We start from the raw sequence: 57,671 nt of genomic DNA on the forward strand, positions 1-57,671 counted from the left end.
TGAATGTCAGTCAAATCGAATGCTCCAACTGCTCCACTTCAACAGATCCTAAATTGGACCTATCACTCTTTAAAGTGATTGGATTTATTGAAAATCTTCAAGGAAGTGAAGTACGTTGCTAAACAGGGATAAACTGGCTGATATGAAGATGGATTTTCAGGATATTCTTTGGATGAGTTCAGGTGTTGCCATCATACTATTCTTAATTGCTTTAGCAAATTTCTTTATTATTTCATAATGTGTTGAAAAGCCCTATCCGTTGTGGAGGGCTTTTTTTTATTGGGCTAAAGTAAATTAGAGAAGAGCCTGACCGTTATGCGGCCAGGCTCTTCGTACTGTTATCCTTTGTAATTTTCATCATATTCGAGATAAACGACATGGGTTTCAAGGTACTCATTCAGACCATGTTTCCCGTCGGCTCCGCCGATTCCCGATTGCCCGCGGCCGGCATGGAACCCATTGATGGCTTCGAAGTTCTCCCGGTTGACGAACGTTTCCCCGTAACGAAGTTCGTTGGCCGCTCTCATGATTTCATGGAGGTTCTCACTGAAGATCGATGAAGACAGTCCGTACTCCGTATCATTGGCAAGCTCGATGACTTCATCGAAATCCTTGTATGTCATGATGGGCAGGACCGGTCCAAAGATTTCTTCCTGAATGATATCCATCTCCTGCTTCACATCTACTAGGACGGTCGGTTCGAAATAGAACCCCTTATCTACTTGAACCGGCTTTCCTCCGGTCAGGATCCTTGCCCCTTTTTCGACAGCGGTGTTGACCATTTCCGTCACAGTTTCAAGGCGGTCTTTATTTACAAGGGGACCGATGTCGTTGTCGCGGTTTGTTGGATCACCAACCTTTGTGTTTTTCATCGCTTCGGTCATCTTGCTGATGAATTCTTCAGCCACATCCTCGTGGACATATACCCGTTCCGCGTTCGTACACGCCTGTCCGGAGTTTGTGATCCTGGACGTTTTGATTTTCTCAACGGCTAGATCGATATTCGCATGCTTGGTGACGATGGCAGGGGCTTTTCCGCCCAATTCCAGGTTCACTTTCGTGATCGATTTGGAGGCAGCCTCCATCACTTTCGAGCCTGCCGGGTAGCTTCCCGTCATAGACACCATTCGTACTTTAGGATGGCTTGACATTGGGTTCCCGATATCAGAACCTTTTCCGGTCACAAGGTTGAATACGCCTTTGGGAAGTCCTATTTCATCTATGATCTTGGCGAATTCGCATGCCGTATTGGGAGTGTACTGGCTTGGTTTCAGGACGATGGTACACCCTGTCACGAGTGCGGGCGCCACTTTTCTGGCGAGGATGAACATAGGGAAGTTCCACGGTACGATTCCAGTCACGACACCGATCGGCTTCTTATAGACAAGAATATTCTCGTTCGAGCGTTCACTCTCCAGGATTTCACCCTCGTAGCGGAGTGCCCATCCCGCCATATAGCGGAAGTACTCGATGGCAAGGTCTACTTCACCTTCAGAGGCAGCGAGTGTCTTCCCGTTCTCCTCTGTTAGCATCTCAACAAATGAATCACGGCGTTCCTCCAGCTTATCAGCGATACGATATAAGTACGAAGCCCGTTCTTTGGAAGGAACCTTACTCCATGAAAGGAAAGCCGTATGGGCAATATCTACGGCGTGATTAACATCGTCTTCCGTCCCCAACTGAATGGATGAAATCTTCTCCTCATTCGCCGGATTTATGACATCCCACGTCTCCTTCGACATACTATCAACAAACTCACCATTCACATACATCTGATATTTCTTCACAACTACTCCTCCTCGTTGAACTGATTCATCACATACACACCCTTTTCCCGGTCAGCTTGGAAGAGTAAACCTAGGGATGTGCAAAAGGTGAGGGACGGACACCCATCACACACCCGAGATCCTTGATATATCAGGGTTTAGGGTGTGAATATGGAGGTCCGTCCCTCAGGAGTGGTTATTTACTTGGTTCGGCAATTTTGACGAGTTGTTTACCGATGTTTTTTCCTTGGAAGAGTCCTAGGAAGGCGTCGGTTACGTTGTCGAGACCTTCTGTGATGGTTTCTTCGTATTGAAGTTTTCCTTGTGACAGCCATTGGCCGAGTTCGGTTGCGCCTTCTTTGAAACGGTCACTGTAGTCGTTGACCACGAAGCCTTTCATGAGGGCGCTTGATTTGATCAGTCTCGTTTGGACACGCGGTCCAAGGTCCCGATCTGTTTTGTTATAAGAAGAAATCGCCCCGCACACTGGTATACGTGCATGTTTATTTAGTAAACTAAGGGCAGCGTCACCGATTTCACCACCGACGTTTTCGAAATACACGTCGATACCGCCCGGGCATGCTTCTTTTAACGCTTTATAGATATTGTCAGTTGTTTTATAGTTGATTCCTTCGTCAAATCCGAGTGTATCTGTCAGGTAGCTGACTTTTTCATCAGATCCTGCAATCCCAACGACACGGGCTCCTTTGATCTTGGCGATTTGTCCAACGACAGACCCGACTGCGCCTGCAGCTCCGGAAACCACAACGGTTTCGCCTTCTTTCGGTTGACCGATGTCCAATAGTCCGAAATAGGCAGTCAATCCAGTCAATCCAAGGATACTTAAGTGAGTTGAAACAGGTGCAACGTTCGGATCGATGGCGCGGACCTCTTTCTCATTGGCAATGGAATACTCCTGCCAAGGCAGCATGCCCACTACAAAGTCCCCTTTTTGGAAATGCTCAGACTGTGACTCCACGATTTCACCTACCACACCGCCAGCCAAAGCTTCGTTGAGTTTGAAAGGCTCGACATATGACTTGGCATCGGACATTCTTCCCCGCATATAAGGGTCCACGGAAAGGTAAAGTGTCTTGACGAGCACTTCTCCTTTGGAAGGCTGTGGCACATCGATTTCTTTATAAAGGAAATCTTCTTTCACAGGCATTCCTTCAGGACGGGAGACTAATTGTATTTGGTGCTGTTTTTCAGGTAGCATAACGATTCCTCCTTAGAAATTGACTATATTCATTTTTTCCGATTACTTGAAATCTATCACAAGAAGTTCTGATTCTACAAAGAATAACACTTGAGAAAGGTGTGATAATGATGGCTAATGTATGGGATGCAGAGGCTGAGGTCACCACTCGTCTGGCTCGACAGCTGATTGAGTCTCAGTTTCCGGATTTGATCCCGACTGACCTTGAGATCATCGACTATGGTTTTGACAATACGGTGATAAAAGTGAGTGACAAATGGGTATTCCGATTTCCCCGCCGGGAGATAGCGGTCAAGCTTTTGGAAACGGAAGGACGGTTATTACCGCTGCTTGCATCCAATGAGCTGGGACTTCAGATTCCGGTTCCGTTCTATTATGGTAAGCCTTCGTTTCCATACGAATGGCCGTTTCTCGGATATCGATTCGTGAAGGGAACGATTCCTTCCATGGCAGAAATAGCATTACGCGAAGGGGCGTCAGCCATCAGGCTCGCGCGGTTCCTGAAAAAGCTTCACTGTACAAGTGTCAGTGAAGCAGAAGAACAGGGAGTCCCTTATGATGAGCTCGATCGGCTTGATGTTGAGAAACGTCGTCCTGTTTTGGAAAAGAACACGGAAGAAATCAGGAAGCACAACCTCTTTCATGGAGTGGAATTGTTAGAGGAATATCTACATCATCTACCTCATAGAGTCCTGCCTGAAAAATCCACCTTGGTCCATGGCGACCTCCATTTTAAAAACATAGTCGTGGATGGGGAAGGAGTTTTATCGGGGATCATTGATTGGGGAGATGTTCATCTCGGTCAAAGAGCTGTTGATTTAAATCTTGTTTATAGCTTTCTTGGTTCAAATGGTCGTGATTTGTTTTTCAAGGAATACGGGCAGGTTGAAGAAATCGAATTGGAATATGCACGCTTCAAAGCCGTCTATACAAATGTCGTGTTGCTTCTATTTGGTTATCATGAAAAACAGCCCCATACAGTCAGGGAAGCACAGAAAAGCCTGGAACTTGCGCTGACATGAAGAAAGCCTGGTTGAGATTACAGCAACCAGGCTTTTTCTTATTTCACGTTTTTTTGGATGTATTTCACGATTTTACGAAGTTCATTGGCATGGGGGCGGCCGAACGGACTTGTTTGTCTTTGCTGATACATGGCCTTACCTTTTTCATTTATAAGGAAGTAGGCCGGTTCACCATGCTGACCGTGATCCTCATAAGGTGCATCTTCCCCATGATAGAAAACATCATAGGCTTTGATGGCTTCCAGTTTTTCATCTGCCAATACTGGGAATGTCAAATCTTCCTTATTCGCAAACTCCTGCAGATCTGCCATCTTATCACTGGAGATCGTCAACAGGTGGACATTATGTTTTTCGAAGTATTCCTTGTTTGCCTGCAGCTCTCTTAATTCTTCCTGACAGACCGGGCACCAAGATCCTCTGAAGAAGACAATGAGATGCCAGCTTTGATGTTCTTTCTGGTGCTCCTCAAACGAGAATGTCTCTCCTGAAACTGCCGGGAGCGTGAAATTTGGTACCGTATCATTTAATTGAAAAGTTGCCATTATTCATTCCTCCTAGTTTTTCTTTCGATTCATATAGGCATTAGGACAAACCTGACCAGATGGAAATTCATACAGTATAGTATCTGTATTTTCTTACATAGAGTGTATTTCCCTTTATGTTCGAAATAAAACGTATGAATGTTCAGAAAGGAAGATTTCGATGAGAAGAAACAATGCGGGACCTAAATTATGTATCTTCCCTGAATATAAATGGTGTGGACCGGGTTGCAGCGGCCCAGGTGCACCCATCAATTCAGTGGATGCAGCGTGTAAAGCCCATGATCTTTGCTATGAGCGGTACGGCCCGACCTGTGAGTGTGACCGGATGTTCATGAGGAAACTGGAGAGTGAAATCGATCATGGTTCACGGGAAGGAAGACATGCTTTTCTTTTTTATCAATACATGAAGTTTCAGACGAAGATTAAGTGCAGGGAAGAGCGATGTGGAAGGGCCCGGTGCAGAGGGTCTTGGATATAAAATAATAGAAGGTCCGTCCCTCGACGGACCTTCTATTTGAGTTTCAGGGTGTAATGATAAACGGAGTCATCCTTTTTATAGCCGTTTCTTTCATACAGTGCCTGTGCCTGCATATTGTCCGAGTCCGTTTCCAGAATGAGCGATTTCGCATTCGTTTGTTCAGCATGTTTTTTGGCTGCTTCCAAGAGCATCTGACCGGCCCCCCGGTTCCGTGCCCCGGAAGTTACATAAAGATCGTTCAGCTTCCATATCCGCTCCATGTATACGGAGGAGAAAGAAGGATACAGCTGGGTGAAGCCTACATATTCGTCATCCTGAGTCGCGACAAAGATGACGGATTCATCATGTGATAGACGGTCTTCGAGAAACTGCCTTGCCCCGAGTTTATCCGTCATCTGATGATAAAACATACGATAGCTATTAAACAGTTCCACAAGTCCTTCCAAGTCTGAAAGGCGGGCGCGGGATATCTTCATTCGAATCACTCCTTACATTCACTATTTTATGAGCATGAGGTGAGAACATGCCGGTGATGTTCGATATTAAATGGAAAAGGGTGAGGGAAAAGCGGGTTAGAGTTGAAAAAGAGGCTGCTTGGAATGAAAAAACAGTTCAGGAGAAGAGGTTCGAAGGGGAAATAGGCTATGAGTCAAGTGAAATGAGGATAATTGCGTCATTTTAGCTTGTGATTGCGTCATTTTTTAAGGAATTGCGTCATTCTGAAATTATTTGCGTCATTTTTAAGTGTTTATGCGTAAAAATACATAAAATGGTAAAAGTGGATATCCAAATGCATGATTCTTCCTAAAACCCCATAATAAAACCAGCCTGCGATACAAGCAGGCTGGCGACTCAGATTAAAATGGTTTGATAGACATTAAGATGATAAGTATAATAGCAGCACTATGTATAATGATATTGAATGGTTTTAACTCTGAGTTGATTTTTCCATAAGATTCAGGAACGTCGTCACCTTCATGGTTATGGATGATTTCAGCCATCCGCTTTACTTTCTTAGGCATGATCCCGGCAACGATGAACTGTACACCGATGTAAATGATGATGGATGCAATATACCAACCGGCTTTGAATAAATAAGGGTTCATGATCCCCATGATGAGCCCGGTGATAAGCAATACAATGCTGCCGACCTTTGCAAAGGTTTCGATTTTTTTGCTAAGCTCTAAAGAGAATTTTGCCTGATGAGCTGTCTCCGGTGTTTTCATCACGACGGGCATGGAAAAGCTTGCACCAAGTCCAGCGACTGCAGCAATAACGTGGACAAGAATCAATAGTCCGTAGATAGACATGTTATTCACCTCCATTTAAGGGAATTTTAAACAGACTTCATTGTATAGTAAAATAGTACCTGTTTCCAGGTTTTTTGAAAAAAGGGGAGAAAAAAGTATGAGTGTGAAGGATGAAATTAGGCACAAAGTATGGAACCGCCTGACCGAAGAGAAGCTTGGCAGGTTTCCATTTCCGTTAGTGGGAAGGATCCCAAATGTTAAAGGGGCAGAAAAAGCGGCCTCACATGTACAAAGTATGGATATCTATAAATCGGCAGGTGTAGTAAAAGTGAATCCGGATGCCCCGCAGCTTCCTCTCAGGGCAGCTATCCTAAAGGACGGAAAAACCCTGCTCATTCCGACGCCACGCTTAAAGGACGGGTTTGTCATGATCAAGCCTGAATGGGTCCCTGGCGGGGAAGAGAGAAAAGCTGCGAGCATCAAGCATATGAATACATATGGAAAAGTCGTACCCTTGACGGACATACCTAACATCGACCTGATTGTGGTGGGTTCCGTTGCCATCCACCCCGACGGTAGGAGGCTTGGGAAGGGAGAGGGCTATGCCGACCGTGAATATGCCATACTCCGGGAAATCGGGAATAAGCCGGTACCGGTCATCACAACCATTAATAGCAGGCAGCTCGTAGAAGACAACATCCCAAGAGATTCCTACGATCTCGCAGTCGACTGGATCATAACCGAAGAAGGCATCAAAGAAACCAACACCCCATACCCAAAACCACAAGGAATCGAGTGGGACCACGTAACCGCAGACGAAATGGAAAAAATGCCGATCTTGAAAGAATTGAAGGGTTTTGCCAGAGGGACGGACCTCTGATTTAACAACAGAAACATTGATATGATAAGGATCCTCTAGTGAATAGTGGTGATTTTGGAGGTCCGTCCCTCCAAGGTGATACAAAAAAATCCCCAAAGGCAAAGAACGCCTTCAGGGATTTTCCAGTTATGCTTGTCGGGGCTGCCCTAGCAGCCTCCGCTTTTGGATTTGTCCAGCTCCAGGGGCTTGGGGCTCGAGGTCATAAGCCAAGTCACCCAAAAAGGCAAAAAACGCCTTTCCGGGTGACTCGTCTTATGCTTGTCGCCCCAGGGCAAGCCCCTTCCGCTTTTCTTCTTTAATACCCTTCTACAACAAGATCCAACTTCCCTGTTTCTGGGCTGATGACAAGTCCGTGGACAGGGATCTTTTTATCCATCAGCGGATGGTTTTTGATCATGTCGACACTGTGGGCAACGCTTTCCTGTACGGAGTTGAAGCCTTTGAGCCAGTCGTGTAGGTCGATCCCTGAGTAGTTGACGGTGTCGAGTGTATCTTGCGTGATGCCGCGTTCCGTCATTTTGTTCAGGATTTGGTCGCTGTTGATGGCGCTCATGCCGCAGTCATGGTGACCGATCACTAGTACTTCATCTGCCTGAAGTTCATAGACTGCAACGAGCAGGCTGCGCATGATGCTTCCGAATGGGTGGCTTACGACGGCGCCAGCGTTTTTGACAACCTTAACGTCACCGTTTTTCATGTTCATGGATTTAGGTAAGAGCTCTACTAAACGAGTATCCATACAAGTGAGAATGACCAGGCGCTTGTCCGGAAACTTTGTTGTCCGGTACTCTTCATATGATTGTTCTTCTACAAATTGCTGATTGTAATCTAGTATGTCCGTTAATAAAGTCATATCGTCTTCTCCTATAAATGAAATTATTTCACATTTTGTTGAATGTGATGTTCAATCTCTTTTATTTTATCCATAATCTCTTGCCGATTCCAATCAGATGTATTGGAAAGCTTTAAATATAAGGATGAAACCTTTGCCAGCACTTCTGTCAGGTTTGGTTGTTTCCTTGGATAAGTGGACTTTCCCATCAGATCGAACAGGCCGTTCATTTGCTCCGATACCTTTTTATACTGATCATCCTTTGCAATGATGGCTACATGGAAATATTGCTGTACTTCTGAAAATTGAAAGAAGAGGTCGAAAAGCTCAAAAGAATGGTTCTTCTTCAAGTTCAGTTCCATTTCACCTTGAGAATCTTTATGGATGATCCGGGCAAACTTCGGTGAACTTTCCTCTTCTATAATGGACATGAAATTTTCACCGGGCATTAAGAAATCATAGCCTGAATTTGAGGCATCTATTAAATTGAATTGCCTATCCAGTATCAGATAAGGAATTGGGCATAAATGCAAATTTTCCACATGATCACTCCTGAGTGAACCTTATATTGTTAGGCTGCATGTGATTAAGGAGTTAACCCTTCATGGAAACAAGTCCACTTGACATATCCGTTAGATACTCATTGAGTTCTACCAGATCGTGAAAGCTTGTTACCTTTGATTTATCCAAGAAATCAAGGGAATAGTTTGAAATCAGCCGTCCTCCGACAAGGATTTCAATTTCTTCATGTTGAGACCTGATTCCTTCGATGCACTCTTTTAATCTAGTCAGTTCCGTTGTCATACCAATCGAGATCCCCACGACATGTGGTTCCCATGCACCGATGAAGGACAGGGCATCCTTGATTGGTACGTTGGAACCCAGGTAGCGGGTATTCCACTTTTTTTCTTTGAATACTTCATTTGCAAGCTCTAGACCAAGGCTGTGCTGCTCGCCTTCTATACAAAATAAAAGAGCTTTCGGATGGTTTTCAAAAGCTTCGTGGTGGGTAAAAACATGAGCAAGTAAATACTTTAAAGTTGCAGTGGCCAGGTGCTCATCTGCAACGGTAATTTGATTTTTCTCCCAAAGGTCACCGATCCTGTACATGGATGGCTTAATAATTTTCTCGTAAAAAGTGAAATTATCTACTTTTGAGTGAATGGAAGAGGAATGCAATTCCATCAGTGCATGCACATCTCCAGCAAGGATGGACTTGGTGAAAGCCTGGACCAGTTGATTCATGTTTGATCACTCCTAGTGAAAATACCAATTACTATATTCAATAGATCGAATTGAAATTCCTGCCACTAGCTCAATCTATAATTGGATTGACTTTCCCATCATTCTTATTTAATATTACCACTGTAACACTATATATCGCTTAACTGCCTGAGAGAGGTTCATAGCATTAACCCTCTATAAAAAACTATGGTTCTACGAATCTGACCTTGGCTTATTTTCCGCCAAGTATCCTTTAAGCGTAACAGGAACAAACATTTTTTGCAATTTGCCCGCCTGTTATGTCGATTCTTAGGCTAATGCTATGTCCTCCTTCATTCGAAGCACTCTGAAAGGGAGGATTTTTATATGTCAGGACGAAAAGACGAAGATTTAACAGATTTATCATTATTAGGGAATCAAGGAACCAATTACTTATTTGAATATGCTCCACACATTCTGGAAGCATTCGACAATAAGCATCCGAACCGGGATTATTTCGTTAAATTCAATTGCCCGGAATTCACAAGCCTTTGTCCGAAGACAGGACAGCCGGACTTTGCAACCATCTATATCAGCTATATTCCAGGTGAGAAGATGGTAGAAAGTAAATCATTAAAGCTTTATCTGTTCAGCTTCCGTAACCATGGGGATTTCCATGAAGATTGCATGAACATCATCATGAACGATCTCATCGAATTAATGGATCCGCGCTATATCGAAGTATGGGGGAAATTCACTCCACGCGGCGGTATCAGCATCGACCCTTACTGCAACTACGGAAAGCCTGGTACGAAATACGAAACAATGGCCGACCATCGCTTGATGAACCATGATTTGTACCCTGAGAAAATAGATAATCGATAAAATGTAAGAACGATTCTTTAAAAGAATCGTTCTTTTTTTAGGCGGATATTTCTATTGCCGAAATAAATAACGGGGATTATACTTGCTTGAGAGATAGAAAAGGAGGGGGCAGGATGAGACCATTAAACGCTTCTCTTTGTGTATTAATCGGAGCGGGCTCCTACGGGATTCATGCTTCTGTCGTAAAACTGGGATTCGCCGAGGGGTACTCGGTGTCAGAGGTGACGGGTGTTCAATATTTATTTGGAGTGGCCATGCTGTTCCTGGCGTTTCTTTTTACGAAAAAAATAAGGTTGAGTAAAAAGCATTGGATCTCGCTCCTTGGAGTCGGACTATTACTCAGCATGACGGGGATCTTTTATGGGCTCAGTCTTCAAGCAGTTCCTGCATCCATTGCGGTTGTCATGCTTTTTCAATTTACGTGGATCGGCGTGTTGATTGAATCCATCTACTTAAGAAAACTTCCTTCTAATAAAAAGTTACTGTCAGTATTGTTTCTTTGGATGGGGACCCTGTTGGCGGGCGGGATCGGCTCTTCATCAGACTTCAGATGGGCTGAAAACAGTATAGGTATCCTATTTGGATTTTTTGCAGCCATCACTTTCGCCCTGTTTCTTTTCTTCAGTGGAAAAGTGGCAAAAGAAGTTCCGACGATTCAAAAGAGCATGATGATCACCCTTGGTGGTCTGCTTGTCGTCCTCATCGCGTTTCGCCCCGACTTTTTACATGAGCCGGTACAGCTTGTAGAGATGGCTGACTTCGGTATGCTCGTTGGGATATTCGGGAGCATCCTTCCCGTTGTGTTTTTCGCCATCGGCACACCGCATATCGATTCGAGTTTATCGACGATCATGGGGGCGGCGGAACTTCCGGCGGCCATCCTTGCAGCCATGTGGATCCTGGAGGAACAGGTTCTTCCACTTCAGTTCCTGGGAATACTGCTCATATTAATTGGAATCGCAATCCCTCAATTTGATATAAGACCTACCCGATCACGAAAACAATTTGGGTAAATGGAAGCTCCCTTCTTGGATGAAGGGGGCTTCTTTTGTGGTTGGCGAGATTTATCGCCCCTTTATGGAGAAATTTGAACCGTTATCAGGATATATCGACCGAATTTTCAAGATATCAACCGTTCTTTCATTTTATCAACCGAAGACCACAACTTATCGACCGTTCTACAAAATACGACAATTTTCCTCCGCTTCCCAATTTCCACAGAGACTATCCCCAAAAAACAAAATCCCAACCTCTACACATCTGCAAACCCTTCCAATTGTCACAATTATTAAACCTTATTTTTTTAGCCGGATTCCCTTTACAAAGGGTCTTCATGGGCTTTATAATCCCGTTGTTCAACCATTTACGGAAAACCAAAAAAATCTAAAAGAAAAAGGAGGTTGCGGTGATGCGACAAAGAATATTATCCTTCTTATTGATGAATCTCGGTGCATTTCTTGTTTCGGTGAATGTCCATTTTTTCTTATCGCCTAATAATTTAGCGACAGGGGGAGTCAGTGGATTGTCGATCATCATGAACGATTTGTTCCCGGGAATGTCTCTTGGACTGTTCATGATTATCATCAATGTCATCCTGTTTATCGTCGGTGTGATCTTTCTCGGCTTCAATTTCGGTGCAAAAACGATTTATGCGAGTTTTGCTCTTTCATTCTATGTCTGGTTATTGGAGAAATTCGCTCCGATGAGTGCGCCGCTAAGCAATGATATTTTGATTCAATTGATCATTGGTCAGTGCATTGCCGCAACCGGTATGGCCATCGTGTTCAACCAGCAGGCATCAACGGGTGGAACAGATATCATTGCCTTGATCTTTAATAAATATTTCAATATAGATGTGGGCCGTGGCGTCCTCTTAGCGGACTTGTCCATTGCCCTTTCATCTGCTGTACTATTTGGACCGCAAGTCGGCATGTATGCGTTCTTCGGTGTCATCCTGAACGGACTCGTCATCGATTATGCGCTGCAGCAATTCAATTCCAATAAAGAGATTGTCATCATCAGCAGCTACAGTGATGAAATCAAGTCCTATATCGTCCATGAACTTGGTAAAGGGGCGACGATCCACACAGCAACGGGAGCGTTCACGTCCGACGAGAAAGAAGTCATCACGACGATCCTTGGGCGTAAGGACTTCTCCAAGCTGAAAGGCTTCATCACCCAGGTTGATAACCGTGCATTCATCACTGTTCACACGATGAATGAAATCTTGGGTCAAAACTTTAAGAGATTAGCATAGAAGAAACTCCACCTTTTTATGAGGTGGAGTTTTTTTTGAATATTTTAGTTGTACAAAAAACTGATACTCAGAAAGTTGATTGGAGTGGAAGGTGCTCGACTCCTGCGGGAAACGCTGGACAGGTGAGACCCCACAGGGCTTTAGCCCGAGGAGGCTCACCGCCAGCCCCGCGGAAAGCGAGCACCTGGAGCGGAAATCAACAACTGCTCGCCTGTTTATAGCAACAATCTATGCAAAAAGAGCGGAAAAAATAAAGGAAAATATTTCAATCTTCTTGTATAAATAGAAGTAAGGGGGTGGAAATATTGGAAAAAGAAGAACTTGAGAGGCTCGAGAGAAAAATCAGCTTTCTGGAAAAAGAACTGTATCTTGTCAAAAGGCAGTTGATTCAGGCAAAGAGCGAGAAAGAATCACCCGTTATACAAAAAGCGGAGGTGTACAAGGAGCCTGAAACGCAGATCACAGCTGATGAAACAACAGAGCCTTTTATAGAGAAAGAGCCATTTGACTTCTCAGTCGAACGCTGGCTTCCAAAAGTATTTCTGTTCGTTCTCTTAATAGGGAGTATCTGGGGGTTCATGGCGGCTTCCCAAAACGGCTGGGTGACACCAGGGTTGAGGGTGTTGACCGGAGCCCTGATCAGTATCGTCATGTACGCACTTGGTGAGAGGTACAGCCGGGATCAGCGTAAACTATCCATCACGCTTATATCGGGAAGCATTGTCCTTGCGATCATCACGTTATTTTCAGCCAATATCCTTTACGGATATATAGGTGGACTCATCACGAATCTTTTATTAATCCTGATCATTTCTGTGGGACTGTGGGCATCCCATAAGCACCGTTCTCAATTGATCCTTTGCTTGATCGGGACAGGTGCCTATCTGTTCCCATTCATTTTTGCAGGGGATGAACGGAATGAGTGGCTGTTTTACGGCTACGAGCTTGTGCTGTTCTTTGTGCTGATGACGTTCAGTACGTTAAAGAGATACCGGATTGCCTGGAATATTCATTATTATTTACTCTATTTTTCACTATTCTTCTTTGCGGCCTTTGGAGTTGGGGAGGTCACGCTGACCGTGCTGATCCCATTTGCGATCCAGCACGCTTACATCCTGCTGCTGATTGTCCTTAATCGGGATGAACGGGTGAGTGCCGAGATGATTCCGGCTCTCGTGACAGGCAGCTTCATCCTTCTTGGATTGTTGAATGATATTTATGCAGAGATTCCACTTCTCTACTATGTCGCGTTTGCTGCTGTGTATATCGGGGTCTCCTTCATTGAGCCAAAGGAAAAGAAGCGGACGAAGGATGTCCTGCTTGTCCTTGGATTCCTGCATGTGCTGCTCTTCCTGTTCGAATGGTTTGAGTACGATTGGCGCTTCGTGCTGGTGGCCATCGAGGCGAATGCCCTGTTGTGGCTTGCAGGGAGAAGAGAAAGCTATGTCAGCTTTGCCGGTTCATTTCTCTTGATGATGTTTTCGTTCTTGGGGATGATGACCAGTGCGTCGGAAGATTTCTTCAGTGTGGAGCTACCGATTTTCATTTTTGCATTTACTTATGTGTATGTGTTCTCCCGTTTTAACAAAGAGGAATCTTCTTTCTTGGATGTTTCAACGACCACGGTGAAAGTCTTTCTGACAGGTCTGGTGATGTTCTTTATCCTGCGTTTGACCGATTTTATCGTCATCGACTGGGAGTATACACCGAGGACGACGGCCTTCACTGTAGCGATCGCAACATTGTCCATCGGCTATCTCATTTATGGGGAAAGCAGAAAGGATGTGTTTTACCGCTGGGTGGGGATCAGCTTCCTGGCCCTGGCGCTGGTGAAATTCTTCCTTGCCGACCTTGTGTTCCTGGACTTCACGATCCGAGCCATGATCCTGATTCCAATCGGTGTGATCGGTCTCGTATTATCAAGGATTCTCTATAAAAAGAAATAACACGTTGCAAAAGCTTTCAGAATAATTATATAATAAAACCAATAACGATCGTGATTAAGAAAAGGAGGTGGAATTGAGATGAATCGTTCTGTAGGATTGCGTGGGAAGTATTTAGATTTTATTTACCTTTGCCGTGCAATTTTTCATGCATTTGCGTTCAAGGGGACACGTATGCCCTTTTTCAGCAAGTGAATATGAATACTGAACGGTAAGAGGTCTCAATTCCAATCACTTTTTGATGAAAGAATCGGAAAAAGGGGGCATTTTCGCTCTCTTTTTTATATCTTCTTTTATAAAAAGAGGGGGTGCGGTGTATTCCATTCCGCATGTCCATCAGCCATGGGGGAGCCTTCTGCTTCTCCATGGCTTTTTTGTTGAATCTCTTACCTTTATATAAAGATACCCGAAAGGAAGAGGAAAATGATTATTTGCAGCGCACAGGAATTAAGTAAGATGTTTGGTGGAAATCTCATATTTGAAGATTTATCTTTTGAAATACCGGAAGGATCCCGGATCGGACTCGTCGGTCGGAATGGGACAGGAAAGACGACGATCTTTAAGCTTCTATCAGGAGTGGAAACACCGGATAAAGGACTCGTTCATTTAAAAAAGGGGGCGAAGGTAGGCTACCTTGCACAAATTCCTCAGTACGGGCAAGGAACGAAGGGGATCGACGTCCTGAGATCAGCGTTTTCTGAACTCATCGAAATAGGAGAGCGTTTAAAAGAGCTGGAAAGCAAGATGGGAGCCGAGCAGGATCCTGAGAAGCTCAATCGATTACTAGAGGAATACGGAAAACGTCAAGATGAATTCACTCTTTTAGGAGGGTATGAGATCGAGTCCAGTATCGCGAAAATCGTGAACGGTCTTGATATTGAAGAGCTTGTGGAAAAAGATTTCACCAGCTGTAGCGGAGGAGAGCAGACAAAGCTTTGTCTGGGGCTGATCTTATTGCAAAAGCCGGATTTACTGCTTCTGGACGAACCGACGAACCATCTTGATATCGGTGCAGTCGAATGGCTGGAGGACTTTTTGAAAGAGTATGAAGGAACCGTGATGTGCATTTCCCATGACCGATATTTCCTCGATCACGTCATTAACAAAGTGTACGACTTAGAGGACGGCGAGCTGACGGTGTATCATACGAATTACTCCGGATTTGTGAAAGAAAAGGAAGAACGTCTGATGATCGAGTTTCAGGCCTATCAGGAGCAACAGAAGAAAATCAAGAAAATGAAGGAAGCCATTAAAAGGCTGAGAGAATGGGCGAATCAGGCTAATCCCCCGAATGAAGCCCTACACAAGCGCGCACGTAATATGGAAAGAGCCTTGGAGAGAATGGAGAAAATCAAGCGACCGATTCTTGACCGGAAAAAGATGGGGTTGGAATTTGAGGAAAGTGATCGAAGCGGGAAAATCGTCTTTTCCATGGAGGATGTCTCGAAAGCCTATGGGGAAAAAACTTTATTTGAAAAAGCAGGTCTCAACGTCCATTTCAAGGACCGTACAGCGATCGTCGGCCAGAATGGAACAGGGAAGTCGACGATCATCAAGATGCTCCTTGGTGAGGAAACCGCGGATAACGGCGTGGTGAAACTCGGAAGCAATGTGAAGATCGGATATCTGTCTCAGCACTTTACAGTGGCCGATCCTTCAGTGAGGTTGATTGATGCCTTCAGGGAAGAAGTACCTGTCACAGAAGGGGATGCCCGTCATATCCTCGCGAAGTTCCTGTTTTATGGACCGAATGTGTTCAGGAAGGTCGGTCAATTAAGTGGAGGGGAAAAGATGAGGCTCAGACTTGCCCAGCTCATGCATCAGGACATTAATTTCCTTGTCCTTGATGAGCCGACGAATCATTTGGATATCGATTCGAGAGAGGTGCTTGAGGATGCACTGGACGATTTCAAGGGCACGATCCTTGCCGTATCCCATGACCGCTACTTTTTAAATAAACTGTTTCATAAAACATACTGGATTCACCGGGGCGAGCTTTATTTCTTCGAAGGACCCTATAGCTGGGCGAAGGAAAAGCTTCCCGAAATCGCACCGGAAGAGCCTGTTGTAAAGGTGGTGAAGGATACACCGCCTAAACCGGCTCCAGAAAAACCTGCACGAAACATGGACGAAATAGAAGCTGACCTCGAACGGATGGAAGAGGAGATCTTTATCATTGAACAAAAGCTTCTCTCTGAACAAGATCTTGATGTCCTTCAAGAACTTTACAAGGACAAAGAACAGAAAGAGCAGGAACGGAACAGAATGTATCAGGACTTAGAAGACATATTGGCATAGGAAAAGGGAGATGACGACAACAGTCATCTCCCTTTCAATTTCTAAGAAGGAATCCGTATAATGAAACCAAAGAAAGGATGAGGAACATGGAGAAGAAAGAAGTGATCATCATCGGAGGGGGCCTGTCAGGGATCATGGCGGCCAGAACCCTTTTGAACAAGGGGATAAAAGATATCCTTATAGTAGAAAAGAGCAGGAGCGTCGGCGGAAGGCTCGCCACAAGGAGGATCGATAAAGGAAAAGCTGACCACGGTGCCCAATTTTTTACTGTGCGATCTTCGGAGCTTCAAAAGGATGTGGAGAGGTGGCTAGAAGCAGGATGGGTAAAGCGGTGGTTCGGGAACCCCTATCCCCGATACACATCCGTCAACGGGATGAATGCCCTTGCAAAACAATTGGCAGAAACCATCCCTGTCAAACAGAACACGAAAGTAAGTGCCATTCGTGACAGGAGGGACGAACCTCTTGAAGTGGAACTTGAGAATGGTGAAATCATTTCAGCGGATCATTGCGTTGTGACGGCACCAGCACCCCAGGCTTTAGCGTTGCTTAAGGGAATGGAACAAGACGAGCTATCGACGATTTCGTTTGCTCCTTGTTTCGTGGGCATGTTCACCCTTGAAGGTCCAAGCAGTATCCCCGCACCAGGGCATTTGGACGAGGATTTGCCTTACGGGGTAGAGAGGGTGGTAGATCACCGTAAGAAAGGTATTTCCCAGTCCGTAACGGTCAGTGTGTATATGACTGGTAAGTGGTCAAAGAAGAATGAACGGTTCGAAGACCATGGGATACTGAAAGAAATCCAAAAGGTGGCAGAACGTTACCTTGCAGAGGGAAGTGAGATTGCAGGAGCGGAGTTGAAACGTTGGAGATATGCAGAAGCAGAGACTGTGATCCGAAGGCCATTCATAGAAACGGGCTGCGATAACCGGATCATCATCTGCGGAGATGCGTTTCTTCGTGAACAAGATGAAGCGGGAAGAACACGCTTTGAGAGTGCCTATTTATCCGGCATTTCTGCAGGGGAAAGGGTAGCGGAGAAGCGGAAGGGAATATGATATGCCCGCATAACGACCACATTCAGGACAAACACTACAAAGAGCTACATAATTCAATCGATAAGCGGGAGACATACGATGACGATACAATTGATCAAGGCAAGTAGAGAGCAGCTCGACACGATTATGGATGTGTATAGAAGATGCAAAAAAGATCTGGATGAAAAAGGAATGCTTCAATGGAATGACCAGTACCCGAGCAGGGAGTATTTTGAAGAAGTGATGGATAACGGGAATCTTTATGTGCTGATGGTGGACGGCGAAGTGGCGGGATCAGCTACTTTAAATGAGTGGCAGTCACCTGAATGGTCGGAAATTCCATGGGAACTTAAAGACGAATGGGTAATCCACGCTTTGTTTCTCGATCCGCTTCAGCAGGGGAATGGCCTCGGTAAGATTTTCATGGAACAATGTGAGGAGCTGGCAGGTGAGAAAGGATACAGGAGTATCCGGTTGGATGCCTACTCAAGGAACACAGGAGCGAAGGCTCTTTATGAGAAAATGGGATATGAATACCGTGGCTCCGTCCATTTCACCACAAAGCCTGAGGGACACCAGGAATACCGATGCTATGAGAAAGCCGTGACTCTCTAGAATTCAACGGTTGTTCAAATGTACCAAGGAAAAAGGTATGGGAAAAATGGTATACTTGAAGGTACAGTATGCGCTGAATAAGATAGTAGGGAAGCGATTATATTGACACCGATTATGGATGAGGCGAAAGTCTTCATTGAACAAATGTATAAAGAACTGGATAAAAGCGAAGCAGACATCACGTTTCGTTTACAACAAATAGAAAATGAACTAGCGACAGAAGGAACCTATACCCATACAAAAGAAGAGCTTGCCTTTGGCGCAAAGCTTGCCTGGAGAAACAGCAACCGCTGCATCGGCCGCCTGTTCTGGAATTCCTTGAATGTGTTGGACGAGCGGGAAGCGGATACGGAAGAGGAAGTGTTCCAGGCACTTGAGCGGCATTTGGAATTTGCGTCGAACGGCGGCAGGATCCGTCCAACAATCACGGTATTCAGACCGTCACACCCGAATAAGCCTGACATTCGGTTATGGAATCATCAACTGATCCGGTATGCAGGTTATAAGGAAAATGGACAGTACATCGGTGACCCCCATTCCACTGAATTCACACGGAAATGCCAGGAGCTTGGATGGAAAGGGGAAGGGACGGACTTTGACGTTCTTCCGTTCGTCGTGCAGATTGGGGAAGAGGCTCCGAAACTACGGGAAATCGAGCCATCTCTTACACTGCAGGTATCTCTCCGTCACCCCGAATTTGATTGGTTCCGGGATCTCGGGCTGAAGTGGTATGGAGTCCCGATCATTTCTGACATGGAAATGAAAATTGGCGGAATCTCCTATAAGGCGGCCCCGTTCAACGGCTGGTATATGGAAACGGAAATCGGAGCGCGAAATCTTGCGGATGAAAACCGCTACAACCTCATTCCGAAAGTGGCCAGCTGCATGGGACTGGATACATCGAGAGCCGCCACATTGTGGAAGGACAAGGCCCTGATCGAATTGAACATTGCTGTGCTTCACAGCTTTAAAGAAGATGGAGTAAGCATTGTGGACCACCATACGGCTGCTCAGCAATTCCGTCTGTTTGAAGAAAACGAGGAGAGAGCTGATCGTGAGGTAACCGGGGACTGGACATGGTTGATCCCGCCTGTTTCACCGGCGACGACTCATATTTTTCATAAAGAATATGAGAATGCGTGGAACGCGACCAATTATTTCTATCAGGATAAACCATACTGAAAAAAGCTGTTTTCTGTGAATGTGCAGAGAACAGCTTTTTTTATGAGTCAAAGAGTAAAAGGCGGTCGCTTTGATACTTCATAATATTGAAACCAGAATCTGAACTCATCAAACAATACCCGGCCATCGAATGTAAAGTTCTCAAAGAAATCCTCGAGTAATTCGGTGTCGGCATCATCCATGATTCCAGTGACATAAAGGGGTGTCTTGAATCGTTTATATAAATCCTCATATCCATAGAAGCTGAACAGATCTTCCAGTTGTTCTTCATTCATGGTATCACCTTCCTTACTGTTAGGATTTCAATTCTTTCTAAAAATATCCATAAAAAAACAGCATCGGAGGGAGTCCGTGCTGTTTCCGTCAGGATTTCAATTCGGTGTATACGACCAGACGCTTGCTGTAATTTCGTGCAGAGTGATCAAAGTCTCCTGTACAGGTGATGAGATTGAGAGAGCTTGCAGCTGAATATCCAAAGATTGATTTCAAGGGAGCGTCGTCCCAAGGATATTCTTTCTTGTCTATAACAACAAATGTCCTCTTTTCTCCAGCTTTATTTTTTACCGTGATTTCGTCCCCTTTTGAAAGCTTGTTCAGCTTATAAAATACCGCTGGACCATTCCGGCTGTCCACATGCCCGCCGATGACGGCATTACCGGGTTCACCAGGCTTGTATCCGCCCTGATACCAGGCGGTCGTCTTAAAGCTTTCAGTAACGGCCATCTCACCATTTTCCTTTAATCCTACCGATTCAATGGATGTGGAAACACCAATGGCAGGGATTTCAATGGTAGCGGGTACGATTCCACTTCTTTCATCTTTAATGATGGTATCTGCAAATGGAGAAGGGGAGGTTGTGGTACTGGCCATCTGAGTTGTCGGCATTTCCTGCTTCTCTGCTGTTTGCGTAGCTGCTTGATGATCTCCTGTAGAAGTTGAACTAATTCCAGCAGAACAGGCAGAAATGGGCAATAGTACAAGCACAAGAAGTACAACCCTCATAGTATACATTATGTGAAGCCACTCCTTTCATCTTCACACTGGGGGACGGACCTTTAATAGGTCCGTCCCTCTCATGTTAAAGATTATTGTTTGTGTGAAGCGTATTTTTTCATTCCAAGTGTTGTTCCACCCGCGATGATGAGAAGGGCTGCAAGAAGGAATTCGAATGGGAATTCGTTTTCGTCAGCGGTTCCACCCATACCCGTATTAGGCATTTCTGAAGGCATGTTGGCTTTGAATTTATCAGGGAATTGATCAGCGAAAGCTCCTGATAAACCTTTTGCCGGGTTTAACATATGCTCATACGCCATGCGGATGCCATCCCATGCTTTTTCATAGTCACCTGCTGCGTAGCTGTCGAATGCGCCAGTCAGTTGCTCTACGTGCATTTGAAGACCGTCTGCAAGGGCATCGGATTTCAAACGTCCGTCTGTGGCTGTTTCTAGGAATTTAGAGAATTCAGCACGGTATCCATCAAGATTTTTAATCGCTTCTTTTTTGGCAGCTTCATCTTCAGCACCCGTTGCTTTTACATAGTCCACGAAGAATCCGATATGCTTCGTCCACATTTCTTTGAATTGGTTACCGGCCTCTTCACCATATACTGATGCGATGGCTGCTGAAAGATCTTCCGTGTTGGCATTCAGCGCATTAACCGAAGCGTCAAAGTCTTTTGAACCATCAATTCCATTTTGCATGGCCATCGTCGCAAGAGCAGCATGCTCGGTTAACAGATGGTTAAGAGTAGAGCGTAAGTCCGTTGCCGGAGTCACCGCCATCGTGTTTTCGAATTTGTCCGGATATTGGTCTGTGATGGCACTGGATAATCCTTTTGATACCATGGCCATATGGTTGATCGCTTCACGCTCATATTCGTAAGCCTTTTCATAGTCTCCTGCAACATAACTATCAAATGCACCAATCAGCTGGTTGATATGCATTTGAAGACCTTCTGCCAGACTATCCGATTTCAAACGTTCACCCGTTGCCGTTTCTAGGAAATTAGAGAACTCTTCTTTATATCCCGCGAGATTCGCAAGGGCTTCGTCTTTCGCTGCTTGATCATTAGCTCCGGTAGCTTTTACATAATCAACGAAGAATCCGATGTGATTCGTCCAGATTGTGTTGAACTGGTTTCCGGCTTCTTCACCGTATACTGAAGCGATGGCTGCCTTTAAGTCTGCCGCGTTATCATTTAAAGCACCGGCTGCTGCGTCGAAATCTTCTGCTCCTTCAGCTCCGCGTCTCATTGCTTCGACTGCTAAGTATGCGTGCTCGGTAAGTAAGCGATCCAATGTTGTTCTTAATTCTCCTGCCGGTGTATCCACTTTGGCATCATGAGAATGATCTTCACCGTTATGTGCTGATACTGCACCTGCAGTCGGAATCAATAATGTCATACTTAATGGGACGGCTAAATAACTTTTTTTCATTTTCATAATGGAATCTCTCCTTTTGTTTTTTTATATTTTCATAGAGCTAACGACAGAAGTTGAAACATGGATCACTTTTTTTAAAACTTTTTCTATTCTTTTTAATTAGGTTAAAAGTAGGGTGATAGATGTAGAATGGATCTAGCTTCTTTTACTATGTAATCCTTTTTAAAAAAAGTAGAATGGAAATAAGTAAAACATTTGTTTATTATTTGTATAACTTCTGTTACATAGGACTTAATTCCCTAGTTCGAATATCTCAAACATTTCGATAGGCGAAAATATTTAAGCCCGTGATAGATAAGCCATAAAAAAAGCCCAGCAGTATAGGACTGCTGGACGAAAAAACATTTATGAAACTTTTTTATATTTCCGAGGCTAACACGATGTCTCCCTGGGGAAGCTGGCTATTGGCATCCGGTTCCAGGGTGATGGCCACCGTATCCCAATCCTTCTTCGTGAATTCTTCATTGAATTTAAATACAACAGAGCCTTTGCCATCCTTACTAGTGACAAATGTGCCGGCACGCTCCGGCTTATCATCCTTTATGAGCCATACCTGATACACTTCTTCATCTGAAAGGTCCTGAAGCTCCGAAGCCTGGACGACCATGCTCGTTTGTGTACCTTGCTTGATGATGCTGGCGGTTCCCTTAGCGTTGCCGTTGACGGCGGCGAGGTCGACGTATTGGACGACCTGATCGATTGTAGCTTGTTCTACGACTTCTTCCTGATCCTCGAGCTGTGTAAATAGATAAGCATTCCCGATGAGGGAAAGAGCTAATGCTGCCGCGACAGAAGGAAGGAACCACGAGTTTTTCTTCTTCGCTTTCTTGATTGGTTCAACGCCTGCCGATTTCTCATCAGCCAGAATATGAGCGAAAACACGGTCTTCCAAGTCTTTTGGAGGTTCCACAACATCAGAGGCGAAAGGCATGAATTCTATTAGCTGTTCCAATTCATGGAGCTCTTCCTGACACTGGGCGCAGCTCTTTAAATGTTTCTCAAATTGAGCTTTCTCAAGTTCAGATAAATGTCCGTTGTAGTAATCCAGTAATTGATCGCATGGTTGTGTTGTCATTCAAATGTACCTCCTTTCCCTTTTAAACACGTGTGTAAATGTTTCAGGGCTAAGCGGATTCTTCCTTTGACTGTTCCGAGTGGAGTATCTGTGGACTCAGCAATGGATTGTTGAGTCAATCCTTTAAAGTAGAATAATTGCACGATTCTTTGCTGGTCGTCCTTCAATGTTTGGATACAATCCCTGATGGCTGTTCCTTTTTCTTTCCACTCCAGTTGATCGGCGGGAGTTTCATAGGAAACCTGAAGGGAGTCTTTCTCTATATATTCAACCGATTCATGTTTTTTTCGTCTGCGTAGCGCATCAAGGCACGTGTTCCTCGTCATCGTCAACAGCCATGACGAAAACTTTCCTTTGGTGTGGTCATATGGAGAGTGCTTTTTCCACAGCTTCATGAAGACCTCCTGGATCACTTCCTCAGCGATTTCGCGGTCTCCAGTCATTTTGTATGAGAATGAATAGATCAGTTTTTCATATTGCTGATAGAGATGTCGTAATGCAGTCGAGTCTTTTGCCAAAACTTGTTGATATAGTTTTATATCCTGACGATCATCGGGCATAATACGCTCCTTATCTTTGACATATAAAATAAGGATACTAGACAACGGAGTAGAACTCAATTTTAATAAGCTAACGAGAGGAATAAGAATTTGGATCACAAATGTTTGAAGAAAATGTTAGTGGGGTAAATAGGGGGTTTTGTGTGAGAGGATAAAAAAATCCCCCAATCAAATGGGGGATGGTTTCTGCTTATTTTACTTTTTGCAATTTGTGGATCACGGATAGAGAACGTCCTGTTCCGATTGCCACAGATTCAAGCGGGTTCGGAGCTAGATGAACCGGTACAACGATCTCCTGGCTCAACCAATCCTGAAGTCCATTCAGAAGGGAGCCACCACCTGTTAAGATGACCCCGCGGTCAACAATGTCCCCACTTAATTCTGGAGGACAATTTTCCAATGTTGCACGGATGGTCTCTAAAATGTGTAGAAGAGACTCTTTCAAGGCATTCTGGATTTCATTTGATGAAAGTTCAATCGTTTTTGGAAGACCTGTGACAAGATCACGTCCACGAATATCCATCGTTCTTTCTTCATGCTCGATAAGTGCTTGACCTACCTCGATTTTCACTAATTCTGCCGTTCTTTCACCGATCAGCAGATTGTAGCGTTTACGCACGTATTGAACGATATCTTCATCCATTTGGTCTCCGCCGATACGGATCGTATTACAAGATACAACGCCTCCGTAAGAGATGATCGCCACTTCCGTCGTACCTCCGCCGATATCAACGATGACGTTGGCAACAGGCTCGCCTACTGGCAAATCTGCACCGATCGCGGCAGCGACAGGCTCTTCAATAAGGGTCACGGATTTCGCTCCGCTTCCTCTCACCGCATCCTGAATCGCTCTTCTCTCAACACTTGTTGCACCTGATGGCGTACATACAACAACCGTAGGCTTACGGATAGAGAATCCAAGTTTTTTACTCGCTTTTTTCATGACTTGCTTCAGCATTTCAGTTGTCACATCAAAGTCGGCAATCACACCGTCTTTAAGAGGGCGCACAGCCACAATTTTGCCTGGTGTTTTCCCGATCATGCTTTTGGCTTCGGTTCCAACAGCTAATACCGTTTTGTTTTCAGTGTCGATGGCCACAACAGAGGGCTCGTTAAGTATAATTCCTTTATTTTTACTATAAACAAGTATATTGGCAGTTCCTAAATCGATCCCAATTTCAGAGTTTGATAACATCAGTATTCCTCCAACTATAAGAATTCTAGACAGTATAACCTTCTATACAGTATAGGAGATTTTCGGGGGTTGTGTAGGTGGAGATATTTACCACCGACATATTGTTACAAAGTATGACAGAAGTGAAAGCGCAACTCAAAAAATAAAAAGTCTTCATACAGGGGTTTGTTATACCCTGGTATGTATAAGAGGGCGGACCTTCCTTTATTGTTCGTTAAAAAAATTTAAACGTTCTGTAATAATAATATGGGGTTATATTAACTAGTCATAAAGAGTGGGGAAGGGAGTCGTAGGGGAATGGTGTGAGGTAATTACCGGAATATAGGAGATTGATTGGTGGTTTCGTGGGCATTTCTATACCTGGGTAGCGGAGGAAACCTCATTTATCAGCGGAATGTAGGTTATATCAGCGAAAACCCTCATTTATCAGCGAGCCATCCATTTACCCTTCAATTTTTAAAAAAGAGAATGCCCCATCACGAGGCATTCTCCCAATCTATTAAAGTGTAAATCGCTCCAGTTGTTTCTTCATTTCCGTCGTCATCTTGTTCAGCTCGCCCACTTGCTCATTCATTCGTTCAAAGTAACGAAGCTGTTCTTCTGTAGAAGATGAGATTTCTTCCGTACCGGCGGCGGTTTCTTCCGTGATGGCCGAAATGTTTTCGACGGCGGCAATCACCTGATTGGTCCGCTCGGAAGAGGCATGCATCCCGGTTTCAAGCTTGGACAGATTATCAAAGATCGTAGAAACATTACCGGAGATCTCTTCAAAAGCACGCTCCGTCACGCTCATGGAATCCACCTGCTGGTTAGAAAGGGTCTTCCCTTTTTGGGAGGCATCCATAATCGACTGGATGCCCTGTTTGATGTTCCCAACCATGCTGCCGATGCGCTCGGTGGCAACGGAAGAGTCTTCAGCAAGCTTACGCACTTCCTGGGCCACGACGGCGAAACCTTTCCCTGCGTCGCCGGCACGGGCGGCTTCAATGGCTGCATTCAAGGCAAGGAGGTTCGTTTGATCGGCAATTTCCTTTACCGCCTGGGCGGCATCCTCAATTTCCCCTGTATATTGGGCGAAGGATTCAACGGACTCCATGATGGAGGACGAAGATTCGGCGATCATTTCGGCAAACTCCTGTTGCTGATTTAAAGACGTACGACCGTTCCCGACAGATGAAAGAGCGACTTTACTGCTCTCGGATGATTCGACGCTCTGTTCGACAGTCTGAGCGAAATCATCGCCCATCACCGCCATAAGGGCAGCGGTGGATTGGATATCCTCAGAAATCGATTGACTCCCTTTCGCAAGTTCCTCAGTGGAAAGTGCCACCTGATTGCTGCTTTCCGTCAGACTTGTCATCTGTGTGCGCACATCCTGGGTGAACCGTTCGACATTGGTTCCGATGTCATGGACGGATTGAACCGTACTTCGCAGATTTTCGACCATATGCTGAAAGGCAGTTTGGAGCTTATCAACTTCGAATCGGCTGTTTTTCTCCTTGACCGAATCGATCGTGATCGTTAAATCTCCATTTGCCATCTTTTCAGCATTATCCACCATCCGGTTCAGTGGTTTGACAATTCTTCGGCTGAGCAGGTTCGATGCTGCCAGAGAGAGAAGGACCGTCACGATAAAACCGATGATGGAGGCCCAGACGATAAATTGGATCTGACTCTTATTTTTTTCTAGTAAATCTTCATACCACTCGTTTGTTTGCTTATGCAATAGATACATGTCGTTCAAAACACCGGAAATCCGGATCGACTGCCGTTTGATTTCCGCTTTGTCCATTTCGCTGAGAGCATTGTCCGATGCCGATTTCAGATCGGTGAATTTAGACTCTATGGAAGAAAGGGTCTGTTTTTGGTTTTTTACTGAAATGAGTTTCTTCAGGTCGGTGATTTGAGCAGAGGTTTGTTTTAGCAAACTTTCGACCATTTGCTTATTTTCCTCTGTTGAGTTCACCGAATAATTCGATAGGGCCTGCTTCGTCACGATGAGATCCCCGCGCAAGGTTTCAGTCTCGAGCAGCACCTCTACATCGTCTTTGGCGGAATTTTGCAGGGAAACCAATTGTGAAACGATATACCCAATGATGATGGTTGATAGGACAAGGGGGATCAACCCCAAGATCAATAAACGTTTTTTTAATGCCATGACATTACTCCTTAAGTAGATTTATTGCATGTTGACGGTAATATCACCAGAGATGATTTTGTTTTTAGCGTCTTCCAGTTTTTTTGTTTCTTCCGGTGAAAGACTCACGACACGGATCGGGGCAAGTCCGACACCGTCTTCTTTAAGGCCCAGTTCATAGGCATGCTGAGAAATTTTTTGTTCATTCATAAGTTCCTCTGTTATGTTGAAAACGGCGTTGTCGATTTTCTTGACCATGGATGTGACGACAGATTTTTCAGCGATGAAATACTGATCCGAATCGACCCCTCCCGATAAAATGCCTGCTTTCTGAGCAGCTTGGATCGCACCGACACCAGTAAAACCGGCGGCAGGATAAAGAAAGTCGGCGCCCTGTTTCATTTGCTTCTCAGCGAGGGTCTTCCCTAAACCGGCGTCACCAAAGTTGTTGGCCGTATCTTTTATAATATTAATAGAAGGATTGATATACTTCGCTCCCTGTATATAGCCTTGTTCAAAGCGCTGTATGACGGGAACATCGGCTCCACTGATGAATCCGATCGTACCTGTCTTTGATTTCATTGCGGCCACCATACCGAGAAGGAAGCTTCCTTCATGTTCTTTAAACGTAATGGATGTAATATTGTCGAGTTCTGAAATACCGTCGATCAAAAGGAATTTTTGATCGGGATTTTCTTCTGCAACCTTTTCAAGGGCATCCTGGATGGAGAATCCAAGCCCGATGACAAGTTCATGATCCTGATCGACAAGCTCCTGTAGGGCTCCTTCGAAATCCCCGTCCGGCGCTTCCCGATAATCAAATATAATCCCCAACTCATCACGGGCACGTTCAAGGCCCCTGAAGGCGGAATCATTAAAAGAACCATCCCCAAGACCCGTGTCCGAGAGAAGAATCCCGATACTATGCTGCTTTTCTTTGCTGGTTTCTTTCGTCATAGGCGAAGAACACCCTGCCATCACAAGCATGACAAGAAGAAACATACTCACTATTTTTTTCAAACCGTAACCTCCAAAAATAAAAATGATAAGACACTTCACATGTCCGTACCTCTGTATTATCGGAGGGACGGACCTATTTTGAAGGGGGGAGGTGAAAAAAGGGAAGAAGGTTGTGATTTTGGTTGATGGGTGTGGATGATAAGGGGGGATCATAGCTCTTGGAGGGGGATAACGGCGGAATCTGAATTTTAACGGCGGAATTCTGGATATATCGGCGGAAATGGTAATTTAACAGCGGAATTCTGGATATATCGGCGAAATGTCAATTTTAACGGCGAAATCCCGAATATAACGGCGAACGCCGACTTCACCGTACAAAAAAAGAGATGCAGAACAAGCATCTCTTTCAAAACTAATACGCTTTCCGGAAGAACTCCGCCAGCTCTTCACTATGTTTCTTTCGTGCTTTACGGTGTTCGGCACGATTTTTGGCTGTTTCGTTCAGCCATTTTTCTTCTTCCGTTTCCGGTACGACTTCAGGGATGACGGCGGGTTTATTTCCTTCCAGTGCGACAAACGTCAAGAAGGAAATGGCAGCCACATTGGTTTCGCCTGTCAGAAGTACCTCCGATGTCACCTTCACACAAATCTCCATCGAACTCCGCCCGGTATAAGTGACGATAGCTTCCAATGTAACGGCGTCACCGACCTTAATGGGCTGAAGGAAGTCGACGGAATCAGTGGAAGCCGTTACGACGGGCTTACGGGCATGACGGGTGGCTGCAATCGAGGCCACATCGTCTATATAGGCCATCAGTTTTCCACCAAACAGCGTGCCGTGATGGTTCGTGTCCGGGGGAAGAACGTGGGTCGTTTTACTCGTTTTCGTTTCTTTCATGGTCTTTTTTTCTCTCAATGGTTTCACCTTCCGTATTCAATGTGCAAAAAGGTTGCTACCTTATACTATTCACTAAATGGCACCGGAAGAAACCTAAATGAGAGAAAAAGTTATAGAAATATACTAATGATGATGGCTGTAATAAAGCTCGCAAGCGTTCCTGCAATGATGGCTTTCAAGCTTAGTTTGGATACCATCGGACGTTGGGTAGGCTCTAATGAACCCAATCCGACGATCAGCTGACCGATGGAAGACAGGTTCGCAAAGTTGCATAACGCCACTGAAAGGATCGCAACCGTTTTGGGTGACAAGTCGTTCATGATTCCTGATAGCTCTTTGTATGCCACAAACTCATTGACAGACAGCTTGGTTCCGATGATGGAAGCGGCACGGAATGCTTCGTCCATCGGGATGCCGACTAGGAGTGCCAGTGGATAGAATACATAACCGAATACCGTTGAAAGACTTGTATCGACTAATCCGAGTAAACCATTTACAGCGGCAAGAATCCCGATGAATGCAATCAGTAGTCCACCGATGTTGATGGCCAGTTGCGTTCCACTCAGTGCGCCTTCTGAGATCGCTTCAAATACGTTCGTATGAGTAGTTTTCCCCAATGAAATATCTCCATTGGTTTGGGATTCTTCTGTTTCAGGCTCGATGATCTTTGAAATGACAAGAGAAACGATGGGAACACTGAACACTGAGAGAAGCAGGAATTTCATGTCGATTCCCATCAATGAGTATCCAATCAGGATGGCCCCGCTTGCTGAAGCCGTTCCCCCTACCATGACGGCAAATAGTTCGGAACGGGTCAGCTTCGCTAAGTAAGGCTTGATCAATAATGGGGCCTCAGCCAATCCGAGAAACGAATTCCCGATCGCATTAAATGATTCAACCTTCGTCGTGCCAAGGATTTTCCCCAGTCCAATTCCGATATATTTAACGAAAAACGGGATGATCCGTAAGTAATAAAGAGCTGAGATCAAAGCTGAAATGAAAATGATCGCGCCTAATACATTGATGGCGAAAACAAATGAAATATTCGTCCCTTTTTCAAAAAAACCACCAAAAACAAACATGATTCCCTCATTACTGTAATCGATGACTTTCTGGACTCCAAGGGATGCTTTCTTCAATACGGTTTGCCCAAAGGGAACCTTTAACACAAAAAGCACAAGCAGAAATTCAAGGCAGATGCCGATGACGATCGTGCGCCATTGAATGGCAGAGCGATTGCTGCTCAAAAGCCATGCCAGGAATATAACGCCAAGTAACGATAAGATGCCAAACACTAAACTCACAATACCAATCCTCCAAAAGTGGTTTCTTCACCGAATCCTCAGGTGTATGTCGTATGATGTCAGACTTCTTGAAAAATCAAAATAAAAAAGTGCATGAAGACTTTCTCTACTACACATAGGGAAAGTCTCCATACACTTCTAGATCGCATATAGAAAAGACTTTCCTTATAGTCCAGCAATTTACGGCTGCCAGGTAGAGACTTATGGTCCATATCACCATAGATATATAAGGAATTCGTATGAAGTTATTTTCAAAATATGTTCTTTACTTTATCACAGGATGAAAGCCCCCCACAACCGTTTTTTCAAAAAGATAAGGATGGAAAAACGTGGTGCTTCATAAGAACCATTTTTAACAAAATTCCGAAAATAATAGAGTGCTAGGGAATGGCTGAAATAAAAAAGGGACGGACCTTCATTCCTATGACCAGGTCATAGGAATCGAGGTCCGTCCCTCTCATTTTATTTAGTGCGTTCTAGTAGATTTGCAAGAACGTGTTTTTTGTAGGATTCGACATAGCGTTCTTCGTAACGGCGTACGCCTGCTTTTTTTAGCTCTTGTACGTACCAGCCTTTGCTTCCGATATGCATTGAAATAAACATCCTTTCTTTGCGTAGTATTGATTGGAATCTCCGACTAACTCTTTACGAGCTACGATAAGATTGCTTACGGTTGTACATTGTAACATCTCACTTTTTATGGGGAAAGGGGGTAAACGGAATTTTTCGGATTCATCCTTTTCTGAAAATTTCTTAGAAGAAAAATAAAATTTTTTTATAAAAAAAGTGATCCAAATATGAACCACCTTCGTTAGCTTGGTGAAAATCGGATGCATGGTGGGTTTTTAGAGTGATTATCGAAAAGTGTACCAGGTACAATCAATTCTTTTTGTGCCAGGTACAACAGATACGGCACCACCCCCAAAAAAACATTTCAGCATCCGCTATTTGAATCGGAAGGAGGTGACAAGACGCAGTGCAAAAACGCCTAATTCAGGCTTTGCTTTTTCTTGGAGTCATCAGTATTCCAACCTTTGCTTCAGCAGAGGGAGGGCTTCTCTCTAATGTGACGGATGAAGTCAATACTGTCACTGACACCGCAACAACGACTGTGAATAATGCCGTGTCCGCTCCTGACGAGGAGAAGGACAAGCCTTCTGAGGATGGTCATCAGTCGAATGGAAATGTCCTTTCCAATACGATTGATTCGGTGGCAAATACGGTCGATGAGACGACAGAATCGGTTACAGGCACAGTGAACAACGCAATGGAAACCGTAGGAAACACAGCGAACAAGACCGTTGAGAACACGACAAAGCCAGTTACAGATATCGTAGGGGACTCAGCGGCTCCTGTAACGGAAACGGTGAACAACACTACCAAGGCCGTTACCAAAACCGTTGAACAAACAACGAAATCTGTAACCGGTACAGTGGATTCAACGACGAAGACGGTCACCAATACGGTGGAAAAGACAACGAAACCCGTGACCGACGCATTGTCAGATGATGAACCTTTATTGGAAGTAGACCTGTCAGATGACCCTGAAGTGAAAGTGAATACAGGGGTCGTCGATGTGGAAGTTTCCAAAGATCCACAGGTCAAAGTGGATACCGGTGTAGTCGACGGCGATGTTTCAAAGGAACCAGCTGTTAAAGTGGGCGCTGAAACAGAAGTGCCCGAGGGGCCTTTGAACGACACAGAGGATGTCGAAATGGAGAGAGAAGAAGTTCAGGAGGAACCGATCAGAGAAGTTACGGTCGAACCTGATAAGATTTCCAATAAGATAAGCAAAGCAAAAAGACTAAGTAAAACCATACTTACAAAACCGGTTAAAGTTGAGGAAAAGGAAGCCGTTAAGATGGCAGAACCTAAAAATCTGAACGAACATCCTTTTCCACCCCGTAAAAAGATGGAACCGGTCCTGATGACAACTTCAATGAACTCACCAAGTCAGTCTTCCAGTACTGGTGGAATGAGCAGTCAGGTAACAGGATCAACTTCTTTATGGGTTGTGTCGGAGCAGTATGCAACGGCCGTCTACTTCCAAAAAGCCAATATGTATGAGAAAAAGAATCTCTACTATGATCAGTGGTTAAACGCACCACCGTCCCAACCACCTCAAGATTCTCTTCTTTTCAAAAGTATATAAACTTAAAAACTTTTAAAAGGAGAGAAAAATAAAATGAGAAAAAGCGTATTTAGAACATTGGTTATGACAGGTGGATTAGCAGCAAGTCTTGCTATCGGAGGTCACACAAGCTTAGCGGCAGGGAATGATTCACTGCTAAACAGCAATGATGGATTATTGGAAAACGTCAACATCCTTGATTCCGAAGATGGTTTATTGAATGGACTTAACATCGGTGGATCAGACAAAGAATCGAGTACGGATGCCAATGCTGATGCAAACGTCGTAAATGAAACGGTTGTAGATGAAGAGAATGATTCTGTTACGACTAACAATGGTGCAGAAGCAACTTCAGATGTGAATGCAAACGTTGAAGGAGAAGACGAGTCGGCAAAAGTGAATGCAGACACAGACGCTGGAGTCATGAATGATACAATGGTGGAAGAAGATTCAGCGACTTCTAAGACTGAAGCTGGAGCATCACAAGATGTCAACGCAGCAGTTGAAGGAGAAGACGAATCGGCAGAAGTGAATGCAGAAACTGGCGCTGGAGTCATGAACGAAACAATGGTGGAAGAAGATTCAGCTACTTCCAAGACAGAAGCGGGAGCATCTCAGGATGTCAACGCAGTTGTTGAAGGAGAAGATCAATCGGCAGAAGTGAATGCAGAAACTGACGCTGGGGTCATGAACGAAACAATGGTAGAAGAAGATTCAGCTACTTCTAAAACAGAAGCGGGAGCATCTCAAGATGTAAATGCAGCAGTTGAAGGAGAAGACGAATCAGCAGAAGTGAATGCTGATACGGACGCTGGAATCATGAACGAAACGATGTACAGTGAAGAAGATGATTCTTTCACATCCATGACTGAAGCAGGAGCATCCCAAGATGTCAACGCAGCGGTTGAAGGAGAAGACGGATCAGCAGCAGTAAACGCTATGACCGACGCCGGAATCATGAACGAAACAATGTACAATGAAGAAGATGATTCTTATACTTCTAAGACTTCAGGGAACCTTACTTCTGGTCTGAATGCTTCTGCATCTGATGAAGAGAATGAAGTAATGGCTGATGCTATGACTGATTCCAATGTATGGGTGATGACAGAAAGCAGTGAAGAAAACGATTCTTCTAAAACGTCCATCGGTACTGAATCTGCAAATGGTCTAGTACTTGGAACAATGGACAAAGAAGATGGAGATTCTTCTCAGGTAGAAGCAATGAACGATACTTCTGCCATGACGACGGTTGAAAACAGTGACGACTATTCCAAGTTCGAAGCGAATGCAGCGAACAACCTGATGCTTGGTGCAATGACGAACGATGAAGATAACGAATCTGCTGCTACTGTCATGAACGCAGTGGAAGCAGGACTATGGGCTGAATCAATGGATTCTGAAGAAGAAGAGTATACAAGTGCCGGATTAAATGCGGGTACAGATACTGCTCTTGGATTCTTATCTTCTGACGAGGACAATGAATCTTCTCTTCTATCAAACCTTGGTGTAAATGCAGATGCAAGCTACACTCAATGGGAAAATGAAGAGTCTTCAGATTCAGAATTCAACCTTGGACTTTCGACAGATCTTGGTCTAAATACAATGCTGCAGTCTGACGATGAAGGAATTGATCTAGGACTGTAATAGAAAAGAAAAGGAATGATCCATCGCGGATCATTCCTTTTTTTAATGAGCAGCTTTCTTCAGTTCCAAATTTTCTTTCTCAAAACGCTCAAACATGATAAAGAAAAGTCCGGCACTCACAAGAGCTAGAATCGACAAGATGATAAACGTCCAATCATACCCTACATAAAGAGACAGGGTGATGGAAAGAGGTGCAATCGTTCTTGCAATCGTAAAACGCAGGCTCGCTGCGGCAAAATACTGACCGCGCATATGCTCTGGTGCAAGCTTTGATACAAAACTCTGTTGGATACCGGCAGTCATCAACTCTGCAAATGTGAACACCGCCATACTGATCACAAACATCCATACGGAACTCGTTTGACCAAACATAAAGATCGAAACCGCATAAATGACAGAAGACAGAATGAACACATTACGCTCACGGAATTTTGTGATCCATCGTGTAATGACCACTGTAAGAAGAGCCACCAGAAATCCATTTTCCGACAGGATCAAACCGAATACCTGCTCACTCACGAGTGTCAAGGACCAATCCCCAAAGCTGAACAGAGTGGCTTTATCCATCACATCTTTTATATATACAGGAATCAAGAGGTCCAATTGCATAAACGTTTGACCTACCAAAACCCCGGCTAAAATAAACAATAAAAACGTTTTATCTTTAAAAATAACGCTGTAATCCTTAAACTGGTCCGTCATCACACTATGCCAAGCTTTCTTTTTTCCTTCTGTGACAAGAAGTTTATTCTTATCATCCGGCGCCGTTTCCCTCGTCATTTTAAATAAAAGAAGGGCTAATAGCATGCATATAAGTGCGGCTGCGATCAATAATTGAAAGCGGTAATGAACGTAGAAAATGCCCCCTAATATCGGTCCGACGACAACAGCGATATTAATGGACGTGTAAAAGACGGCAAACACATGGCTTCGGTCCTTCTCATCCACCACATCGGCCACCATGGCTTGACTGGCCGGCCAATAAAATGAGCCAAACACACCAACCAAACTAAAGCAGATAAAGCCGATCATGGCAGAATCGAGCCAAGGTGAACTGGCAAGTCCAAAGATTAAAAAAGCAAAGCCTTGTCCGAACGCCGAAATGACCATCATCCGCTTACGTCCGAAGCGGTCCGCACAATAGCCTCCCATCAGATTCGCAACCACGGCGAATACTTGTGAAAGAACTAATAATAAACCTGCCGTCTGCTTTCCAAACGATTCAGTAAAATAAATCGTCAAAAACGGAAAGAACATCCAGAAGGTAATGTTAATCGCTGCTTCCCCAAACAGCCGGACCTTTAAATTACGGTCCCAATCCCTAATTCTCATCCCATTCCCTCCCCTTATGAAACTCTAGATGAACTAGATTATCATAGCCTGATGGGACAAATTTAACAAGACTCATTTACTGGTATTTGTAAAATATCCACTCAAGAAGGACATGAGTCCAAAGATACCAATTTCGATCCTTTGAATACATTGAATGTATGAATGATGAAAGGATTGGTGGACGGAGGTGATCGATAGACTAATTCTCATTACGGGAGTGTGGACCCAGGTTGTTGGAACTGTGATCGCTGCCATCGGTGAAACCATGATCATACGGGAAGAACGTTTGGAACTGGAGCCTATCGGATATCGCTTAGTGTCAATCGGGAATGGATTCGAAGCGACAGGGAATTCCCTGCAGGCGGTAGGGGCGGAAAAGCTGTCAGATGGCTCCATTGGGGAGACCTATCGGGTGATTGGTGACTGGATTCAAGCAGCTGGGAACGTGACAAATGTCGCTGCCGCTGAAATTCAATTTTCCGGGAAAGAGCTGGAAGGGTTGAATCTGGATATCTTCGGAGATGTCGTTCAATCTGCCGGTGCGGGGCTTGAAGCATACGGAGCAATTCTGAGTCCGCGTGCCTATTCAAAGCTCCTCTCGTATGGAAATACACTTCAATCCCTGGGGGCAGCCCTTGAAGCGGTAGGGGAAGTATATATTTTGAAGGAAATGAAGGATATTGGGTTGCAGGTGACGACATTCGGGAGCTATGCCCAGGCAGCAGGAGCGACAATCGCTGCGATAGCGTTGACGAAGCAGTATGGGCAGTAGTGATTGTGGGTGTTTTTCTCAGTGTTTAGTGGTTGGATGGGTGATTCGATTGGGTATGAGCCCGGAATTGCGTCATTTATCGGAGTAATTGCGTCAAATTTAAATTATTTGCGTCGTTTTTTTGATATTTGCGTCATTTTCTTAGGGGATTGCGTCAAAATAAGGTTTATTGCGTCATTTTACAAATGAACCCATTTGATTGAGCGCTCAGTCAAAAAAATTCAATCCAACTCACCCATCAAAAAACAAAACCCCCAAAAAGCAGCCAAGCCGCCTCCCGGGGATTCATCCTACATATTAAAACGCCCAACCGCCATCGCGGAATACTGCTTCAGTCGAGCCGTCTTCTTTTACTCCATCAATGTTCATCTTATCTGAACCGATCATGAAGTCAACGTGAGTGATACTATTGTTCAAGCCGTTTTTCTCAAGCTCTTCCTCACTCATTTTCTTCCCGCCTTCGATACAGAATGCATAGGCATTACCGATCGCAAGGTGGTTTGATGCGTTCTCATCGAATAAGGTGTTGTAGAATAACACATTCGATTGAGAGATTGGTGATTGATGAGGCACAAGGGCGATTTCTCCAAGGTAATGAGATCCTTCATCCGTATCGACAAGACGCTTAAGGATTTCTTCGCCTTCTTCAGCCTTTACGTCCACGATACGTCCGTTTTCGAATGTGATCGTGAAGTTGTCGATCACGTTACCGCCGTAGCTAAGTGGTTTTGTGCTCGATACAGTACCGTTAACACCAGTTTTAAGAGGAACCGTAAATACTTCTTCCGTTGGCATGTTCGCCATGAAAGTTGTTCCTTCTTCGTTCACGCTTCCAGCTCCAACCCAAAGGTGACCTTTAGGAAGCTCGATGGTAAGGTCCGTCCCTGGTGCTGTGTAATGAAGCTTTTGGTAGTTCTTTTCGTTCAGGTATTCCACTTTTTCATGAAGGTTTGCATCGTGATCTTTCCAAGCTTGTACAGGGTCAGCCTGGTCGGCACGCACTGCTTTGAAGATTGCGTCCCATAATAGATCTACTTGTTCTTCTTCAGAGGCATCTGGGAATACTTTGGCAGCCCAGTCTTTAGAAGGAGCAGCCAGTACACACCAGCTGACTTTGTCCGATTGAATGAACTGACGGTATTTGGACATCGCTTTACCGGCAACCTTCTGGAAGTTAGAGATGCGTTCAGGATTTACCCCTTTTAAGAGGTCAGGGCTAGAAGAGACGATGCTCATGAATGCCGCTCCGCCTTCAGCAAGCGTTTCTACTTCACGTGCTTTCCACTCAGGGAACTCCTGAAATGCTTCATCCGGGGCAAGGTCATATTTTGTGCGGTTGACGAAATCGTCGCTCCAATTCACATAAACATGCTTTGCTCCGACTTCATAGGCTTTTTTTACTACTAAGCGTACGAATTCTGCGGAATCAAGGGATGTGTTGATCACAAGGGTTTGACCCTTCTGGACGTTCACTCCGACTTCTACGGCAAGACTTGCGTATTTCTCAAGATTTTGTTGGAAATTAGTCATATGTATTCTCCTTTTTTTCAGAATGTTCTATTACATTCTTATTGTATCAGTGCCGGCACCGTTTGCAAGTGTTTACACCTATGTTTGTATTCTGTGTAAAAGTGGAGGAAATAATTTGGCATCGAGGAAAGATTGTGAACGTTCTATGGCATTGAATCAAGAATCATAGCCTGATTTCGGACAACTATTCTATAATGATGGGAGCGATATATTATTCAAAAAAGGAGGTAATGTATAATGCGGTGGAATGTCCTATTATTACGAATGGCTGCCATTTATGGGTTTATCGGAGCATTTCTCGGGTCTCATATGGCAGGAGCAGGATCATATGCGTTCAAGCCGATTCACGCTCATATTTTAGTTGTGGGATGGTTGAGTTTATTTGCGTATTCTTCCTATTACCGCTCCTATGATGTACCGAAATCTTCTAAACTCGCATTTGCCCATGTGTGGACGGCGATCATCGGCTCGATCGGGTTGACCGTCGGGATGTGGATGTATAATTTAAATCCATTCAACCTGCCATCAAGCTTCATAACGGTTTTTTACATTGTCGGAGGAAGTACTCTATTACTTAGCTTTTTCTTATTTGTGCTTATGACATTTACATATAGCGAGAGCAAGAAGTGATGGTCAGCTGCTGATTATTCGGTTTTTATCAGCAGCTGAATAAACCACCAATAAAAAAACTCCTCACCGCCATTGGTGAGAAGTTTTTTTAGATGGACGATTCATCCTGTCCCTGCTCCTGGAAGAGGAACCGGTAATCCATTGGGTTCTGGATCAAATCGGCCAGGGTATATTCGTCCAGGACGGAGAGGTAGGCATTCAATGCTTTGCCGAGAACATGCTTCAATCCGCACACAGGCGTGATGATGCAGGAATTGTTCTTACTGTCGAAGCACTCAACAAGATGAAAGTCCTCTTCGGTCAGCCGGACGAGTTTTCCTATATTTATGTCTTCTGGGGACTTGGCAAGTTTGATTCCGCCGTTTCTACCTCGGATCGTTTCGATCATCCCCATTTTTCCGAGCTCATACGTCACTTTCATTAAGTGATTCTTTGAAATGCTGTACGCATCTGCTATTTCTTTTATATTAGAGAGTTCTTCTTTCGGTTTGGAAGCCAGGAAAATAAGGACCCTCAGTGAGTAGTCGGTGTATAAAGTTAGTCTCATGTATCTCACCTTTCCGTTCCGTTACCCCCATTATACAGAAGGAAGTAAGTTTGTGTCTAAATGTGACTGTTTTGTTAAAGATGTATTTTATATATTGCTTTAATGGCAGAAGAGGAGTAACTTAAAGATGTATTAAAAATATATCTTTAGAGGTGACCAAAATGCTATCTCAAAAAACCATTGAAATTGTGAAATCAACTGCACCTGTCCTAGAAGTCAAAGGAACGGAAATTACGTCGACTTTTTATAAAAATTTATTTACCAATCATCCAGAGCTTTTAAATATCTTTAATCATGCCAATCAAAAAAAGGGAAGACAGCAGACGGCATTGGCCAATGCGGTTTACGCTGCGGCTCAGAATATCGATAAGCTCGAGAGCATTCTTCCTGTTGTGAAGCAGATTGCCCATAAGCATAGAAGTTTAGGTGTGAAGCCAGAGCATTATCCGATCGTAGGGGAGCATCTTCTTCAAGCGATCAAGCAGGTTCTTGGAGAGGCAGCGACAGATGAAATCATCGAGGCATGGGGAGAAGCATACGGTGTCATCGCCGGAGTATTCATCGATGTGGAAGAAAATATGTACCAGGAGGCTGGATACAGGGACTTTAAACCATTTATCGTGGCAAAGAAAGTAATGGAAAGCGAGTGTGTCACTTCTTTCTATCTTCAACCAAAAGAAGGCGGAAACGTCCCAACTTATATGCCGGGTCAATATATATCAGTGCGTGTGAGAATCCCTGGTGAAGAGTTCACTCATATTCGTCAGTACAGTTTATCAAGTGCTCCGATGGATGAATACTTCAGGATTTCGGTTAAAAGAGAAGCAGAACAGAATCCTATAGGGAAAGTATCTAATTTCTTACATGACCAAATAGCAGAAGGAAGCGAGATCGAGGTCAGTGCACCGGCAGGAGATTTTTATCTGGAAAATGGGGAATCACCTGTAGCGTTTATTAGCGGTGGTGTTGGGATCACCCCGATGATGAGCATGCTTGAAGAGGTGGCGAGAACCACGCCGAAACGCAGAACGGCTTTTATCCATGCAAGCAGAAATGAAGGAGTGCATGCTTTTAAAGAAGAGGTCGACACGCACATGACCGGAATTGAGAACGGGGAAGTGGGCTATATCTATGAAAATCCCCTTGATGAATCTCTGTCCCATTTTACAGGGTACTTGAACAAGGAAATCCTGAAACAATACGTAGATGTAGGGACGGAATGCTACGTGTGTGGTCCGGCTCCGTTCATGAAGGCGGTCATCGGGATGTTGCAGGAAATGGGAGTGTCAAAGATCCGATACGAATTCTTCGGTCCGGCAATGGATTTTACGAAGAAAGAAAGTGTGCCGGTTTGACGATTTGAAAATAAGTTTGGGGTTTTTGAAAATAAAAGCATCGTTTTTGAAAATAAAATCAAATAATTGAAAATAAATCGTCCATTTTTGAAAATAAAAGGCCGGTGAAGCCTGCTCCTCATCCAGATTCTCGGTCATTTCAAGGAGAAAACGCTAGGGATCCCTAGCGTTTTTCGCTTTTAATAACGATGTTCATCATCATCTTCACGGTTTTTGAACGCTTCTTGTGTTACGATCAATTCTTCATCGCCCACTGCATCTTCAGAATGTTTTTGAGCGGTACTATTTTGAGGGAAGTTCCCTGGATGTCCCTTTTTCTTTGATTCGTATGATTTACCACGTGCCATTGTCAGCCACTCCTTTTCGTTCGTGATACAGGTAGTTTTTCCAGGTGGGCCGAAAATATGTGAATGTGAATTGTCAGAAAATAGACGCATCTCCACCGATCAGAAAATGTGCGGATTGGATATAATGATACTAACGAGTTACTTGCTGCTAAGAATCAACCGATTCCACTGAATGGAGGGGTATAGTTGGATTTTTCAATGATTGTTTCGGAGCAACGGATCAAGAAAGCTTATGAGGACGGAGAGTTTAGCCACTTGCCCGGATTTGGCAAACCGCTGAATCTGGACGATGATTTAGGTGTGCCCGAGGAATTGAAAATGGCCCACAGGATGATGAAGAACGCAGGCTACACGATGGATGAAATGAATGTAAAAAAAGAAATGATGCGGATCGAGGACATGATCAGGGCGTGTGATGATGACGAAGAAAAGCAGGAACTTCAGCAAAATCTGAATGAGAAAATGCTGAAATACAACAGCATGCTTTCAAAAAAACGGGTCAACACGAATAGTTCGCTATTCAAAAATTATGAACATAAATTAGAAAATAAGCTATTGAAATAAAGAAAACACCACTTTCTCCAAGAAAGTGGTGTTTTTTCGTTATTGTGGTCCCTCGTCTTCTTTAAATAAGAAAAAGGAAATCACACCCGAAAGAAGGGTGCCCCCGATGGTGAGCATGATTTTCGAACCGAACTCAATCTCGGAGTAATATTTGCCGAGCATCCAATAAGAAGCGACGGCTACGAGTATCATGATAGGAATGATCATGGTGAATCGTTTTTTCAAAAGTGCCACATCCTTTAAAGCTACTCTTCTTAGTTTACCACAGGTTAGGCATTTACACTGTTTTGAATCCGCTCGGCACTTGTGGCAGTATCTTGAACATATTGGGCGATTGTCCGGTTGTCACCATGAAGGGTTTCGATGGTGGCGCTGATTTCCTCAAGGCCCGCAGATGTCTGTTGAATGACGGCTGCCAGTTCTTTCGTTGACAACTCGGCTTCTTCCGTTTGTCCCCTTACTTCAGAAGCAGTGGACGTTAAGCGCTGGAATTCATTTGACAGGGCATCAAGCTTCTCACGAAGTGTCTGGAAGTATGACGTTACTTCTCCTGTAGCCCCTACGTTTTCATTGAGTTTTTCAGAGCTCAGATTCATGATTTCAACAGCAGAAGAGTTAACCGCGTTAACAGAAGCCAGGTTGTCGTTGATGCGGGTAGCCGTGTTCCGGGTGATCTCCGCCAATTTCCGGATTTCATCGGCCACGATACTGAAGCCGCGCCCAGCTTCACCTGCACGTGCCGCCTCGATGGACGCATTCAAAGCCAGCAAATTCGTTTGGTCCGTAATGTCCTGAATGCTTCCGATAAAGGTGTTGGTTTCTTCGATTTTGCTTGTGAGCTCTTTAAAGGTTTGATGAAGACCTTCAATGATATTTTTAAGCTCAATCATGTTTTCCTGGAGATCCATGACCCGTTCACTTCCTGTAACGGCGATGGCATTTGCATCGGTCGAGTGGGCGGTAAGATCATCCGAAAGCCTTGCTACTTCTTCCATTTTACTCATGGTCGTTTCGGTCACGAGAGCGATGTTATTGATCTGATCACTTTGGGTGACACTTCCCGCTGAAATTTCAGTCACTGCCGTTTTCATTTCATCATGTGAGACGAGGTGGGTTTGCACCTGTTCGTTGATTTGTTGAATGCTTGCTGAGATGGTAGCCAATTCCTTTTGTAAGAAATTACGTTGGTCCTCTTTTTTCTTACTTTCGTTTTCTGTCGTGTGGATAAATTCCTGAAGCTGCTTGAATTGTGTACGATTCAGCTGGATGACGACACCCAGGACGATGCCAAGCAGCACATAGCTCAATAGAGCAGGGACAAATAATTCAGCGAAAACCGGATCTCCATCTGGAGCCAATACACCATTCAGTACGAGCAGTACGAGACCGGACGTAAAGCCGATTCCGAAAATGACAGTATTAAAGTGAATGGCGCTGATCACAGCTAAAAATAATAGGATGACTAAATCGGGCGGATTGGATCCTTCAAGAAAAAGCCAGATACCCATGATGATATACACTGAAGGGATGCTGAAGTATACATAGAGATTCGGTTTTTTCAGGATTAATTGAAGTACAACAAAATATCCGGCCAGAAGCAGGATCTGAGCTGCAAACACTGCTACGGTGATGGTGCCCGATTCATGTAGTATCGAATACGTGAGGGCGGCTGCCAGACTGATTCCGTAGGTGATCAGCAGCAGAAGGTTCTTTCTTTTACTATCGACTTCTTTCAATTGCTTAGGGGTCATGACTTTTCTCTCCTTTTAATAAAAACCCGTATATTCCATATATCGACAAAAATAGTTGGCGCTTTCACAACGATTTAAGGGAATTTCAAAAAAAAATTTGAATAGAACTATCTCTCAATATTCAGCAGGTTTATCCGATATTAGTAATAGACTACGATGAGTAAGGTGGAGCGATCAGATGGATAAGACGTCTTTGATAGGAGTCATTTTAGGATTGATAGCAGTTGGGGTGGGGATGGTATTCAAAGGGGTAAGCCCTATTGCATTATTGAACCCTGCTGCCATACTGATTATTGTACTTGGGACAGTGGCCGCTGTGACCATTGCCTTCCCGACACATGAAATTAAAAAAGTACCGAAGCTTTTCGGCATACTGTTTAAAGAGCAAAAAATACAGGACCCGAAACAAACGATCCAATTCTTCTCACAAGTGGCCGATCTCGCACGGAAAGAAGGATTACTGGCACTTGAAGCGAAGACACAGGAAGTGGAAGATCCCTTCCTTAGGGACGGACTTTCATTAGCGGTGGATGGACAGAGTGCAGATTACATAAGGGATGTCCTGCATGAAGAAATCGACGCCATGGAAGAACGGCACAGTGCGGGAGCGCTCATCTTTACACAGGCGGGTACATACGCACCGACTCTGGGTGTGCTCGGAGCGGTCATTGGGTTGATCGCAGCTCTCAGTCATATGGACAATACAGAAGAACTTGGACATGCCATTTCAGCGGCATTCGTTGCGACACTCCTCGGGATCTTCACGGGATACGTCCTGTGGCACCCTTTTGCCAATAAGTTGAAGAGAAAATCAAAGGTGGAGGTTCAGTTGAAGATGATGATGGTGGAAGGAATCCTCTCCATCATCGAGGGAGAATCTCCCCGGGTCATCGAACAGAAGCTTGCCTCCTACTTACCTGTAAGTGAGAGGATCATGCTATTAAAGGGGGATGAGGATGAGGCGGCGTAAGAAGAAACATGACGACGACCACATGGATGAGTCCTGGCTGATTCCGTATGCTGACTTGCTCACTCTGTTACTGGCACTGTTTATCGTCCTCTATGCATCAAGTTCCGTGGACGCTCAAAAATTCAAGGAACTGTCCCAGGTATTCAGTGAAATCTTCACAGGGGGTACGGGAATGATGGAGTACCCTAGTCCCGTGGCTCCTCAGCAGTCGAGCGATCAGGAAGAGAAGCAGGCTTCTTCATCTGCTAATGAAGAAGAGAAACAAATAAGTAAAGAAGAGATCGATAAACAGGCGTTCCTGAAGGATCAAGAAGAGCTGAAGGAGATTCAGAAGAAGATTAACGAATATATCAAAACGAATCATCTGGAGGTGCAGTTTATTACAAAATTGACCGATGAGGGGCTGCTCCTGACCATTCGTGATAACGTTCTATTTGATTCGGGATCTGCTACGGTCCAGGGAAGTGACCTAAGCGTGGCCGGAGAATTATCCGAACTCCTTGTCATGAATCCACCACGGAACATCATCATAAGCGGTCATACAGATAATGTGCCCATCAGAAATGCGGAATTTGACTCAAACTGGGAGCTCAGCGTCATGCGGGCGGTCAACTTTATGAAAATCATCCTGGATAATCCCGAGCTTGACCCTAAATGGTTCAGTGCCAAAGGTTTCGGGGAATTCGAGCCGATCGCCGATAACGGGACGGCAGAGGGTCGCGGGCAGAACCGCCGGGTGGAAGTGTTGATTCTACCTAGAGTAACAGAATAACAAGATGGTGACTGCAGCTGGTTAACGGCTGCAGTTTTTTGCGTTTTGTCATATTTCCGGGGAAATGGCTGGATGCTGTCGAAGTTCGTAGAGGTAATACACTTTCAACTGCGAATTTCCCTTAAAATGTTTTATAGTTCCCATTTCAGGGAAAAGTCTGGAAAAGCATGTAGGTGCAGTGGCTAATATTTATGAATCAGGGGTCCTTTACTAAGAAGCTGATCGACTTTATACATACGTAGACACTTTCCCCTAGGTGCATTCCAAGCATTAGCCACTGTCTCTATCGAAGGAGGAGCATAATTGGATACGTTTTTTGACATCATCGGTAAGGTTTCGGCATGGTTATGGGGTCCCCCGTTGATCATCGTCCTGGGAGCAACAGGTTTGTATCTGACATTTCTATTGAAATTCATACAGTTTCGGTATCCTCTCTATATTTTTAAGCAAACCGTGGGAAGCGTGTTTAAAAAGCCCAAAGGAGAAGGGACCGTCACCCCATTGCAGGCGTTGACTTCGGCATTATCGTCCACAATCGGGGCGGCAAACATCGTCGGTGTCCCTGCTGCAATCATGTTCGGTGGTCCGGGAGCCGTCTTTTGGATGTGGATGATAGCCCTGATCGGGATGGCTCTTAAGTTTTCAGAAAGTGTTCTTGCCGTCCGCTATCGTGAGAAGAATGAAAAAGGGGAGTATGTGGGTGGTCCCATGTACTATATGACGAAAGGTCTGAACATGAGGTGGTTAGGCGTCTGGTTTGCCTTTGCCCTTATGATCGAGCTGATCCCCAGCGTGATGGTGCAAGGGAATGCGGTTGCATCGACAGTAGAAGAAACTTTTAATGTAAGCAGCCTGATCACTGGTATTGCCGTTGCCCTTATCGTCGTATTGATCGTATTTGGGGGGATTAAACGGATTGGAAAAGTAACAGAGATCTTTGTTCCGTTCATGGCACTGATCTATGTCGGCGGTGCATTAGTGATTCTATTCATGAATGTTGGGGCAGTACCTGAATTCTTCCGTCTCATACTTTCAAATGCCTTTCAGCCGATGTCGGCAATGGGTGGCTTTGCCGGAGTGGCCGTGGCTGAGACGATCCGCTGGGGATTTGCCCGAGGATTATACTCGAATGAAGCTGGACTTGGAACCGCGCCTATCGCTCACGCGGCCGCACAAACGGATCATCCTGTCAGGCAAGGTCTCTGGGCCATTGTCGGAATCGTGATTGATACCATCATTGTCTGTACGGCTACAGCGTTTGTTGTATTATCATCGGGTGTGTGGACAGCAGAGAATGCCCTTGACGATCCATCTGCCCTTACAACAGAGGCATTCACGAACTATTTTGGGGAGTTCGGAGGGATTCTCGTTACGATTTCACTGATCTTCTTCGTATTGTCAACGATCATCGTCATTGTCTTTTATGGAGCCAAACAGGCAGAATTTTTATTCGGCTGGAAAGCATCCCAAGGAATTAAAGTGGTGTATACCCTGGCCATCGTCCTCGGTTCCGTTGGAGCGGCAAAGGTCATCTGGCAATTCCTTGATTTAGCCTTAGCTGCCATATTGATTCCAAACATCATTGCAGTCCTTCTGCTAAGCAAAGAAGTGAAAAAACTTACGGATGAATTCTTTACTTCAGATGACTATTATTTGAAGGACACAGGGAAAGTGAAAGAGAAGAAAGTATCTTGAATAGCGAGGCTTGTTTTCCTTAGACGGGAAAACAAGCCTTTTTTTATGCTTTCGTAAACATTGTTGCTTTTAAACAAACGAGAGGTACTCGCTTTCACCGGGTCTGGAGGTGAGCCTCCTCTGGCACAGCCTCTATGACAGAGCGTTTGCAAATCATAGTCTGTGATTAGATGAACAACAATCTTTTTTATGACATTTCCCACTTCCAACTTGTGTAAAATTAGACAAAAGTTTAGAATATTAACAAAAGTTACTTTTCTTTATAGGGGTGGGAGAAAGTGAACGACAAAGAAAAACTTTTATTGTCATATATTGAAGAGAATCCGTTCATGACGCAGCAGGAGTTATCAGAGCGAAGTGGGATTTCGCGTTCGGCAGTGGCCGGTTATATTTCAAATCTGGTCAGGCAGGGGAAGATCCTGGGACGTGCGTATGTGATGCCAAAGAAGAATGGAATCACCTGCATTGGCGGGGCGAATATCGATCGGAAAATGCAGCTTGAGGACAAGCTGATTCCCGAAACTTCCAATCCGGCCAAGACCGAGCAAACAAGTGGCGGAGTGGCACGGAATATTGCCGAGAATCTGGGAAGGCTGGGGAGAACGGCAAACTTGATCACGGTTGTGGGAGAAGACACAGAAGGCAGCTGGCTATTGCAGCAAACGAAATCCTTTGCCGATGTATCCGGTTCACAGAGGGTATTGAATCAACGTACAGGAACGTATTCTGCCATATTGGATGAACGGGGGGAAATGCTGTTTGCCCTCGCTGATATGAACATTTATGAAAGCGTTGACATTGGATTCATCGAGAAAAGATGGGGGTTGATTTCATCTTCTGAAATGGTTCTGCTTGATACGAATTTTCCCGAGGATGTGCTGAAGTATATCATTCGGAGGTGTCAATCAGAAGGGGTCCCACTGACGGTGATACCGGTTTCCGCTCCGAAGGTAAAGAAACTTCCTTCTTCATTAGAAGGTGTTTCCTGGTTCATCTGTAACAAAGGAGAAGCAGAAATGTATCTTGATATGAAGATTGAAACGGAGGGTGATTATTTTAAAGCTGCCAAGGAGCTTACCTTAAGGGGCGCTGAACGGGTAGTCATCACCCGTGGAGATCAAGGGCTGATTTACTACACCACCTATAAAGAAGCGACGGCGATCCTACCACCGAAAGTAGACGTGCAGGACGTGACAGGAGCAGGGGATGCTCTCGTCGCTGGGATATTATTTGGCTATTTGAAAGGATCCGATACAGACGGTGCATGTCGGATCGGCGTGATATGTTCGTCGATCACACTTCAATCGAGGTATACGGTGGCACCCACTTTGAATACAAGCAAGCTGAAACAGGAATTCAGTCTTTATTATTAAGGGGGAAATGTGTGTGAACATAGAATCGTACGTAGAATTTTCAGAAGAGGTCAGAGAAGCCAGGAAAAAGGGTCAGGCCATCGTGGCATTGGAATCCACCATCATCTCACATGGAATGCCGTACCCGCAAAATGTGAGGACGGCAAGAGAAGTAGAGGATATCATCCGATCAAAAGGTGCCGTTCCTGCGACAATCGCCATCCTGAATGGGAAAATAAAAATCGGTTTATCCCAAGAGGAGCTTGAGTATCTGGGGCAGGCGACAGGGGTGATCAAGGCAAGCCGCAGGGACATCCCATATATCCTGGCATCCCGAAAAGACGGAGCTACAACGGTGGCAGCCACGATGATATGTGCAGAAATTGCAGACATCCCTGTTTTTGTGACGGGAGGAATCGGAGGGGTGCACCGGAATGCAGAAGTGACCATGGATATATCGGCTGATTTAGAGGAACTTGCTGTATCGAATGTGGCCGTCGTTTGCGCGGGAGCAAAATCGATCCTCGATATCGGTTTGACACTGGAGTACCTGGAAACAAAGGGCGTACCCGTACTGGGGTACCAAACAGACTCATTACCGGCTTTCTATACTAGGACAAGCCCTTATTCCGTGAACAATAAAGTCGAATCAGCAGAAGAAACAGCCGCTCTTTTAAAAGCAAAATGGGATATCGGGCTCAAGGGTGGGGTGGTTGTGGCCAATCCGATTCCTGAAGAGGACGCCATGAATGAAAGTGAAATGACTTCCATCATTGAACGAGCTCTGAAAGAAGCTGATGAACAAGGGATCAAAGGCAAGGAAGCGACGCCTTTCCTGCTTGGGAAAGTGAAAGAATTGACCCATGGAAGAAGCCTGAAAGCGAATATCGCCCTTGTGAAGAATAATGCCCATGTAGGGGCGGATATCGCAGTTCGGTTCGCCAGGCTTGGTAAAGTAGAGGCAAACTAATATCAGAGAGAGAGAGGCGAAACCCGGGGGAAAGTGCGCCCGGGTTTTTTAGATGAATTGACATTCACCATTTATATGTTGGAAAAGGTAGGGTAAAATGATGGTAAATAACGTTACGAAAAAGGAAGGTACTATGGCTGAAATGCACCCCTATCATGCATTGAATGTTGATTCAATTCCCGTCCCGGCAGCAATCATCGATGTGAACAACCCATCGTATATAGAAGAAAATGAAGAGTGGAGAGGCATCATCCTGAAAGAAGAAAATCTTCTATTGAAGATAATAGAGGATGAGGACTATTCGATCCGCTTGAATCATCAACCCTATGGGTTCAAACGCAAACGACTGGATGAATCCAAAGTATTAGTCATGATGATCCCTAAAGGAACGAAACGTGATGATTCAACCGATTCTCAATCGGCTGTGTATGAATCCCTCATCCACAATACTCCGACTTGTGTGTGTATCATCGATAAAAACGGAAAGGTCATGGAAATGAATGATTCCTTTCAGGAGCTGTTCCACATTTCCGATGACGTTCTCGGGCAGACTTTGTGCAGGCAGTCCCCGCTTCAGAACCAGCCCTTCACTACCATCGTCAGGAATGGATTGAAAGGTTTGAATACAACAGGGGAAGAAGTGACATTCGATATAGGAAATCTCCGTAAAATCACATGCAATATCACCATTTCCCCTGCTAATTATAAGAGTGATGGAACGGTTGACAGTGTAGGGATCATCCTTCACGATATCACGGAAAAGAAAGAGTATGAAAATGAATTGATGTCACTGAAGGTGGAACTTGAGAATACTCTCCGCCTTCAGAAGACCATCACTTACAAGATTAAGAAAAAAGATCAGGATTTTGTCATTGAGATGGCAGCGGGAGAACTCTTGAAAAAGCTGAATCTCAACCCGTCCAAGGTTATAGGGAAAACCATCCAGGAAGTGTTCGATTCCCATCACTTAGGGAAGATTCAGCCAAAGCTGAAACGGATCTGGGAGACAGGGGAAGAACTGACGTACGAAGATGAATACAAAGAATTAGAGTATCTGGCTTCCATTGTCCCGGTATTCAGGCAGGGTACTGTGGTGGAGATCATCGTATCTATATCGGATATTTCCCTGATCAAGGATATTCAGAGAAAGCTGATTGAGAGTGAGCAAAAATATAAATCAATCGTTAAATACAGTCCGGATAATATCTATATGGTCGACACAAACGGAATCATCCAAGAGGTGAACCCTGCAGTGAAAACGCAGTGGGATCATATATCCCCTCATATGATCGGCAGTCATTTCAGTGAATTCATCGCACAGGGCAGCAAAGAGACAGCCATCAAACAGTTTGAAGTCGCTCTTAAAGGAGAAGCGTCAAGGTTTGTAACCACCTTCGAAAATGGGGAAGGTGGCAAAAGCCATGTAGCGGTAACCAATATTCCCATCCGTGTCAAAAATGAGGTCATCGGTATCTACGGCTTTGGCCAGGACATCACGGAAAAACTGCAGATGGAGGAAGAGCTGAAAGAAGCGAAGGAATTACTTGAGGCATATTTTGAACATGCCGGAGATGGTATCGCCCTCCTTGATCCCGAAGGAAATGTACTAAAGGTGAATCAACAATTTGAGTCAATGTTCGGATGGTCGAAGGATGAGATAACGGGTGAGGTCATCACGTTCCTGCATCAGGAAGATCAGGTCGGACAATTCAAACAGAATCTTGCCACGGTGAAAGCTGGGAAACGGATCAAAGATTATGAAACTGTCCGCTACCGGAAGGACGGCTCACCGGTAGAGATCGCCTTTAATATGAATCCGATCTTAAATGATGATGGACGCTTGATCGGAATTTCCGCCATCATCCGTGATCTATCTGAGAAGAAGCGGAATGAAGACTTACTTAAGAAATCAGAGCAGCTTGCGATGATCGGCCAGCTTGCAGCGGGTGTCGCCCATGAAATCAGGAATCCTTTGACCACATTGAAGGGCTTCCTTCAGCTAATGAAGGAAAATGCAGAAGATGATTTCTACCTTGGGGTCATCCAGGGAGAGCTTGACCGGATCGAAATCATCACGAATGAGTTCCTTGCGCTCGCGAAACCAAGAGCCGTTAAGTTCTCACTTACATCGTTGACGACCCTTCTCACTAGCTCGGTCGAGTTCATCAAGATGGAGTGCCTGAAGCAGGGAGTGGATGTGAGGTTCTCCGTGGAAGAAGCCGAAATCTACTGTGATTCCCATCAAATGAAACAAGTGATTTTGAATGTGATGAAAAATGCCCTTGAAGCCATGCCTGCAGGTGGACTCCTCAGTGTGCAACTTCAGAAGGAAGACGGCTACGGCAAAATTACGATTCAGGATAATGGGAACGGTATTCCACCTGAAAGAATGAAGCATCTGGGCGAACCGTTCTACAGTACGAAAGAAAAAGGGACGGGCCTCGGACTGATGATTTGTCAAAAGATCATCAAAGAGCATCATGGCTCATTATCCATCCAAAGCAACGTGAACGAAGGGACCACCGTCACGATTCTGCTGCCAATTGCAAATGATCAATAATACTACTCTACGATGAGGGATGAATCTTGTCGTAGAGTTTTTTTGTTTACTTGGATTCTGTCGATATTTTAAAGGGAGATCATCCGACAAATCCTGAAAATCGCCTGATGGAATCGCTGATATTTTCCGGGAAATAGTGAGTTCTACAAATTTTTTTATTGCACCACCACTGAAAGGAAATTGTCACCTCATGGCGAGAGCACATCGGCAAGTTTCAACATTTTGGAAACAGGATAAAGGATGAGAAGAGGTGAGAAGAAATGAAGACGAATGTTTTTATAAGCGGCGGAGGGATCGGAGGGTTGACCCTCGGGCTGAAACTGGCCAGGTGCAACATTGATGTAACCGTCGTCGAACGGTTGCCTGGGCCGGGTTCTGTCTACAAAGGAGAACTCCTTCAGCCGAAAAGCCTGGAAATATTCGATTCTCTGGGAGTCATCGGCGAGGTCTTTCAAAACGGCCACAGCATTTCCGATTTAGAATTGATTGAATTGAAAAAGGCGAAATCGAAGGCGGACCATTCCTTGATGAGCTATTCGATCCTCCCGACGCAATATCCGTTTTCCCTCATGATCCACCATGAAACGCTAAAAGACATCCTGAGGAAGAAAGGGAAAGAATATCCAACCTTTCATTATCGGCCGAACACCGTCTGCAAGAAAATCAATGACCATACCGTTACCATCGAGGACCGGGAGACGAAAATGGTACAGGAGATTCATAGTGACTTCATTATTGGTGCCGAGGGGAGAAGCTCTGTCACACGGGACTATATGGGGATCGATGTAAAGGAGAAAAAGTACAATCATCATTTCCTGACCGTCACATTCCCCAGGCCAAGAGACATGGTGAAGGGGCGGATCATTTCTACATATCAATCTTTCTTAGGTCTGTTTCCCCTCCCTGACAATGAAGTGAGATCCGTTTATCTTATTCCGGCAGGTGAGTATAAAACACTCCGGAAAAAGCCGGTTTCAGAGTTTCATAAACTGTATATCGAAATGTGCCCTGACCTTGAAGGGTATGTGAACCAAATAGAAGATTGGAAGAAAATCCAGCTGATGGTCCCATTGAAATATCATGCGGAAACATATGTAAAGGATCATCTTGCCCTCATCGGGGACGCCGTCCACACGGTCCATCCCATGGCAGGGGAAGGGATGAATATGGCGATCCAGGATGGAAGTATCCTTGGGGAATTATTATGTGATATGTATGCAGAAGGAAAATTGGACCCTTCTAATCTTACGTGGTACCCGAAGGTCAGAAGAAATAGGGTCTCCCATCAGATGCACCTCAGTCACTTATCAGCCCTCGTTTATTCATATCCTTATCGTCCGGTGGGATGGCTTCGTAATAAGAGCCTGCAGAGGATGGAAAGGGATTCGATTTCTCATTACAAACAGATGCTCAATATATCGGGTCTCGGCATGTGGCGGGAAACTCTTTATGACCGGATGATCCAGGGGGGAATGCTCCCGATCAGACATGACTCGTTGACGAAAGAAGAGAAAACAGCACCAACCTTTACAGAAGAACAGGATTACCCATGGAAAGGAAAGGAGGCATTACAATGATTAGAGAAATGGTGAAAGTATGGAGGGCAAGGACCTGGATGAAGAAGAATGTCCCGTTTCTATACAGCTGGCATGCCTACGTCGGTTACGAAATGGACCTGTTCGATCGTTTCTCAGAGCCTGCGTCCATTCAGGAAGTGGCACTCTCACAAAACATTGAAATGGATCTTCTTGAACAATGGGTGGAGGTAGGCATCACCATCAAGCATCTTAAGCGGGTGGAGGCTGAAAAAATCACAACGAGAAACAGATGGAAGCTTCCAACTTCCAAAAAAGATCCCCACTCATCAGGCATCCTCCTGAAAGAAATGATGGAGCTTCATATACCGGCACTGTTATCTTATCCCCAACTACTTCGGAACCAGACAAAGCAGCATTTCAATTCGGATGTTCACGGATCCACCGTTGCGAAGACGTCCATTCTATTGGAGCGCTTTGCCTTTCCAAAAGTACAGAAAGCGATCAAAAAATACAATGTAGATTCCATCCTGGACTTAGGATGCGGGGAAGGTGGATATGTGAAAAGGATAGGGGACCGTTTTCCTGACAAACGGATGGTAGGGGTCGAGATCCATGAAGCCGTCGCCAAGGCAGCAGAAGAATCCCTTCAACATTTTCAAAATGTGGAAATCCTTTGCAAGGACTTACATGAATATGAACCCGGGCAGCGCTTTGATATGATCATGGCCAATAATCTATTTCACTATATCGATCCTTCCGAGCGCCTGCAATTCTTTGATAAAGCATCATCATGGCTCGAGCCGGACGGTGTGTTCTTCGTCCTGACCCCGATGCAGAAGTCCAAGCATGGGAAGCAATTCTCGAGTGCCTTCAACAGCTTCTTCATGACATTCCAGAACCTCTACCCGATCCCTTCCCAGAAGGAGATGGAAACACTCGCGGGGAAAACGGAATTCAAAGTCGAGTCCGTGGAACCGATCGTGAAAGAGGGAGGATGGTATGCGATGACCTTTAGGAGAAACTGATCCTTGTTATTTTGTTTGGGGTCGGCTCAGCTGCTGAATAATGGATGGAAATCAGCAGCTGAAATGCTAGGAGAATTCACTTGTCAAAATCCACAAGAAATTCAGCAGCTGAAAATCAAGCCAACATCAGCAGCTGAATTTCTCAAACACATCCACTCAAATTAATTTGCCAAAACAGGATATCCCTCCATCATTTTAGGGTAAAAATAAAAAAGTAGATTCTGAATGTGGAGGAGAGCCAATTGAGTAGACATGACATATATGACTGTATCGGAATTGGAGTCGGGCCATACAATTTAAGTTTGGCGGCCCTGATGGAGGAGAAGACGGATCTGAAGGTGAGGTTCTTCGATCAGACACCTGAGTTCCAGTGGCACCCGGGGATGCTGATCAATCTGACGGATCTGCAGGTGCCGTTCATCGCCGACCTGGTGACGTTCGCAAATCCCCAGAGCCGGTACAGCTATTTGAATTATTTACATACCCACAATCGTTTATATAAATTTTTCTTTTTTCATAAGTTTGAAATGCCCCGCCAGGAGTACAATGACTATGCCCGGTGGGTGGTGGGGCAGCTCACTACTTGTCAATTTCACAGCGAAGTAATCGGGGTTACGGATGTTGGGGACTGCTATAAGGTGGAAGTCGATAACAGGTTAAGGGACGTTCGTGAAGTGTATTATGCCAAGCATGTGGTGATGGGGACCGGAAGCAAGCCTCTTATCCTGGATGGCATGGAAGGGCTGCCCGATGGTGATGTCCATCATACAAGCAAGTACCTGTTTCATAAAGACACCACGATGAAAGGCTCCTCGATCACAATTGTCGGATCCGGTCAAAGTGCCGCCGAGGTGTTCTTCGATTTATTGAAGGAGCAGGGGAACCATTCCTATCAGCTGACGTGGCTGACCCGTTCAGAAGGGATCCTCCAGCTTGAGTCGTCTAAGCTCGGTCAGGAATTCTTTGCCCCTGATTATGTGGACTATTTCCATGGTTTGACGTTCAAAAAGCGTATGGAAGCCTTGAAAACACTGGATCAGCTCAGGAATGGGATCGACCCCGATACGCTTAATAACATTTACAACATTTTATATAACCATTCTGTGAGCGATCAATCGCCGAGCATTACGATTCAACCCCTGACGGAAGTGAATGCGATCCATAAGGAGGGGGAGGTTTACGTCCTGGATTGCCGTCAATGGCAGGAAGATCGTGATTTTTCCTTTCAGAGTAACAAGGTAATTTTAGCGACGGGTTACAAGCCGAATATTCCCGGGTGGTTCTTTGATGAATTCGAGGATAAAATCGTCTGGGAAGATGAGAAGAAATTCAAAGTTTCAAGAAACTATAAGCTTCAGTTTATAGAGAACCCGGACCGTGAACATCATTTTTACACGGTGACGAATCTGGAACATTCCCATGGTGCCGGGGCGACGAATCTTGGTCTTGCCGTTGACCGGAACATCCAGATCATCAATGATATCGTCGGGGAAGAAGTATATGTAGCACAGCGAAAGACGATCTTTTCTCAATTTACCATGGATAAATAAGGGTTTTATTTTAAACGTGCAGGGTAAAGTACAAGTGTGTTCAAAACAAACAAAAATAGGAGTGTTTCATTTTATGGCTAAGATCGCAACGTTACTTACAGACATGTTTGAAGACGTGGAATTTACAGATCCTGAAAAAGCGTTTAAAGAAGCGGGTCATGAAGTGGTGACGATTGAAAAGGAAAAAGGAAAATCAGTCAAGGGCAAGCAGGGGGATGCCACTGTGAAGATCGATGAGAGCATCGACAGCGTGAACCCTTCAGACTTTGATGCCCTCTTGCTGCCAGGTGGATTTTCTCCGGATCAGCTCCGTGCAGATGACCGCTTTGTGAAGTTCACGAAGCATTTCATGGATGAGAAGAAACCGGTATTCGCGATTTGCCACGGTCCTCAATTATTGATTACGGCAAAAGCACTGGAAGGACGAAAAGCGACGGGCTTTAAGTCCATTAAAGTCGATATGGAATATGCAGGTGTCACATACGAGGACAAAGAAGTCGTCGTTTGCGGCAATCAGCTCGTAACGAGCAGAACACCGGACGATCTTCCGGCATTCAATCGTGAAGCATTGGCGCTTCTTTCTAAATAAGACAGATGAATGAAAGGGGACATTCCCCAAGGTATGTTATACCTTTATGGGAATGTCCCCTTTTTTATTGACACTAAGTGTCTTCTTTTATGCTTTTCGTCTAAGGTTCCCCATTTCTTCGATGATCGCATTCATTTCACTCGGGCTGAAATGATCTTTGCGATTCACCATAACATACAGGTCATGGAGGTCTTCGTACATCTCTTCATTAAAATCCTCAGGCTTAACAGCACCCGCATTGACCATTCGTAATTTTTCTTTGATGGCCGTGACCATGAATTCGATGTTTTCGGTCGTGTTTTGTGTTAAATCCATTTCCCAATCGTCCTTTCTGACGTGCCTTTAATACCATTAATCTTTCCATGATTCCTTCATCCTGTCAACAAGCCCACTGAACATGAGTGACTCTTGGAGGATTTTTTTCGGAGAATGTTTTACACTATTAAGGAATGGGAAATGAGTAGGTAAGCTAATACGATGGAAAAGGGTGAGTTCATGGTATCTGTGCTGTTTGTGTGTTTGGGGAATATTTGCAGATCCCCGATGGCAGAGGCGATCTTCAGGGCTAAGGTAGAGGAAGAGAACCTGAGTGATGTAATCGAGGTGGATTCGGCAGGGACAGGAGACTGGCATGTAGGAAAGAAACCTCATGAAGGAACTTTAGCCATTCTTAGAGAAAATAATATAAGGACGGGTGGACTCATCGCACGACAATTTCATGGCGAAGACAAGAAGTATGACTACATCGTGGCCATGGATGCCTCAAATGAACAGGATATGAAGAAGATCCTTGAACCGGACCATCATGGAAAAGTGTTCAAGCTTCTAGACCTGGTGGACGAAAGCCCGGAGAAGGACGTTCCCGACCCATACTATACGGGGAATTTTCAGGAAGTGTATGATCTGGTGGAATCCGGCTGCAGCCGATTACTGAATACAATAAAAGAGGACAATCATTTGAAGGAGGGTAATACATATGGGAAGTAACAAATTTTTTAAAGGGGTCATGCTGGGTGCCGTTGCAGGAGGACTTCTATCACTCTTGGACCGGACAACGCGACAGGAAGTGGGTTCCACATTAAAGAACAGCGGGAATTACATTTCCGCATATTCGAAAAACCCTCAGAGGCTTGTGGACACATCCAGGGAAGTGTATGAAAAATTACGTACAACGGCCGATCAGGTCAGCAGGGACATTCATTTCATCAGTGAGAAGGTAGATGAAATCAAGGGGATGACCCCTCAAGTCAAAGAGATCATCGAGGAGACGAAAGAAACCTTTGAAGATTCATCAGAAGCATACAAAGAAACGTTTTCTGAACGGGAAACATCCAATGAACTAACTGCTCAGGATGAAGACAGCCAGCCGATTGCTTCTTCCTTTAAGGGGTATTAAAGAAATGAGGTGAAAGCATGACGAATGAAACGGTCAAAGGAGAGTGGAAAGGATTCTCGAAAAGTCTTTTCTCCAATATCAGTGCAAATGATGTGACGGGACTTGCCGCTCAAATTGCTTATTACTTTCTATTATCGCTCTTTCCACTGTTGATATTTATCGTCACACTCCTCCCGTATCTGCCGGTTGAACAGGGAGATATTCTTGGGGTGGTCAGGGATTTTGCTCCCGGTGAAACGATGTCGATGATCGAGGAGACGCTTCAGGATGTCATGTCGAACCGTAATTCCGGTTTACTATCGATCAGTATCATTGCTACGATCTGGTCGGCATCCAACGGGATGAATGCGATTGTGAAGAGTTTGAATCGTGCATATGAGGTAGAGGAAACGAGATCATTCATTGCTACGCGCCTGATGTCGATCCTCTTAACATTCGCCATGATCCTTGTTTTCGTCATTGCGCTCTTGCTACCGGTATTCGGAAAGCAAATCGGACTTTTTCTTTTTTCTCAATTTGGATTTTCAGATCAATTTCTCGCCATTTGGAATGGAATCCGGTGGGCGATCAGTCCCATCATTCTCTTCATCATTTTTGTCGGTTTGTACTATTTTGCGCCTAGTAAACGAATCAAATGTTTAAGTGCATTTCCTGGAGCGATTTTCGCAACAC

The 57,671-nt window shown here is 44.7% G+C and carries 60 protein-coding genes and 1 riboswitch (2 of these 61 running past the window's edge); of the genes, 34 read left to right on the top strand and 26 right to left on the bottom strand.

Annotated elements, in window-relative coordinates; translation table 11 throughout:
* On the top strand, nt 1–122 hold the 3' portion of the coding sequence (locus tag LCL96_RS13700) for a hypothetical protein (RefSeq protein ID WP_224942010.1). The gene continues 112 nt to the left of window position 1, outside the view; only the last 122 of its 234 coding nucleotides appear in the window; its start codon lies beyond the left edge, outside the window; it ends in the stop codon at nt 120–122.
* A gap of 216 nt (nt 123–338) precedes the next feature.
* On the opposite strand, the gene aldA is transcribed toward LCL96_RS13700, so the two are convergent.
* The gene (aldA, locus tag LCL96_RS13705) at nt 339–1,787 is read right to left on the bottom strand and encodes an aldehyde dehydrogenase (RefSeq protein ID WP_224942011.1); all 1,449 of its coding nucleotides are present in this window, start codon (nt 1,785–1,787) and stop codon (nt 339–341) included.
* Nucleotides 1,788–1,962: 175 nt separating this feature from the next.
* Nucleotides 1,963–2,985, bottom strand: a complete 1,023-nt coding sequence (locus tag LCL96_RS13710; protein ID WP_224942012.1) for an NADP-dependent oxidoreductase — start codon at nt 2,983–2,985, stop codon at nt 1,963–1,965.
* Nucleotides 2,986–3,095: 110 nt separating this feature from the next.
* Here LCL96_RS13710 and LCL96_RS13715 point away from each other — a divergent pair, with 110 nt between their 5' ends.
* Nucleotides 3,096–4,007 (top strand): phosphotransferase, encoded by a 912-nt coding sequence (locus LCL96_RS13715; RefSeq protein WP_224942013.1) that lies wholly within the window; start codon nt 3,096–3,098, stop codon nt 4,005–4,007.
* Between the two features lie 38 nt (nt 4,008–4,045).
* Here the strand turns inward: LCL96_RS13715 and LCL96_RS13720 are convergent, their stop codons facing one another.
* Entirely contained in the window at nt 4,046–4,549 is a 504-nt protein-coding gene (locus LCL96_RS13720; RefSeq protein ID WP_224942014.1) for a peroxiredoxin family protein, read from the bottom strand.
* Nucleotides 4,550–4,709: 160 nt separating this feature from the next.
* On the opposite strand from LCL96_RS13720, the gene LCL96_RS13725 reads away from it, so the two are divergent.
* Nucleotides 4,710–5,027, top strand: coding sequence for a phospholipase (locus tag LCL96_RS13725; protein WP_224942015.1), 318 nt, complete (start codon nt 4,710–4,712; stop codon nt 5,025–5,027).
* Between the two features lie 32 nt (nt 5,028–5,059).
* Here the strand turns inward: LCL96_RS13725 and LCL96_RS13730 are convergent, their stop codons facing one another.
* Nucleotides 5,060–5,503: a GNAT family N-acetyltransferase gene (locus LCL96_RS13730; RefSeq protein WP_224942016.1), complete on the bottom strand. Its 444-nt coding sequence runs from the start codon at nt 5,501–5,503 to the stop codon at nt 5,060–5,062.
* Nucleotides 5,504–5,550: 47 nt separating this feature from the next.
* Between LCL96_RS13730 and LCL96_RS13735 the strand changes: the two genes are divergently transcribed.
* Nucleotides 5,551–5,709, top strand: coding sequence for a hypothetical protein (locus tag LCL96_RS13735; protein ID WP_224942017.1), 159 nt, complete (start codon nt 5,551–5,553; stop codon nt 5,707–5,709).
* A gap of 175 nt (nt 5,710–5,884) precedes the next feature.
* Here LCL96_RS13735 and LCL96_RS13740 read toward each other — a convergent pair whose 3' ends face one another.
* Nucleotides 5,885–6,337, bottom strand: coding sequence for a DUF2269 family protein (locus LCL96_RS13740; RefSeq protein WP_224942018.1), 453 nt, complete (start codon nt 6,335–6,337; stop codon nt 5,885–5,887).
* 97 nt (nt 6,338–6,434) lie between these two features.
* Here LCL96_RS13740 and LCL96_RS13745 point away from each other — a divergent pair, with 97 nt between their 5' ends.
* On the top strand, nt 6,435–7,157 hold the full coding sequence (locus LCL96_RS13745) for a 5-formyltetrahydrofolate cyclo-ligase (protein ID WP_224942019.1): 723 nt from the start codon (nt 6,435–6,437) through the stop codon (nt 7,155–7,157).
* A gap of 295 nt (nt 7,158–7,452) precedes the next feature.
* On the opposite strand, the gene LCL96_RS13750 is transcribed toward LCL96_RS13745, so the two are convergent.
* From LCL96_RS13750 to LCL96_RS13760, 3 genes are read right to left on the bottom strand one after another with little or no spacing between them, the layout of a single operon-like run.
* Complete coding sequence (locus LCL96_RS13750) at nt 7,453–8,010, bottom strand: beta-class carbonic anhydrase (RefSeq protein WP_224942020.1); 558 nt, start codon at nt 8,008–8,010, stop codon at nt 7,453–7,455.
* A gap of 23 nt (nt 8,011–8,033) precedes the next feature.
* Nucleotides 8,034–8,531, bottom strand: a complete 498-nt coding sequence (locus tag LCL96_RS13755) for a hypothetical protein (protein WP_224942021.1) — start codon at nt 8,529–8,531, stop codon at nt 8,034–8,036.
* Nucleotides 8,532–8,583: 52 nt separating this feature from the next.
* Nucleotides 8,584–9,234, bottom strand: coding sequence for a B12-binding domain-containing protein (locus LCL96_RS13760; protein ID WP_224942022.1), 651 nt, complete (start codon nt 9,232–9,234; stop codon nt 8,584–8,586).
* Nucleotides 9,235–9,579: 345 nt separating this feature from the next.
* Between LCL96_RS13760 and queF the strand changes: the two genes are divergently transcribed.
* The 9 genes from queF to LCL96_RS13800 all read left to right on the top strand — a co-directional run bounded on the left by queF (nt 9,580) and on the right by LCL96_RS13800 (nt 19,409).
* On the top strand, nt 9,580–10,077 hold the full coding sequence (gene queF, locus LCL96_RS13765) for a preQ(1) synthase (RefSeq protein WP_034761195.1): 498 nt from the start codon (nt 9,580–9,582) through the stop codon (nt 10,075–10,077).
* A gap of 113 nt (nt 10,078–10,190) precedes the next feature.
* Nucleotides 10,191–11,090 carry an EamA family transporter gene (locus LCL96_RS13770; RefSeq protein ID WP_224942023.1) on the top strand — a complete coding sequence of 300 codons (900 nt, stop codon included), beginning with the start codon at nt 10,191–10,193 and terminating at the stop codon, nt 11,088–11,090.
* A 395-nt stretch (nt 11,091–11,485) separates the two neighbouring features.
* Nucleotides 11,486–12,334: a YitT family protein gene (locus LCL96_RS13775; RefSeq protein WP_224942024.1), complete on the top strand. Its 849-nt coding sequence runs from the start codon at nt 11,486–11,488 to the stop codon at nt 12,332–12,334.
* A gap of 305 nt (nt 12,335–12,639) precedes the next feature.
* Entirely contained in the window at nt 12,640–14,280 is a 1,641-nt protein-coding gene (locus tag LCL96_RS13780; RefSeq protein ID WP_224942025.1) for a DUF2339 domain-containing protein, read from the top strand.
* Nucleotides 14,281–14,358: 78 nt separating this feature from the next.
* Nucleotides 14,359–14,472, top strand: coding sequence for an RAxF-45 family protein (locus LCL96_RS23615; protein ID WP_318246429.1), 114 nt, complete (start codon nt 14,359–14,361; stop codon nt 14,470–14,472).
* Nucleotides 14,473–14,700: 228 nt separating this feature from the next.
* On the top strand, nt 14,701–16,575 hold the full coding sequence (gene abc-f / locus LCL96_RS13785; protein ID WP_224942026.1) for a ribosomal protection-like ABC-F family protein: 1,875 nt from the start codon (nt 14,701–14,703) through the stop codon (nt 16,573–16,575).
* Between the two features lie 86 nt (nt 16,576–16,661).
* On the top strand, nt 16,662–17,633 hold the full coding sequence (locus LCL96_RS13790; RefSeq protein ID WP_224942027.1) for an NAD(P)/FAD-dependent oxidoreductase: 972 nt from the start codon (nt 16,662–16,664) through the stop codon (nt 17,631–17,633).
* Between the two features lie 78 nt (nt 17,634–17,711).
* On the top strand, nt 17,712–18,227 hold the full coding sequence (locus LCL96_RS13795; protein ID WP_224942028.1) for a GNAT family N-acetyltransferase: 516 nt from the start codon (nt 17,712–17,714) through the stop codon (nt 18,225–18,227).
* Between the two features lie 114 nt (nt 18,228–18,341).
* Nucleotides 18,342–19,409 (top strand): nitric oxide synthase oxygenase, encoded by a 1,068-nt coding sequence (locus tag LCL96_RS13800; RefSeq protein WP_224943448.1) that lies wholly within the window; start codon nt 18,342–18,344, stop codon nt 19,407–19,409.
* Between the two features lie 47 nt (nt 19,410–19,456).
* Here LCL96_RS13800 and LCL96_RS13805 read toward each other — a convergent pair whose 3' ends face one another.
* The 6 genes from LCL96_RS13805 to mreBH all read right to left on the bottom strand — a co-directional run bounded on the left by LCL96_RS13805 (nt 19,457) and on the right by mreBH (nt 24,680).
* Nucleotides 19,457–19,684 carry a hypothetical protein gene (locus LCL96_RS13805; RefSeq protein WP_224942029.1) on the bottom strand — a complete coding sequence of 76 codons (228 nt, stop codon included), beginning with the start codon at nt 19,682–19,684 and terminating at the stop codon, nt 19,457–19,459.
* Between the two features lie 88 nt (nt 19,685–19,772).
* Complete coding sequence (locus LCL96_RS13810) at nt 19,773–20,420, bottom strand: class F sortase (RefSeq protein WP_224942030.1); 648 nt, start codon at nt 20,418–20,420, stop codon at nt 19,773–19,775.
* 74 nt (nt 20,421–20,494) lie between these two features.
* Nucleotides 20,495–21,850, bottom strand: coding sequence for a copper amine oxidase (locus LCL96_RS13815; protein ID WP_224942031.1), 1,356 nt, complete (start codon nt 21,848–21,850; stop codon nt 20,495–20,497).
* A gap of 358 nt (nt 21,851–22,208) precedes the next feature.
* Nucleotides 22,209–22,925 (bottom strand): anti-sigma factor domain-containing protein, encoded by a 717-nt coding sequence (locus tag LCL96_RS13820; protein ID WP_224942032.1) that lies wholly within the window; start codon nt 22,923–22,925, stop codon nt 22,209–22,211.
* Entirely contained in the window at nt 22,922–23,485 is a 564-nt protein-coding gene (locus tag LCL96_RS13825; protein WP_224942033.1) for an RNA polymerase sigma factor, read from the bottom strand. Before LCL96_RS13825 ends, LCL96_RS13820 begins: the two co-directional genes overlap by 4 nt.
* A 190-nt stretch (nt 23,486–23,675) precedes the next feature.
* Nucleotides 23,676–24,680, bottom strand: coding sequence for a rod-share determining protein MreBH (mreBH, locus tag LCL96_RS13830; protein ID WP_224942034.1), 1,005 nt, complete (start codon nt 24,678–24,680; stop codon nt 23,676–23,678).
* A gap of 336 nt (nt 24,681–25,016) precedes the next feature.
* Between mreBH and LCL96_RS13835 the strand changes: the two genes are divergently transcribed.
* A complete protein-coding gene (locus tag LCL96_RS13835) occupies nt 25,017–25,190 on the top strand; it encodes a hypothetical protein (protein ID WP_224942035.1) in 174 nt (57 codons plus the stop codon).
* On the opposite strand, the gene LCL96_RS13840 is transcribed toward LCL96_RS13835, so the two are convergent.
* The 5 genes from LCL96_RS13840 to LCL96_RS13860 all read right to left on the bottom strand — a co-directional run bounded on the left by LCL96_RS13840 (nt 25,180) and on the right by LCL96_RS13860 (nt 30,570).
* Complete coding sequence (locus tag LCL96_RS13840; RefSeq protein WP_224942036.1) at nt 25,180–26,838, bottom strand: methyl-accepting chemotaxis protein; 1,659 nt, start codon at nt 26,836–26,838, stop codon at nt 25,180–25,182. The genes LCL96_RS13835 and LCL96_RS13840 overlap by 11 nt on opposite strands.
* A 21-nt stretch (nt 26,839–26,859) precedes the next feature.
* On the bottom strand, nt 26,860–27,837 hold the full coding sequence (locus LCL96_RS13845; RefSeq protein ID WP_224942037.1) for a BMP family lipoprotein: 978 nt from the start codon (nt 27,835–27,837) through the stop codon (nt 26,860–26,862).
* A gap of 352 nt (nt 27,838–28,189) precedes the next feature.
* Nucleotides 28,190–28,693 carry an acyl-CoA thioesterase gene (locus LCL96_RS13850; RefSeq protein WP_219167735.1) on the bottom strand — a complete coding sequence of 168 codons (504 nt, stop codon included), beginning with the start codon at nt 28,691–28,693 and terminating at the stop codon, nt 28,190–28,192.
* Between the two features lie 92 nt (nt 28,694–28,785).
* Nucleotides 28,786–29,979: a NupC/NupG family nucleoside CNT transporter gene (locus LCL96_RS23620; RefSeq protein WP_224942038.1), complete on the bottom strand. Its 1,194-nt coding sequence runs from the start codon at nt 29,977–29,979 to the stop codon at nt 28,786–28,788.
* Between the two features lie 148 nt (nt 29,980–30,127).
* Nucleotides 30,128–30,229, bottom strand: a riboswitch (purine riboswitch).
* A gap of 212 nt (nt 30,230–30,441) precedes the next feature.
* Complete coding sequence (locus tag LCL96_RS13860; protein WP_224942039.1) at nt 30,442–30,570, bottom strand: YflJ family protein; 129 nt, start codon at nt 30,568–30,570, stop codon at nt 30,442–30,444.
* 385 nt (nt 30,571–30,955) lie between these two features.
* Between LCL96_RS13860 and LCL96_RS13865 the strand changes: the two genes are divergently transcribed.
* Together LCL96_RS13865 and LCL96_RS13870 are read left to right on the top strand one after the other, a co-directional pair.
* Nucleotides 30,956–32,131, top strand: a complete 1,176-nt coding sequence (locus tag LCL96_RS13865; RefSeq protein WP_224942040.1) for a hypothetical protein — start codon at nt 30,956–30,958, stop codon at nt 32,129–32,131.
* Between the two features lie 33 nt (nt 32,132–32,164).
* The gene (locus tag LCL96_RS13870) at nt 32,165–33,754 is read left to right on the top strand and encodes a hypothetical protein (RefSeq protein ID WP_224942041.1); all 1,590 of its coding nucleotides are present in this window, start codon (nt 32,165–32,167) and stop codon (nt 33,752–33,754) included.
* 42 nt (nt 33,755–33,796) lie between these two features.
* Here LCL96_RS13870 and LCL96_RS13875 read toward each other — a convergent pair whose 3' ends face one another.
* The gene (locus LCL96_RS13875) at nt 33,797–35,086 is read right to left on the bottom strand and encodes an MDR family MFS transporter (protein WP_224942042.1); all 1,290 of its coding nucleotides are present in this window, start codon (nt 35,084–35,086) and stop codon (nt 33,797–33,799) included.
* Nucleotides 35,087–35,273: 187 nt separating this feature from the next.
* Between LCL96_RS13875 and LCL96_RS13880 the strand changes: the two genes are divergently transcribed.
* Complete coding sequence (locus LCL96_RS13880; RefSeq protein ID WP_224942043.1) at nt 35,274–35,858, top strand: DUF6944 family repetitive protein; 585 nt, start codon at nt 35,274–35,276, stop codon at nt 35,856–35,858.
* A 297-nt stretch (nt 35,859–36,155) separates the two neighbouring features.
* On the opposite strand, the gene LCL96_RS13885 is transcribed toward LCL96_RS13880, so the two are convergent.
* Entirely contained in the window at nt 36,156–37,388 is a 1,233-nt protein-coding gene (locus tag LCL96_RS13885) for an aminopeptidase (protein WP_224942044.1), read from the bottom strand.
* Between the two features lie 237 nt (nt 37,389–37,625).
* Between LCL96_RS13885 and LCL96_RS13890 the strand changes: the two genes are divergently transcribed.
* Nucleotides 37,626–38,018 carry a hypothetical protein gene (locus LCL96_RS13890; protein WP_224942045.1) on the top strand — a complete coding sequence of 131 codons (393 nt, stop codon included), beginning with the start codon at nt 37,626–37,628 and terminating at the stop codon, nt 38,016–38,018.
* Nucleotides 38,019–38,106: 88 nt separating this feature from the next.
* On the opposite strand, the gene LCL96_RS13895 is transcribed toward LCL96_RS13890, so the two are convergent.
* The gene (locus LCL96_RS13895; RefSeq protein WP_224942046.1) at nt 38,107–38,565 is read right to left on the bottom strand and encodes an RrF2 family transcriptional regulator; all 459 of its coding nucleotides are present in this window, start codon (nt 38,563–38,565) and stop codon (nt 38,107–38,109) included.
* A 161-nt stretch (nt 38,566–38,726) separates the two neighbouring features.
* Here LCL96_RS13895 and hmpA point away from each other — a divergent pair, with 161 nt between their 5' ends.
* Nucleotides 38,727–39,920: an NO-inducible flavohemoprotein gene (hmpA, locus tag LCL96_RS13900; RefSeq protein ID WP_224942047.1), complete on the top strand. Its 1,194-nt coding sequence runs from the start codon at nt 38,727–38,729 to the stop codon at nt 39,918–39,920.
* A gap of 179 nt (nt 39,921–40,099) precedes the next feature.
* On the opposite strand, the gene LCL96_RS13905 is transcribed toward hmpA, so the two are convergent.
* Entirely contained in the window at nt 40,100–40,267 is a 168-nt protein-coding gene (locus LCL96_RS13905) for a hypothetical protein (protein ID WP_224942048.1), read from the bottom strand.
* Between the two features lie 186 nt (nt 40,268–40,453).
* Between LCL96_RS13905 and LCL96_RS13910 the strand changes: the two genes are divergently transcribed.
* On the top strand, nt 40,454–40,831 hold the full coding sequence (locus LCL96_RS13910; protein ID WP_224942049.1) for a DnaJ family domain-containing protein: 378 nt from the start codon (nt 40,454–40,456) through the stop codon (nt 40,829–40,831).
* Between the two features lie 39 nt (nt 40,832–40,870).
* Here the strand turns inward: LCL96_RS13910 and LCL96_RS13915 are convergent, their stop codons facing one another.
* Together LCL96_RS13915 and LCL96_RS13920 are read right to left on the bottom strand one after the other, a co-directional pair.
* The gene (locus LCL96_RS13915; protein WP_263628185.1) at nt 40,871–41,056 is read right to left on the bottom strand and encodes a histidine kinase; all 186 of its coding nucleotides are present in this window, start codon (nt 41,054–41,056) and stop codon (nt 40,871–40,873) included.
* A gap of 44 nt (nt 41,057–41,100) precedes the next feature.
* Nucleotides 41,101–42,582 carry a methyl-accepting chemotaxis protein gene (locus tag LCL96_RS13920; protein WP_224942051.1) on the bottom strand — a complete coding sequence of 494 codons (1,482 nt, stop codon included), beginning with the start codon at nt 42,580–42,582 and terminating at the stop codon, nt 41,101–41,103.
* A gap of 178 nt (nt 42,583–42,760) precedes the next feature.
* Here LCL96_RS13920 and motA point away from each other — a divergent pair, with 178 nt between their 5' ends.
* From motA to LCL96_RS13970, 10 genes are all read left to right on the top strand, one after another.
* A complete protein-coding gene (motA, locus tag LCL96_RS13925; RefSeq protein ID WP_224942052.1) occupies nt 42,761–43,552 on the top strand; it encodes a flagellar motor stator protein MotA in 792 nt (263 codons plus the stop codon).
* Nucleotides 43,539–44,324: a flagellar motor protein MotB gene (gene motB, locus LCL96_RS13930; RefSeq protein WP_224942053.1), complete on the top strand. Its 786-nt coding sequence runs from the start codon at nt 43,539–43,541 to the stop codon at nt 44,322–44,324. The genes motA and motB overlap by 14 nt, the downstream gene beginning before the upstream one ends.
* Nucleotides 44,325–44,627: 303 nt before the next feature.
* Nucleotides 44,628–46,019: an alanine/glycine:cation symporter family protein gene (locus LCL96_RS13935; protein WP_224942054.1), complete on the top strand. Its 1,392-nt coding sequence runs from the start codon at nt 44,628–44,630 to the stop codon at nt 46,017–46,019.
* A gap of 278 nt (nt 46,020–46,297) precedes the next feature.
* Nucleotides 46,298–47,392, top strand: coding sequence for a carbohydrate kinase (locus LCL96_RS13940; protein WP_224942055.1), 1,095 nt, complete (start codon nt 46,298–46,300; stop codon nt 47,390–47,392).
* 19 nt (nt 47,393–47,411) lie between these two features.
* Nucleotides 47,412–48,341, top strand: coding sequence for a pseudouridine-5'-phosphate glycosidase (locus LCL96_RS13945; protein WP_318246441.1), 930 nt, complete (start codon nt 47,412–47,414; stop codon nt 48,339–48,341).
* A 97-nt stretch (nt 48,342–48,438) separates the two neighbouring features.
* Nucleotides 48,439–50,901, top strand: coding sequence for a PAS domain S-box protein (locus LCL96_RS13950; protein ID WP_224942057.1), 2,463 nt, complete (start codon nt 48,439–48,441; stop codon nt 50,899–50,901).
* A gap of 260 nt (nt 50,902–51,161) precedes the next feature.
* Nucleotides 51,162–52,478, top strand: a complete 1,317-nt coding sequence (locus LCL96_RS13955) for an FAD-dependent oxidoreductase (RefSeq protein WP_224942058.1) — start codon at nt 51,162–51,164, stop codon at nt 52,476–52,478.
* Complete coding sequence (locus LCL96_RS13960; protein ID WP_224942059.1) at nt 52,475–53,464, top strand: class I SAM-dependent methyltransferase; 990 nt, start codon at nt 52,475–52,477, stop codon at nt 53,462–53,464. The genes LCL96_RS13955 and LCL96_RS13960 overlap by 4 nt, the downstream gene beginning before the upstream one ends.
* 242 nt (nt 53,465–53,706) lie before the next feature.
* Nucleotides 53,707–55,014 (top strand): lysine N(6)-hydroxylase/L-ornithine N(5)-oxygenase family protein, encoded by a 1,308-nt coding sequence (locus LCL96_RS13965; protein WP_224942060.1) that lies wholly within the window; start codon nt 53,707–53,709, stop codon nt 55,012–55,014.
* A gap of 73 nt (nt 55,015–55,087) precedes the next feature.
* Entirely contained in the window at nt 55,088–55,603 is a 516-nt protein-coding gene (locus LCL96_RS13970; protein WP_224942061.1) for a type 1 glutamine amidotransferase domain-containing protein, read from the top strand.
* 87 nt (nt 55,604–55,690) lie between these two features.
* Here LCL96_RS13970 and LCL96_RS13975 read toward each other — a convergent pair whose 3' ends face one another.
* Nucleotides 55,691–55,918: a DUF1128 domain-containing protein gene (locus tag LCL96_RS13975; protein ID WP_224942062.1), complete on the bottom strand. Its 228-nt coding sequence runs from the start codon at nt 55,916–55,918 to the stop codon at nt 55,691–55,693.
* A gap of 162 nt (nt 55,919–56,080) precedes the next feature.
* On the opposite strand from LCL96_RS13975, the gene LCL96_RS13980 reads away from it, so the two are divergent.
* The 3 genes in view from LCL96_RS13980 to LCL96_RS13990 are tightly spaced (at most 17 nt apart) and all read left to right on the top strand, a layout consistent with a single transcriptional unit that may run on beyond the window.
* The gene (locus LCL96_RS13980; protein WP_318246430.1) at nt 56,081–56,590 is read left to right on the top strand and encodes a low molecular weight protein-tyrosine-phosphatase; all 510 of its coding nucleotides are present in this window, start codon (nt 56,081–56,083) and stop codon (nt 56,588–56,590) included.
* On the top strand, nt 56,580–56,999 hold the full coding sequence (locus LCL96_RS13985; protein ID WP_224942063.1) for a YtxH domain-containing protein: 420 nt from the start codon (nt 56,580–56,582) through the stop codon (nt 56,997–56,999). Before LCL96_RS13980 ends, LCL96_RS13985 begins: the two co-directional genes overlap by 11 nt.
* Before the next feature lie 17 nt (nt 57,000–57,016).
* Nucleotides 57,017–57,671: the 5' portion of a YihY/virulence factor BrkB family protein gene (locus LCL96_RS13990; protein ID WP_224942064.1), read on the top strand. 188 nt of this gene lie beyond the right edge of the window; 655 of the gene's 843 nt are visible here — the first part of the coding sequence; it begins with the start codon at nt 57,017–57,019; its stop codon lies beyond the right edge, outside the window.

It is taken from the genome of Rossellomorea aquimaris, assembly GCF_020172085.1.
Classification (GTDB): Bacteria; Bacillota; Bacilli; order Bacillales; family Bacillaceae_B; genus Rossellomorea; species Rossellomorea aquimaris_E.

Bases quoted from the DNA above. Each gene is read 5' to 3' on its own strand.
- LCL96_RS13975 (WP_224942062.1), bottom strand. From the start codon at position 55,918: ATGGATTTAACACAAAACACGACCGAAAACATCGAATTCATGGTCACG.
- LCL96_RS13770 (WP_224942023.1), top strand. From the start codon at position 10,191: ATGAGACCATTAAACGCTTCTCTTTGTGTATTAATCGGAGCGGGCTCC.
- LCL96_RS13870 (WP_224942041.1), top strand. From the start codon at position 32,165: ATGAGAAAAAGCGTATTTAGAACATTGGTTATGACAGGTGGATTAGCA.
- LCL96_RS13815 (WP_224942031.1), bottom strand. From the start codon at position 21,850: ATGAAAATGAAAAAAAGTTATTTAGCCGTCCCATTAAGTATGACATTA.
- LCL96_RS13840 (WP_224942036.1), bottom strand. From the start codon at position 26,838: ATGGCATTAAAAAAACGTTTATTGATCTTGGGGTTGATCCCCCTTGTC.
- LCL96_RS13955 (WP_224942058.1), top strand. From the start codon at position 51,162: ATGAAGACGAATGTTTTTATAAGCGGCGGAGGGATCGGAGGGTTGACC.
- LCL96_RS13950 (WP_224942057.1), top strand. From the start codon at position 48,439: ATGATGGTAAATAACGTTACGAAAAAGGAAGGTACTATGGCTGAAATG.
- LCL96_RS13980 (WP_318246430.1), top strand. From the start codon at position 56,081: ATGGAAAAGGGTGAGTTCATGGTATCTGTGCTGTTTGTGTGTTTGGGG.
- LCL96_RS13905 (WP_224942048.1), bottom strand. From the start codon at position 40,267: ATGGCACGTGGTAAATCATACGAATCAAAGAAAAAGGGACATCCAGGG.
- LCL96_RS13775 (WP_224942024.1), top strand. From the start codon at position 11,486: ATGCGACAAAGAATATTATCCTTCTTATTGATGAATCTCGGTGCATTT.
- LCL96_RS13805 (WP_224942029.1), bottom strand. From the start codon at position 19,684: ATGAATGAAGAACAACTGGAAGATCTGTTCAGCTTCTATGGATATGAG.
- LCL96_RS13825 (WP_224942033.1), bottom strand. From the start codon at position 23,485: ATGCCCGATGATCGTCAGGATATAAAACTATATCAACAAGTTTTGGCA.
- queF (WP_034761195.1), top strand. From the start codon at position 9,580: ATGTCAGGACGAAAAGACGAAGATTTAACAGATTTATCATTATTAGGG.
- LCL96_RS13715 (WP_224942013.1), top strand. From the start codon at position 3,096: ATGGCTAATGTATGGGATGCAGAGGCTGAGGTCACCACTCGTCTGGCT.
- LCL96_RS13810 (WP_224942030.1), bottom strand. From the start codon at position 20,420: ATGTATACTATGAGGGTTGTACTTCTTGTGCTTGTACTATTGCCCATT.
- LCL96_RS13985 (WP_224942063.1), top strand. From the start codon at position 56,580: ATGGGAAGTAACAAATTTTTTAAAGGGGTCATGCTGGGTGCCGTTGCA.
- LCL96_RS13890 (WP_224942045.1), top strand. From the start codon at position 37,626: ATGCGGTGGAATGTCCTATTATTACGAATGGCTGCCATTTATGGGTTT.
- LCL96_RS13760 (WP_224942022.1), bottom strand. From the start codon at position 9,234: ATGAATCAACTGGTCCAGGCTTTCACCAAGTCCATCCTTGCTGGAGAT.
- hmpA (WP_224942047.1), top strand. From the start codon at position 38,727: ATGCTATCTCAAAAAACCATTGAAATTGTGAAATCAACTGCACCTGTC.
- LCL96_RS13720 (WP_224942014.1), bottom strand. From the start codon at position 4,549: ATGGCAACTTTTCAATTAAATGATACGGTACCAAATTTCACGCTCCCG.
- LCL96_RS23615 (WP_318246429.1), top strand. From the start codon at position 14,359: ATGAATCGTTCTGTAGGATTGCGTGGGAAGTATTTAGATTTTATTTAC.
- LCL96_RS13875 (WP_224942042.1), bottom strand. From the start codon at position 35,086: ATGAGAATTAGGGATTGGGACCGTAATTTAAAGGTCCGGCTGTTTGGG.
- LCL96_RS13710 (WP_224942012.1), bottom strand. From the start codon at position 2,985: ATGCTACCTGAAAAACAGCACCAAATACAATTAGTCTCCCGTCCTGAA.
- LCL96_RS13740 (WP_224942018.1), bottom strand. From the start codon at position 6,337: ATGTCTATCTACGGACTATTGATTCTTGTCCACGTTATTGCTGCAGTC.
- LCL96_RS13960 (WP_224942059.1), top strand. From the start codon at position 52,475: ATGATTAGAGAAATGGTGAAAGTATGGAGGGCAAGGACCTGGATGAAG.
- LCL96_RS13895 (WP_224942046.1), bottom strand. From the start codon at position 38,565: ATGAGACTAACTTTATACACCGACTACTCACTGAGGGTCCTTATTTTC.
- LCL96_RS13795 (WP_224942028.1), top strand. From the start codon at position 17,712: ATGACGATACAATTGATCAAGGCAAGTAGAGAGCAGCTCGACACGATT.
- LCL96_RS13820 (WP_224942032.1), bottom strand. From the start codon at position 22,925: ATGACAACACAACCATGCGATCAATTACTGGATTACTACAACGGACAT.
- motB (WP_224942053.1), top strand. From the start codon at position 43,539: ATGAGGCGGCGTAAGAAGAAACATGACGACGACCACATGGATGAGTCC.
- LCL96_RS13970 (WP_224942061.1), top strand. From the start codon at position 55,088: ATGGCTAAGATCGCAACGTTACTTACAGACATGTTTGAAGACGTGGAA.
- LCL96_RS13750 (WP_224942020.1), bottom strand. From the start codon at position 8,010: ATGACTTTATTAACGGACATACTAGATTACAATCAGCAATTTGTAGAA.
- motA (WP_224942052.1), top strand. From the start codon at position 42,761: ATGGATAAGACGTCTTTGATAGGAGTCATTTTAGGATTGATAGCAGTT.
- LCL96_RS13730 (WP_224942016.1), bottom strand. From the start codon at position 5,503: ATGAAGATATCCCGCGCCCGCCTTTCAGACTTGGAAGGACTTGTGGAA.
- LCL96_RS13790 (WP_224942027.1), top strand. From the start codon at position 16,662: ATGGAGAAGAAAGAAGTGATCATCATCGGAGGGGGCCTGTCAGGGATC.
- LCL96_RS13735 (WP_224942017.1), top strand. From the start codon at position 5,551: ATGCCGGTGATGTTCGATATTAAATGGAAAAGGGTGAGGGAAAAGCGG.
- LCL96_RS13860 (WP_224942039.1), bottom strand. From the start codon at position 30,570: ATGCATATCGGAAGCAAAGGCTGGTACGTACAAGAGCTAAAAAAAGCA.
- LCL96_RS13800 (WP_224943448.1), top strand. From the start codon at position 18,342: ATGGATGAGGCGAAAGTCTTCATTGAACAAATGTATAAAGAACTGGAT.
- abc-f (WP_224942026.1), top strand. From the start codon at position 14,701: ATGATTATTTGCAGCGCACAGGAATTAAGTAAGATGTTTGGTGGAAAT.
- LCL96_RS13745 (WP_224942019.1), top strand. From the start codon at position 6,435: ATGAGTGTGAAGGATGAAATTAGGCACAAAGTATGGAACCGCCTGACC.
- LCL96_RS13885 (WP_224942044.1), bottom strand. From the start codon at position 37,388: ATGACTAATTTCCAACAAAATCTTGAGAAATACGCAAGTCTTGCCGTA.
- LCL96_RS13920 (WP_224942051.1), bottom strand. From the start codon at position 42,582: ATGACCCCTAAGCAATTGAAAGAAGTCGATAGTAAAAGAAAGAACCTT.
- LCL96_RS13725 (WP_224942015.1), top strand. From the start codon at position 4,710: ATGAGAAGAAACAATGCGGGACCTAAATTATGTATCTTCCCTGAATAT.
- mreBH (WP_224942034.1), bottom strand. From the start codon at position 24,680: ATGTTATCAAACTCTGAAATTGGGATCGATTTAGGAACTGCCAATATA.